At 52.2% G+C, this 57,671-nt stretch carries 48 protein-coding genes and 1 other RNA gene; 30 read left to right on the top strand and 19 right to left on the bottom strand.

What is annotated here, in order from left to right; all coding sequences use genetic code 11:
* Positions 1–3 precede the first annotated feature (3 nt).
* The gene (gene tkt / locus CFK45_RS13365; RefSeq protein WP_096086950.1) at positions 4–2,001 is read right to left on the bottom strand and encodes a transketolase; all 1,998 of its coding nucleotides are present in this window, start codon (positions 1,999–2,001) and stop codon (positions 4–6) included.
* 314 nt (positions 2,002–2,315) lie between these two features.
* Between tkt and CFK45_RS13360 the strand changes: the two genes are divergently transcribed.
* The 9 genes from CFK45_RS13360 (at position 2,316) to CFK45_RS18805 (ending at position 12,531) form a co-directional block, all read left to right on the top strand.
* Positions 2,316–3,272 carry an ArsR/SmtB family transcription factor gene (locus CFK45_RS13360; RefSeq protein WP_096086949.1) on the top strand — a complete coding sequence of 319 codons (957 nt, stop codon included), beginning with the start codon at positions 2,316–2,318 and terminating at the stop codon, positions 3,270–3,272.
* 44 nt (positions 3,273–3,316) lie between these two features.
* Entirely contained in the window at positions 3,317–4,471 is a 1,155-nt protein-coding gene (gene metK / locus CFK45_RS13355; protein WP_096086948.1) for a methionine adenosyltransferase, read from the top strand.
* 325 nt (positions 4,472–4,796) lie between these two features.
* A complete protein-coding gene (ahcY, locus tag CFK45_RS13350) occupies positions 4,797–6,206 on the top strand; it encodes an adenosylhomocysteinase (RefSeq protein ID WP_096086947.1) in 1,410 nt (469 codons plus the stop codon).
* Between the two features lie 381 nt (positions 6,207–6,587).
* The gene (gene metF, locus CFK45_RS13345; protein WP_096086946.1) at positions 6,588–7,430 is read left to right on the top strand and encodes a methylenetetrahydrofolate reductase [NAD(P)H]; all 843 of its coding nucleotides are present in this window, start codon (positions 6,588–6,590) and stop codon (positions 7,428–7,430) included.
* Between the two features lie 12 nt (positions 7,431–7,442).
* Positions 7,443–8,171, top strand: a complete 729-nt coding sequence (locus CFK45_RS13340) for a 16S rRNA (uracil(1498)-N(3))-methyltransferase (RefSeq protein ID WP_096086945.1) — start codon at positions 7,443–7,445, stop codon at positions 8,169–8,171.
* A gap of 269 nt (positions 8,172–8,440) precedes the next feature.
* Positions 8,441–9,730: a hypothetical protein gene (locus tag CFK45_RS13335; RefSeq protein WP_096086944.1), complete on the top strand. Its 1,290-nt coding sequence runs from the start codon at positions 8,441–8,443 to the stop codon at positions 9,728–9,730.
* 147 nt (positions 9,731–9,877) lie between these two features.
* Positions 9,878–10,135 (top strand): hypothetical protein, encoded by a 258-nt coding sequence (locus CFK45_RS13330; RefSeq protein ID WP_096086943.1) that lies wholly within the window; start codon positions 9,878–9,880, stop codon positions 10,133–10,135.
* A gap of 47 nt (positions 10,136–10,182) precedes the next feature.
* Positions 10,183–11,631 carry a winged helix-turn-helix domain-containing protein gene (locus CFK45_RS13325; RefSeq protein WP_158224705.1) on the top strand — a complete coding sequence of 483 codons (1,449 nt, stop codon included), beginning with the start codon at positions 10,183–10,185 and terminating at the stop codon, positions 11,629–11,631.
* Positions 11,632–11,823: 192 nt separating this feature from the next.
* Complete coding sequence (locus CFK45_RS18805; RefSeq protein WP_096086941.1) at positions 11,824–12,531, top strand: YbhB/YbcL family Raf kinase inhibitor-like protein; 708 nt, start codon at positions 11,824–11,826, stop codon at positions 12,529–12,531.
* A 39-nt stretch (positions 12,532–12,570) separates the two neighbouring features.
* Here CFK45_RS18805 and CFK45_RS13315 read toward each other — a convergent pair whose 3' ends face one another.
* Positions 12,571–13,056 carry an SRPBCC family protein gene (locus CFK45_RS13315; RefSeq protein ID WP_096086940.1) on the bottom strand — a complete coding sequence of 162 codons (486 nt, stop codon included), beginning with the start codon at positions 13,054–13,056 and terminating at the stop codon, positions 12,571–12,573.
* A gap of 126 nt (positions 13,057–13,182) precedes the next feature.
* Here CFK45_RS13315 and CFK45_RS13310 point away from each other — a divergent pair, with 126 nt between their 5' ends.
* Positions 13,183–14,079 (top strand): LysR family transcriptional regulator, encoded by an 897-nt coding sequence (locus tag CFK45_RS13310; protein WP_096086939.1) that lies wholly within the window; start codon positions 13,183–13,185, stop codon positions 14,077–14,079.
* 160 nt (positions 14,080–14,239) lie between these two features.
* On the opposite strand, the gene CFK45_RS13305 is transcribed toward CFK45_RS13310, so the two are convergent.
* Complete coding sequence (locus CFK45_RS13305; RefSeq protein ID WP_096086938.1) at positions 14,240–16,573, bottom strand: Tex family protein; 2,334 nt, start codon at positions 16,571–16,573, stop codon at positions 14,240–14,242.
* 249 nt (positions 16,574–16,822) lie between these two features.
* Here CFK45_RS13305 and CFK45_RS13300 point away from each other — a divergent pair, with 249 nt between their 5' ends.
* Together CFK45_RS13300 and CFK45_RS13295 are read left to right on the top strand one after the other, a co-directional pair.
* Complete coding sequence (locus CFK45_RS13300) at positions 16,823–17,242, top strand: group II truncated hemoglobin (RefSeq protein WP_096086937.1); 420 nt, start codon at positions 16,823–16,825, stop codon at positions 17,240–17,242.
* An 88-nt stretch (positions 17,243–17,330) separates the two neighbouring features.
* Positions 17,331–18,518: a class I SAM-dependent rRNA methyltransferase gene (locus tag CFK45_RS13295; protein WP_192870764.1), complete on the top strand. Its 1,188-nt coding sequence runs from the start codon at positions 17,331–17,333 to the stop codon at positions 18,516–18,518.
* Positions 18,519–18,559: 41 nt separating this feature from the next.
* Here the strand turns inward: CFK45_RS13295 and CFK45_RS13290 are convergent, their stop codons facing one another.
* The 4 genes from CFK45_RS13290 to CFK45_RS13275 form a co-directional block, all read right to left on the bottom strand.
* The gene (locus CFK45_RS13290) at positions 18,560–19,891 is read right to left on the bottom strand and encodes a hypothetical protein (protein WP_096086936.1); all 1,332 of its coding nucleotides are present in this window, start codon (positions 19,889–19,891) and stop codon (positions 18,560–18,562) included.
* 171 nt (positions 19,892–20,062) lie between these two features.
* Positions 20,063–21,709 (bottom strand): general secretion pathway protein GspF, encoded by a 1,647-nt coding sequence (locus CFK45_RS13285; RefSeq protein WP_096086935.1) that lies wholly within the window; start codon positions 21,707–21,709, stop codon positions 20,063–20,065.
* A gap of 11 nt (positions 21,710–21,720) precedes the next feature.
* Positions 21,721–24,189: a LamG domain-containing protein gene (locus CFK45_RS13280; protein ID WP_096086934.1), complete on the bottom strand. Its 2,469-nt coding sequence runs from the start codon at positions 24,187–24,189 to the stop codon at positions 21,721–21,723.
* Positions 24,190–24,198: 9 nt separating this feature from the next.
* Positions 24,199–25,383, bottom strand: a complete 1,185-nt coding sequence (locus tag CFK45_RS13275; RefSeq protein ID WP_096087076.1) for a hypothetical protein — start codon at positions 25,381–25,383, stop codon at positions 24,199–24,201.
* A 635-nt stretch (positions 25,384–26,018) separates the two neighbouring features.
* Between CFK45_RS13275 and CFK45_RS13270 the strand changes: the two genes are divergently transcribed.
* From CFK45_RS13270 to CFK45_RS13235, 8 genes are all read left to right on the top strand, one after another.
* On the top strand, positions 26,019–28,907 hold the full coding sequence (locus tag CFK45_RS13270) for an HzsA-related protein (RefSeq protein WP_096086933.1): 2,889 nt from the start codon (positions 26,019–26,021) through the stop codon (positions 28,905–28,907).
* 115 nt (positions 28,908–29,022) lie between these two features.
* Positions 29,023–29,805: an SH3 domain-containing protein gene (locus tag CFK45_RS13265; RefSeq protein WP_158224704.1), complete on the top strand. Its 783-nt coding sequence runs from the start codon at positions 29,023–29,025 to the stop codon at positions 29,803–29,805.
* On the top strand, positions 29,775–30,428 hold the full coding sequence (locus tag CFK45_RS13260; RefSeq protein WP_096086931.1) for an outer membrane beta-barrel domain-containing protein: 654 nt from the start codon (positions 29,775–29,777) through the stop codon (positions 30,426–30,428). The genes CFK45_RS13265 and CFK45_RS13260 overlap by 31 nt, the downstream gene beginning before the upstream one ends.
* An 11-nt stretch (positions 30,429–30,439) precedes the next feature.
* Entirely contained in the window at positions 30,440–30,925 is a 486-nt protein-coding gene (locus CFK45_RS13255; protein WP_096087075.1) for a TlpA disulfide reductase family protein, read from the top strand.
* Positions 30,913–31,137 (top strand): DUF4266 domain-containing protein, encoded by a 225-nt coding sequence (locus CFK45_RS13250; RefSeq protein ID WP_096086930.1) that lies wholly within the window; start codon positions 30,913–30,915, stop codon positions 31,135–31,137. Before CFK45_RS13255 ends, CFK45_RS13250 begins: the two co-directional genes overlap by 13 nt.
* Positions 31,124–32,281 (top strand): DUF3570 domain-containing protein, encoded by a 1,158-nt coding sequence (locus tag CFK45_RS13245; protein WP_239923682.1) that lies wholly within the window; start codon positions 31,124–31,126, stop codon positions 32,279–32,281. The genes CFK45_RS13250 and CFK45_RS13245 overlap by 14 nt, the downstream gene beginning before the upstream one ends.
* A gap of 21 nt (positions 32,282–32,302) precedes the next feature.
* Entirely contained in the window at positions 32,303–33,424 is a 1,122-nt protein-coding gene (locus tag CFK45_RS13240) for a hypothetical protein (RefSeq protein WP_096086929.1), read from the top strand.
* A gap of 125 nt (positions 33,425–33,549) precedes the next feature.
* Positions 33,550–33,864 carry a YebG family protein gene (locus CFK45_RS13235; protein ID WP_096086928.1) on the top strand — a complete coding sequence of 105 codons (315 nt, stop codon included), beginning with the start codon at positions 33,550–33,552 and terminating at the stop codon, positions 33,862–33,864.
* Between the two features lie 97 nt (positions 33,865–33,961).
* Here the strand turns inward: CFK45_RS13235 and CFK45_RS13230 are convergent, their stop codons facing one another.
* From CFK45_RS13230 to CFK45_RS13190, 9 genes are all read right to left on the bottom strand, one after another.
* Positions 33,962–34,891 carry an AEC family transporter gene (locus CFK45_RS13230; protein WP_096086927.1) on the bottom strand — a complete coding sequence of 310 codons (930 nt, stop codon included), beginning with the start codon at positions 34,889–34,891 and terminating at the stop codon, positions 33,962–33,964.
* A gap of 205 nt (positions 34,892–35,096) precedes the next feature.
* On the bottom strand, positions 35,097–35,684 hold the full coding sequence (locus tag CFK45_RS13225; RefSeq protein WP_158224703.1) for a trypsin-like peptidase domain-containing protein: 588 nt from the start codon (positions 35,682–35,684) through the stop codon (positions 35,097–35,099).
* 186 nt (positions 35,685–35,870) lie between these two features.
* Positions 35,871–36,482 (bottom strand): PqiC family protein, encoded by a 612-nt coding sequence (locus tag CFK45_RS13220; RefSeq protein WP_096086925.1) that lies wholly within the window; start codon positions 36,480–36,482, stop codon positions 35,871–35,873.
* Positions 36,475–38,073 (bottom strand): PqiB family protein, encoded by a 1,599-nt coding sequence (locus tag CFK45_RS13215; protein WP_096086924.1) that lies wholly within the window; start codon positions 38,071–38,073, stop codon positions 36,475–36,477. The genes CFK45_RS13220 and CFK45_RS13215 overlap by 8 nt, the downstream gene beginning before the upstream one ends.
* Positions 38,051–39,367 carry a paraquat-inducible protein A gene (locus CFK45_RS13210; protein ID WP_239923680.1) on the bottom strand — a complete coding sequence of 439 codons (1,317 nt, stop codon included), beginning with the start codon at positions 39,365–39,367 and terminating at the stop codon, positions 38,051–38,053. The genes CFK45_RS13215 and CFK45_RS13210 overlap by 23 nt, the downstream gene beginning before the upstream one ends.
* 8 nt (positions 39,368–39,375) lie before the next feature.
* On the bottom strand, positions 39,376–40,572 hold the full coding sequence (locus CFK45_RS13205) for an FAD-dependent monooxygenase (protein WP_096086923.1): 1,197 nt from the start codon (positions 40,570–40,572) through the stop codon (positions 39,376–39,378).
* The gene (locus CFK45_RS13200) at positions 40,559–41,878 is read right to left on the bottom strand and encodes an FAD-dependent monooxygenase (protein WP_096086922.1); all 1,320 of its coding nucleotides are present in this window, start codon (positions 41,876–41,878) and stop codon (positions 40,559–40,561) included. Before CFK45_RS13200 ends, CFK45_RS13205 begins: the two co-directional genes overlap by 14 nt.
* A gap of 42 nt (positions 41,879–41,920) precedes the next feature.
* Positions 41,921–43,270, bottom strand: a complete 1,350-nt coding sequence (gene pepP, locus CFK45_RS13195) for a Xaa-Pro aminopeptidase (protein ID WP_096086921.1) — start codon at positions 43,268–43,270, stop codon at positions 41,921–41,923.
* The gene (locus CFK45_RS13190) at positions 43,270–43,839 is read right to left on the bottom strand and encodes a UPF0149 family protein (protein ID WP_096086920.1); all 570 of its coding nucleotides are present in this window, start codon (positions 43,837–43,839) and stop codon (positions 43,270–43,272) included. The genes pepP and CFK45_RS13190 overlap by 1 nt, the downstream gene beginning before the upstream one ends.
* Before the next feature lie 155 nt (positions 43,840–43,994).
* Between CFK45_RS13190 and CFK45_RS13185 the strand changes: the two genes are divergently transcribed.
* The 4 genes from CFK45_RS13185 (at position 43,995) to CFK45_RS13170 (ending at position 45,431) form a co-directional block, all read left to right on the top strand.
* Positions 43,995–44,216, top strand: coding sequence for a TIGR02449 family protein (locus tag CFK45_RS13185; RefSeq protein ID WP_096086919.1), 222 nt, complete (start codon positions 43,995–43,997; stop codon positions 44,214–44,216).
* Positions 44,213–44,491, top strand: coding sequence for a cell division protein ZapA (locus CFK45_RS13180; RefSeq protein WP_096086918.1), 279 nt, complete (start codon positions 44,213–44,215; stop codon positions 44,489–44,491). The genes CFK45_RS13185 and CFK45_RS13180 overlap by 4 nt, the downstream gene beginning before the upstream one ends.
* Positions 44,492–44,640: 149 nt before the next feature.
* Positions 44,641–44,817: non-coding RNA, 6S RNA (gene ssrS, locus CFK45_RS13175), on the top strand.
* Positions 44,818–44,834: 17 nt separating this feature from the next.
* Entirely contained in the window at positions 44,835–45,431 is a 597-nt protein-coding gene (locus CFK45_RS13170) for a 5-formyltetrahydrofolate cyclo-ligase (protein WP_096086917.1), read from the top strand.
* A gap of 7 nt (positions 45,432–45,438) precedes the next feature.
* On the opposite strand, the gene CFK45_RS18490 is transcribed toward CFK45_RS13170, so the two are convergent.
* Both CFK45_RS18490 and traF read right to left on the bottom strand, forming a co-directional pair.
* Positions 45,439–45,588, bottom strand: coding sequence for a hypothetical protein (locus CFK45_RS18490; RefSeq protein WP_158224702.1), 150 nt, complete (start codon positions 45,586–45,588; stop codon positions 45,439–45,441).
* Positions 45,589–45,928: 340 nt separating this feature from the next.
* Positions 45,929–47,209: a conjugal transfer protein TraF gene (gene traF / locus CFK45_RS13165; RefSeq protein WP_096086916.1), complete on the bottom strand. Its 1,281-nt coding sequence runs from the start codon at positions 47,207–47,209 to the stop codon at positions 45,929–45,931.
* Positions 47,210–47,355: 146 nt separating this feature from the next.
* Between traF and hemW the strand changes: the two genes are divergently transcribed.
* The gene (gene hemW / locus CFK45_RS13160) at positions 47,356–48,498 is read left to right on the top strand and encodes a radical SAM family heme chaperone HemW (RefSeq protein ID WP_096086915.1); all 1,143 of its coding nucleotides are present in this window, start codon (positions 47,356–47,358) and stop codon (positions 48,496–48,498) included.
* A gap of 80 nt (positions 48,499–48,578) precedes the next feature.
* Positions 48,579–50,915 (top strand): response regulator, encoded by a 2,337-nt coding sequence (locus CFK45_RS13155; RefSeq protein ID WP_096086914.1) that lies wholly within the window; start codon positions 48,579–48,581, stop codon positions 50,913–50,915.
* A 20-nt stretch (positions 50,916–50,935) separates the two neighbouring features.
* On the opposite strand, the gene CFK45_RS13150 is transcribed toward CFK45_RS13155, so the two are convergent.
* Complete coding sequence (locus CFK45_RS13150) at positions 50,936–51,643, bottom strand: TVP38/TMEM64 family protein (RefSeq protein ID WP_158224701.1); 708 nt, start codon at positions 51,641–51,643, stop codon at positions 50,936–50,938.
* Between the two features lie 261 nt (positions 51,644–51,904).
* Between CFK45_RS13150 and ppk1 the strand changes: the two genes are divergently transcribed.
* From ppk1 to CFK45_RS13130, 4 genes are all read left to right on the top strand, one after another.
* Complete coding sequence (gene ppk1, locus CFK45_RS13145) at positions 51,905–53,995, top strand: polyphosphate kinase 1 (RefSeq protein WP_096086912.1); 2,091 nt, start codon at positions 51,905–51,907, stop codon at positions 53,993–53,995.
* 144 nt (positions 53,996–54,139) lie between these two features.
* The gene (trxA, locus tag CFK45_RS13140) at positions 54,140–54,466 is read left to right on the top strand and encodes a thioredoxin TrxA (RefSeq protein WP_096086911.1); all 327 of its coding nucleotides are present in this window, start codon (positions 54,140–54,142) and stop codon (positions 54,464–54,466) included.
* 425 nt (positions 54,467–54,891) lie between these two features.
* Positions 54,892–56,151: a transcription termination factor Rho gene (gene rho, locus CFK45_RS13135; RefSeq protein WP_096087072.1), complete on the top strand. Its 1,260-nt coding sequence runs from the start codon at positions 54,892–54,894 to the stop codon at positions 56,149–56,151.
* A 312-nt stretch (positions 56,152–56,463) separates the two neighbouring features.
* Positions 56,464–57,671 (top strand): UbiD family decarboxylase (locus tag CFK45_RS13130; RefSeq protein WP_096086910.1); only part of this gene is annotated, 1,208 nt, incomplete at its 3' end.

Below are 57,671 nucleotides of genomic sequence, written 5' to 3'. Positions count from 1 at the left end.
AAATTAATCCAACAACTCACTCGCTACAGCAACAACATTTTCAACGGTGAAACCAAAGTGCTCCATTAATTTTCCGCCTGGTGCACTTTCGCCAAATGTTGTCATGCCAACTACGCGGCCGTCGAAGCCAACGTACTTGGCCCAGTAGTCGGCGAGTGAGGTTTCGATGGCAACACGGGCGCTAACTTCTGCCGGCAGTACGCTTTGTTTGTAAGCTTCGTCTTGGGCATCAAAGGTGGTCGTGCTCGGCATACTTACTACACGAACATTTTTACCCTGGCCACTTAATTCAGCTGCGGCATTTACTGCAAGGCCAACTTCGGAACCGGTGGCAATTAAAATTAAATCAGGTGTACCGTCGCAATCGACAATGGCGTAAGCACCTTTTTCAATTGCGGCAACTTGAGCATCATCGCGAGCGAGAGCAGGCAGGCCCTGGCGAGAGAAAATCAACGAGGTTGGGCCGTCTTTGCGCTGGGCGGCGGCTTTCCATGCAACGGCAGTTTCAGTTGCATCGGCAGGGCGCCATACGCTCATGTTTGGTGTCATGCGCAGGTGGGCGAGGTTTTCGATGGGCTGGTGAGTTGGGCCATCTTCACCCTGACCAATTGAGTCGTGGGTGTAAACAAAGATGCTTTGAATGCCCATCAGCGCTGCCATACGCACAGCGTTGGCCGCGTACTGCTGGAACATCAGGAAGGTTGCACCGTAGTTAACAAAACCTTTGTGCAGAGCAATACCGTTCATGATGCCGCTCATGCCAAATTCACGTACACCGTAGTAGATGTAGTTACCGGCCGCATCGTCCTGAATACCTTTGGAACCAGACCACAGCGTCAGGTTTGAACCGGCGAGGTCGGCAGAACCACCGAGAATTTCAGGCAACATTGCACCAAAAGCTTCAATGGCGTTTTGTGATGCTTTGCGCGAGGCGATGTTCTCGCCCTTCTCTTGGCACTCTTTAATAAAAGCTTGAGCTTTAACTTCAAAGTCAGCGGGCAACTCGTCTTTAATTACGCGACGCTCGTATTCAGCGGCAAGCTCTGGGTGAGCAGCTTTATAGGCAGCAAATTTCTCGTCCCATGCGCTTTCAGCAGCGGCACCTTGTTCTTTGCCATCCCAGCCAGCGTAAATATCAGCAGGAATTTCAAACGGGCCCTCTTTCCAATCGAGGAATTCACGAGCGGCTGCGATTTCATCGTCGCCGAGAGGCGCACCGTGGCAGTCGTGAGTACCGGCTTTATTGGGTGAACCAAAGCCGATGGTGGTTTGAGTACAGATCAGAGTTGGCTTGTCAGTTACAGACTTAGCTTCTTCGATAGCGGCTTTAATAGCGTCGGCGTCATGGCCGTCTACTACCGGGATCACGTGCCAGCCGTAAGATTCAAAACGCTTAGGCGTGTCGTCGCTGAACCAACCTTCTACGTGGCCATCGATGGAGATGCCGTTGTCATCCCAGAATGCGATCAGTTTGCCGAGCTTCAGGGTACCGGCCAAGGAACAAGCCTCGTGACTGATACCTTCCATCAGGCAGCCATCGCCCATAAAGCAGTAGGTGAAGTGATCGACGATGTCGTGGCCTTCGCGGTTGAACTGAGCCGCCAGCGTTTTCTCGGCAATGGCCATGCCCACGGCGTTGGAGATACCGGCGCCCAGAGGGCCCGTGGTAGTTTCAACACCCGGGGTGTAACCGTATTCAGGGTGGCCAGGGGTTTTGCTGTGCAGCTGACGGAAATTTTTGAGCTCTTCGATAGGCAGCTCGTAGCCGCTTAAGTGCAGCAGCGAGTAGATCAGCATGGAGCCGTGACCGTTACTCAGGATAAAGCGGTCGCGATCGGCCCACTCGGGGTTAGTTGGGTTGTGCTTGAGGAAGTCGTTCCACAGAACTTCAGCAATATCTGCCATTCCGAGGGGGGCGCCAGGGTGGCCGCTCTTGGCTTTTTGTACCGCGTCCATGCTGAGAACACGAATGGCGTTGGCGAGTTGTCTGCGCGTAGGCATAACTGCTTAGCTCCTATTTTGCTGTCTAACTGTCTGTCTGTTGTCTGACAAACGTCGAGGTGGGTGATCCGATCACAGCTACGATCCGTAAGCTCTGACCTCAAAATTGGGGCCGCCATTTTCTACTAATGCACCGCTTAGGTAAACCAAAGTGGCGCCGAACTGTGGAACTTTCACCCTATCCACGCCTGGATTTGCCGCAAAAGCGACATATTGCACCAATACAATGCAGTTCCTTCGCAGCGATCGTGTCCAAACAAAGCTATATCAAAATATTTTGATATAGCTTTCAAGCACTGCTAGACTTGCCCACCATGAATGCAGCAAGCACTACTACGGTCGACGTTCTGAGCCAGGCGCTGAAAGCCGCTGGCGACGATTTACGCTTGCAGGTTTTAGCCTTGCTCGCCCAGGACAGCTACGCAGTGCAGGAGCTCTGCCAAATTTTTGCCAGCAAGCAAAGCGGCATGAGCCACCACTTAAAGGTGTTAAACAAAGCGCAGCTGGTAAGTACCCGGCGCGAAGGCAACACCAACTATTACCGGCGCAGTGATGAAGCCTGCAGTCAGGCGCTCGATCATTTGCGCGACAGTATTTATCAAGCGGCCGATGCCCTGCACTTGAGCGATGAAGTTCAAGCCCAGCTCGGAACCTTGTACCAGCAGCGCGCTGCCGCTTCGCTGGCGTTTTTTAAAGACAACGCCGCAGCATTTAAAGAGCAGCAAGATTTAATTGCCGCCTACGATGTTTACGGGCCAGAGGTAGCAAGTTTGTTGGGCCGCGGCCTAAAAGCGCTCGAAGTTGGCCCCGGCAACGGTGAATTTTTAAGTGAACTGGCTGCGCGTTTTGAGCAGGTTATCGCCCTGGATACTTCGGCGCAGATGCTTGAACAAAGCAAAGAGCTTTGTTCAAAACAAAATATCGACAACGTAAATTTTGTTAACGGCGATACCGCTCACTGCCGCGCGCTGGCAAATAGCTTAGACGCGATTGTTATTAATATGGTGCTGCACCACACGCCGTCACCGGCAACTATTTTTGCCGATGTTAGCAGTGCGCTTAAACCCGGTGCGATGTTATTGGTATGTGAGCTCGGCGCCCACGATCAGGACTGGGTCAAACAAGCCTGCGGTGATCAGTGGCTTGGTTTTGCCAGCAGCGAATTAAAGCAGTGGGCCAAACTTCAGGCCCTAACAGAAGGTGCAAGCCGTTATTTTGCTTTGCGCAATGGTTTTCAAATTCAGATTCATCAATTTTTTAAACAGCACTAAGGGCAAAACTTGATTTTGCCCCGCTTTTAACAGAGAGAGCAACCATGGCTGATTATTCTTTATTCACTTCCGAAAGCGTCAGTGAGGGCCACCCAGATAAAATGGCCGATCAGATTTCTGACGCCATTCTCGATGCGATACTCAAAGACGATATTCACAGCCGCGTCGCGGTAGAGACCCTGGTAAAGACAGGCATGGTTGTTGTCGCCGGCGAGGTGCGCACCGATACTTATGTCGACCTTGAAGATTTAATTCGTGATGTCATCTTAAATATTGGCTACAACTCTTCTGAGGTGGGCTTTGACGGCGCCAGCTGCGCGGTACTCAATGCCATTGGCAAGCAGAGCTCGGATATCGCCATGGGTGTTGACGAAGCCAGCAATAAAGACCTCGGCGCAGGCGACCAGGGCTTGATGTTTGGTTATGCCACCAACGAAACCGACGTGCTGATGCCCGCGCCGATTTATTATTCTCACCGCCTGGTTGAAAAGCAGGCCGAGCTGCGTAAAAACGGCAAGCACGCGTGGTCGCGCCCCGACGCCAAAAGCCAGGTAACCCTGCGCTACGAAAACGGCAAGCCCGTTGCAGTTGATGCAGTTGTGCTTTCAACCCAGCACAGCCCGGATGTTAGCCAGGATGTAATTCGCGAAGCGGTGATGGAAGAAATCATCAAGCCGGTTCTGCCTGCCGAGTGGCTGCACAAAGATACCCTGTTCCACATTAACCCAACCGGCCAGTTTATTATCGGCGGCCCTGTTGGTGACTGTGGTTTGACCGGCCGCAAAATTATCGTCGACACCTACGGTGGTATGGCACGTCACGGTGGTGGTGCGTTCTCGGGTAAAGACCCGTCTAAAGTAGACCGTTCCGCTGCCTACGCCGGTCGTTATGTTGCGAAGAATATTGTTGCCGCCGGACTTGCCGAGCGCTGTGAAATTCAGGTTAGCTACGCGATTGGTGTTGCCGAGCCAACTTCGATTGCAGTAAATACTTTTGGTACAGGCAAAATCAGTGATGATGCGATTGTTGCTTTAGTACGTGAACATTTTGATCTGCGCCCACAAGGCCTGATCGATATGCTAGACCTGAAGCGCCCTATTTATTCTGCAACCGCAGCCTATGGGCACTTCGGCCGCGAGCTTCCAGACTTTACCTGGGAAAAGACAGACAAAGCCGACTTACTTAAGTCAGCACTGTAATTATTCGACTTAACTTCGTATTCCGGTGCGAAGTGTGAAGCAGCGTTTTCAGACACGCGTAAACCCATCCATGGGGCTCTCCGCCGCTTCCTGCGGCAGAAGGTACTGAAAACTCTGCTTCACACTCCTCACCTAGCCAAGTGCCACTTCGATATTTCGCTGGCACTGAGTTTAGATGGGGCGGTGGCGCCTCGCAGGGCAATCGGGCGTAGGGAACGCCCGCTTAGCGGACAGGGAGTCTAGAGCGTGCCTCGCGAGGCGCCACCGCCCCATCTAAACGGAATTGAACAGAACTACACCGATGCCCAGTAGGGAAGAGGAAAAAATGACTGCAGTTACAGCTCCAAATAATTTTACTGATTTTAAAGTTGCCGCTAAGACTCAAGAAGAGTTTGACCGTGATGCACTTTGGGGTCGTAAAGAAATTGATATCGCCGAAGGTGAAATGCCAGCCCTGATGGCCCTTCGCACACGCTACAAAAATGAACAGCCTTTGGCCGGCGCCAAAATTATGGGCTGTATTCACATGACCATTCAAACCGCCGTGCTGATCGAAACCCTGGTAGAGCTCGGTGCCGACGTGCGCTGGTCTTCTTGTAACATCTTCTCAACCCAGGATCACGCCGCCGCCGCAATCGCCGCCGCCGGCATTCCTGTGTTTGCGTGGAAAGGTGAAACCGAAGAAGAGTTTTGGTGGTGCATCGAACAAACCATCGTTAAAGACGGTGAAGTTTGGGATGCGAATATGATTTTGGACGATGGCGGCGACCTGACCCAGCTGTGCCACGACAAATTCCCGGCTCTGCTCGACGACATTCACGGTATTTCTGAAGAAACCACCACCGGTGTTCACCGCCTGGTAGAAATGCAGGAAAAGGGCGAGCTGCTGGTACCGGCGATCAACGTTAATGATGCTGTAACCAAAAGCAAAAACGACAACAAATACGGTTGTCGCCACAGCCTGAACGATGCGATCAAGCGCGGCACCGACCACCTGCTCAGCGGTAAAAAAGCCCTGGTAATCGGCTACGGCGATGTCGGTAAAGGTTCTGCCGCCTCACTGCGTCAGGAAGGCATGATTGTTAAGGTGACCGAAATCGATCCAATCTGTGCGATGCAGGCCTGCATGGACGGTTTTGAAGTTGTGTCTCCGTACACTAACGGTGTTAACACCGGCAAGGTTGAAGACATCAACCACATCGTACTGGGCACCACCGATCTGGTTGTGACCACGACCGGCAACATCAATGTTTGTGATGCGGCGATGCTGCAAAGCCTGAAAAACGGCGCCGTGGTTAGCAACATCGGCCACTTCGACAATGAAATTGATACGGCTTACATGCGTGAGAACTGGGAGTGGGATGAGGTCAAACCTCAGGTTCACAAGATCTACCGCAACAAAGCTGAAAATGATCATCTTATTCTGCTGTCGGAAGGTCGCCTGGTGAACCTCGGTAATGCTACCGGTCACCCAAGCCGTATTATGGATGGCTCTTTTGCCAATCAGGTACTGGCACAGATCTATCTCTACGAGAAGAAGTTTGCCGACCTTTCCAAAGAAGAAAAAATTGCCAACATCTACGTTAAAGTTCTGCCGAAGAAACTCGACGAGGAAGTTGCCGCAGCGATGGTTGAAGGTTTTGGTGGCGTGATCACCAAACTGCGCCCCGACCAGGCGGAATACATTAATGTTGAGGTTGATGGCCCTTATAAGCCTGAGACTTACAAATATTAAGTACTTTGCCCGACGATTAGTCGGGTAAGTCAAACAGTAACTTCCCGCTGCGCTGGGGGAGGCCCTTTCTGGAGACGCCACAAGCAGTCCTCTCTACGTTCGAAGAGGGCCATCCTTGGGGGCTTGTCTTCGACATCCATGTTTCGGACAGCCCAGAAAGTCGCCCCCACCATCACAGCTGACACTCTGCCAGCTCAACTATCTGAATGGCACAGAGTCAGGTGAGTGAGGGGCTGGCTTTTGGGGACATCGGAGGCATGGATGCCGACGCTGAGCGTACAGGGATGTATTTACCGCGCTCCCCCAAAGCCAGCCCCTCGCTCACGCCGATGGCACCAACCTGGAAGGCAACAACTATAAGCCCAAGAGTGGCAACATATAATGAGCGAAGAAAAAATCCAGTTCAGCTTCGAATTCTTCCCCCCTAAAACCGAAGCCGGGCGCGAAAAGCTCGTCACCACCCGCAATGAGCTAAACAAACTCCAGCCAAAATATTTTAGCGTCACCTACGGTGCTGGTGGTTCTACACGCGACAATACACTCGGTATCGTCACGAGTATGAAAAACGAAGGGTTTAATGTCGCTCCCCACTTGAGTTTTGGTGGCGACGATGAACAAAGCATGCTCAAACTATTGGGCAAATATAAAAACGCAGGTGTTGACCGCATTGTCGCCTTGCGCGGTGATATACCCTCCGGCGTCGGTGGTTCTTTGCAACTTATCTATGCCAATGAACTTGTAAGTTTTATTCGCCAGCACTTTGGGGATCATTTTAAACTAGCCGTTGCAGCCTACCCGGAAATCCATCCGGAAGCCGAAAGTTACGACAAAGACATAACTTATTTAAAAGCTAAGTTTGACGCCGGGGCTGACTACGCCATTACCCAGTATTTTTATAACCCTGACGCATTTTTTTATTTTATCGAACAATGCGACAAAGCTGGCATTAATAAACCGATTTACCCCGGTATTATGCCAATCATAAATTATAAAAATTTAGCTCGCTTTAGTGCCAACTTCGGTGCCGATATACCGCGCTGGATAGCCAAACGACTTGAATCTTACGCAGACGATAGCGCCAGTATTCACGTCTTTGGTTTAGACCTAGTAAGTGAGTTGTGCGAAACACTGATAGATAATGGCGCACCGGGTTTTCATTTTTATACAATGAACCAAGTTGAACCGAGCGCAAATATTATTAAAAACCTCGGCTTGAGCAGCTAACGGAAACAAACCATGCGCGTACCTCGCATCTATACCGAACAGGAACTTAGCTCCGGCACTGAACTAGAGCTTGAGCAAGCGCCCTCACATCACCTGCTCAAAGTTTTACGTATGGATGTCGGGCGTTCGCTTATCTTGTTTAACGGCCGCGGCGGCGAGTTTGATGCAAGCATTATTGCCAGTTCAAAAAAAGCGGCCACTCTAGCCGTAGGTGAGTTTCGCCAGAACAATAATGAAAGCCCGTTAAAAAGCGTACTTGCCATTGGCTTAAGTCGCGGCGAGCGTTTTGATTTAGTTTTACAAAAAGCCACCGAACTTGGCGTCAGCATTATTCAACCTCTGTTTACTGAACGCTGCGAGGTTAAACTCCGGGGTGAACGCCTGCAGAAGAAAGCGGCGAGCTGGCAAAAAATCATTATCGCTGCCTGCGAGCAGAGCCAGCGCAATATACTTGCTGAACTAAAGCCGGCTATCTCACTTGCGGAATTTTACAAACAACAGCTGGACTGTGAATTAAAACTCGTTTTACACCACCGCAATAGCCAGCGCTTTTCCGATTTGCCGACTGCAAGTTCCGCCTGCTTTTTAATTGGCCCCGAAGGCGGCTTGAGTGAGGCTGAAATTCACGCGGCCCACAGTGCCGGTTTTCAAAATCTTGCCCTTGGGCCGCGAGTACTTCGCACCGAAACTGCTCCGCTCACTGCACTGGCTCTGGCTCAGCAGTACTGGGGCGATTTTTAATTTAAACGTTTTACTCCGGCGTGTTGCAAACACCATACTGCAGCCACAGCTCGGCAAAAGCGAGTAAATACTTACCTTCGTTTGGAACAAGACAAAAACCGGGTTTACCTATATTCACTGTGTTTTGTTAACAGGGGCCTTGCTAAGGCTTGTGTGTTTAATCTAATTTGTTCTGAGAAAAACGCGCGGTGTTCGCCCCGGCCGCTGTTGAACTAGCTAAACTTACTAGGGCCTGTTAACAGGCCCTAAAACAGCCTGCGGAACTGCTTATGTTAAAAACCTTACTAAGCACCAATTTGTTCTTATCGCTCTTATTTTTAACTGCTTGCGATTTTAAAGAAGAAAACGATACAAGCCATCAGGGCGCGAGCCGCGAAGAACTGTCCAACCTAAAACCCTGGCTCGTAACCAGCCCTTGGGCCCACCAGCTTAAAGAGTGTGCCTCGGCGCAGAACGAAAAAGAAGCCTGTACCCTAGGCACCATGCCATTAATCGGTATGGCAAGCAGCCAGCCGGGCATTGCCGAAATTAGTCAGCGCTTACTTGTCAGCCACGACTGGATGGGCGAGCGTTTTGAAGAGCTACTGCTCAACAGCCCAATAGAACTACTCACGATGTTTCGCGGCGTCACCATGGTTGTGATCGACGACGATATTCGCCCGGCCTACTACGACCCTCAAACCGGCGCTATTTATTTAGACCCTAATTATCTGTGGCAAAACGTCTCCGAGGCGCAAACTATCAACCCCAAACAAGATTTTCGCGCCGACTTCGACAACGAACTGGCTTTTCGCAACTTATTTCGCTACGTAAAAAATCAAGAGCTGGCCTATCGCTATAGCGGCCCCGAATCCACTACACCGCGCGAGTTTGAAGACGTGCGCTACTTGGCCAGTGCCCTGCTTCTGCACGAACTCGCTCACGCCAATGACTACTTTCCCGTGGCGAGCCACAGCGGCCTTAAAGCTTCCGATAAACCCTGGCAAGCCGCGCGCAGCCAACTCGACAGCTGGACAAGCAGCCGCTTACTGGCCCTAAACCCGCTGGATTCGGGCCTGATGTTTGAAGCGGCACTGACGATGTACCACGGTGAAAAAGCCAGCTCTTCACTCAAAAGCCAGCAAGCCACAGATATAGGCGCGGCTTTTGCGCCAGACGGCGCCAGCGCCAACTACAACTACAGCACCCCTTACGAAGATGTCGCCATGCTGTTTGAAGAAATTATGATGCTGCGACTGTTTGCAATTGACCGCGATATGGCCTTTACCAGCGCGCCCACACCGGGCAGCAACAGCTGTGCAGACTACGTCATCGGCTGGGGCGCGCGCAACCGAGTCGCCACCGCTCAAGTGCTCGCGCGGGCCGAGTTTGTATTAAACAGCATGCTGCCCGAAAGTGATTTCAGTGAATTTATCAACAATCTCGGCAGTACTAAAGCTATACCAGAAGGTATCAATTGGTGTGACAGCCAGCGCTTTGAAAGCAGCCAGAGCACGGCCGGGCAAAAAACACAGGCGCCGGGTGAAAAGTTTGACGCCGGCGCTCTGTATTGGCGCTGAGTTAAGGCTGAGGCGCTTTGCGCAGAGTTTATGTAAACTGCGCCTTACAGGGGCAGTATCACTTAATGCCGCTTAAGCATAGCGGCAAAGCTTGCTGTCAAACCACGTCGCTAACCTGCGGCCCTAAATTACTGAGCAACACCCGCTATGAAATGCCGAGAAGGCTGCGCTGCATGCTGCATCGCGCCGTCAATCAAACAGGGCTATGCCAACGCTCCTTCCGGCAAAAAAGCAGGTGAGTACTGCATCAATCTCGATAGACAAACACTGCGCTGTCGCATTTGGGGCCAAGCTGACTACCCGCCGTGGTGTAAGGCCTTTATTCCAGAAGAAGCTTTTTGCGGCAGTAATCGCGACGAGGCGATGAGCATAATTCGCTTGCTTGAAGACAGTTCGGCAGAGTAGATTCTGACTCAGTATTACAACAATAAACCGACTAAATGGCTTTGCCTATGAGCAGCGATGTTTTCTACACGGCCGGTTATCGCATAGAAAAACATAGCCGCTGTCTTAGCCGCAACGGCGAGCAAATAGCGGTCAGGCCGCGAAGCTTTGCACTACTGCTTTGTTTGATCCGGGCACGCGGGGAAATTTGCTCCAAACAGAGCCTGCTCGATGAGGTCTGGCAAGATGTTATTGTCGACGAGCAAGTACTGTTTCAATCCATCAAAGAACTGCGACAACTGCTCGGCGACGCCAGGCTGATTCACACGCACCCCCGGCTCGGCTATAGCTGGACGGCAAAAGTCTCAACACAAACTAAGTGGCCCTGGCTCGGCGCTGCAGCGGCGTTAGCGGCCTTTGCCGTATTTTTAAGCTGGTCTGTTGTTAAGCCAACAGAAACCATCGATATTAAAGACGGCAGTGTTTTAATACTCCCGGTAAAAAACACAGTCGCCAGCAACGAACTGGCGTGGACCCGTTACGGGGCCATGGATCAACTAACGAATATGTTGCGTGGCAGCGACAATACATTTGTGCGCCAGACAGAAGTTGTTATTGAGCTCAGCCGTTTAATTCAACTGCCGCCAGACTATCAGCGAGAGCAGCTATTACCACTTTTTCAAAAAACGGGAGCCAAAGCTTTAGTTGAACTTTCTCTCGGTGGCAGTATTCACGAATATCAACTGATCTACAGCATACACACAGAGCAGCAACAACAACGCGCGGTTATTGAAGCGGCCACAATAGTTGAGGCACTGCAAAAAACAGCAAAAGCGCTAGCACAAAAACTTGATTTGAAGGCCTCTGACTCGGCCGATGCTTTAGTGTCGGATTTTAGCAATCAATTATTTGCCGACGGCCTCGACGCAATGGACAGGCAGGACTACCACTCAGCACAACAACACTTTCAGGCACTTGTCAGCATCGAGACAAAAAATTTCAGCGCCCGGCGCAAGCTCGCCGAAAGCCTGTATTACCAGAAGCACTACGATCAAGCGCTGCAGCACCTGGGCGCGGCCATCAACGCGGCCAAAAAGGAGCAGAGCCCTGCCCTGGCGGGCCTATACTATTGGCGCGCTTTTATTGCGTTTATAAAAAATGAGCAAGAACCGGTACAGCAGTGGATTGATGCTGCACTCACGCAGGCCAAACAAAACAATAATCGCTTGTTTCAAGCGCTGAGCTCAGAACTTCAGGGCCAGTTTTATTCACGCGATAAGCACTACGCCGCCGCACAAAACGCCTACAGACACGCGCTGAGTTTCTACGGCAATGTACACTGCCCCATCGGTCGCAGCCGTACTTATTTACATCGCAGCCGCAACTACCTGGATTCAGGTGACAAACTCGCAGCGCAGCAACAGCTGCATCAGGCCAAACAGTTGATGAGCACGTATGAGCTAAGTGCCATGCAAAATTATTACAGCCACCTGCACAAACGCCTTCAGCAACTTTAAAGCTCACAATGCTTAGCTGTCATAATCTAAAGCTGTAATTTTAAGTAAAGGTACAGCTTTCAAAATTTTTTAGAGTATTTCACTAGAGCCCCTTGCCTATTTTTTATTTGCTGACGCCCAGTCGGCCAGTGTTTGCGCTGACAACTTGAGATCTAAAGCCCAGTAAAAACCATTAACGGAAAAGGGAAATCTATGCTTAATTCAAATCGCTTAATTGTTGCCACAAGCTTGAGCCTTTTGCTCAGCGCCTGCGCGGGTGATGACAATACGGCCAGCCAAACAAATGCCTCACCTGAGGCTTCGCCCTCAGTATCTGCTTCTGCCAAACCATCGCCTTCGCCCCAGCCTTCAAGTCAGCCCTCAACTCAAGCCTCCAGCGTACCTAGCCCGGAAGCCTCGAGTTCTGCTCAGCCGAGCCCGGCCGCCTTTCGCTTAAGCTCCAGCGACTACAAAGATGGCGCTGTTATCCCACGCAGCCACGCCTGCACAGCCAGAGGCGGCAGCAACAGTTCACCAGAATTCAGCTGGCAAAATCCACCTCCGCAGACGGCGAGTTTTGCGCTGATTATGGACGATGAAGTCAGCCCCTGCGGCGCGGGTGTAAATGCCTGTAAGCACTGGGCAGTATTTAATATTCCCGCCGAAATTAGCAGCCTGCCTCTGGATTTTAATCCGGCAAGCATGCACGGCGTGGTTGAAGGTCGAGCTTATAACGGAGCTATTGGCTATGCAGGCCCCTGCCCGCCCTTTGCCCATATTTATAAAAGCACCATTTATGCGCTCGATAAGGATATGCCGCTAATCAACGCTACACCGAACTTTAGCCGCCGCGAGTTTGAGCAAAGCTACGAGAGTTATATTCTTGGCCAGAGTACCATCTCTGCTAGCTTTACCCCCTAATTGCGCCCGCTTGGCGAGCACCCCAGCTCTGCCGCGCGATCACACCGGTGCGGCAAGGGGCTGCTCAACATGAGCTTTAAAGGCCTTGAGCAGGTCATTAAAGCTCTTGTTCAGCCCCAGCAACAACAATGGGTAAAGCAAATAAGCGTGCGCTTTAAACTTCGGTCTGACATCGATGTACAGAGTCAGCTTAGCCCCCTCAGTTTCACGTAAATAGAAGCGGGCGCTACTGCCACGAATTGGCAAAAGCGCAGGCGCATCTTGTAATTGCACATCAAAAGCCAGCACCTTGTGCTGTTCATCCCACTCGGTGATTTTCTCTATTGCTTTGGCACCGCCGGCATTTTTACCTAACTCACATACGCGGCCAGCACAGGCCGCCCCCTTAAGCGCTGGCTGAGTATCGAGCGCATAGGAGCGCTGCACAGGTGCAAACCATTGATCAATGGCTGCACAATCGTGAGCCAGTGCCTGCCAGGCGCTATTGATATCGCAGTTAAGTTGTATCTGTTTTTGAATACGCATAATTAAGGTGTCCTTGCTCGGCTGTCGTTGGCCTTTGCTCTAGTGTTTACGGTGGAAGTGAATTGACTTAAACAAAGTGTAAACGGACAATTAACGCACCGAAACAGCAAATAAAAGACCACAGCGGTGCAAAAATCGACCATAGATTGGCACGATATCCAATTTTTCTTATTAGTCGCGCGCTCGGGCAGCGCCCGCGCCGCCGCCTCTGAGCTTCAAACCAGTCACAGCACGGTCAGCCGGCGCATAGACCAATTGGAAAAAGCTCTCGGCGTACGTCTATTTGATCGCGGCGTTGGCGGCTACCAACTCAGCGACGATGGCAAAAGCTTGCTCAACTACGCGCAAAAGGCCGAAGCAAATTTGCTTGATGCCGAAGCCGAACTGACCGGTAAAGATCAGACTCTGGCCGGCGTTATTCACCTGACCTGCCCCGATGTTATTGCCACCTATTTGTTGCTGCCGGAACTAGCCGAGTTCTGCGACAGCTACCCCGAGATAGAACTCAACTTGCACATAGGCACCAATGTACTCGATATTGAAAAACACGAGGCAGAGCTGGCGCTGCGTTTTGTCAGTATAAAAAGTGAATTACCGGAAAATGTTATTGGCCGCAAACTCTGCGCCGCAGCCAGCTGTTTTTATGCGCGACCAGACTATATAAAAAATAAATTAAATCGCGGCCAGGGCCGCTGGCTCGGCTGGGGACAGATGCAAAAATCGCCGCGCTGGGTCGGTTTCAGCCCCCACCCTGAATTAGAAGCCTGGCACGGCCTGGCTGATGGCCGCCTACAACTCGAAGCTGCACGCGCCGGTATGGGCATGGCTCATCTGCCCTGTTTTTTAGGCGACAATACACAAGAGTTACAGCGCCTGCCCGGGGCAGATACAAAACACTTAAATCACATATGGATGATCAGCAACAGCAAACAGCGAGATGTCGCCCGGCTTAAAGTTTTTAAACAATTTTTGCTGGGCTTATTTGAGAAAAAACGAGAATTGATTGAGGGGCAGTTAACTTAAGATAAAACGCCCGCACTAGAAATGCTAATTGATAAGCACTAGGGCCTGTTAACACTAATTATAAACCGAAAATTAAGCGCTAAGCTGCGGCGTTTCAAAACCTGTTAAACAGGCAATACTGAAACACCGCTGCAGTAGCAAGCTATACAAATACTGCGTTTTATTTCTTGTTTTTCATCGCTTCGGCAAAAAGCGCAGCCATCGTTCCCTGAGCTTGACCGCCACCCTGGCCGCCGCGCTGATTGCGCTGGGCTCGCTGGCCACCGCCGCGGCGTTCGCCACCCGCTCTATTATTGGCATTTTGATTAGCGCGGCCTTCGCCGGGTTTGTCGTCGAGGCGCATGCTAAGGCCAATGCGTTTGCGCGGCACGTCAACTTCCATTACTTTGACTTTAACAATGTCACCGGCTTTGACAACTTCGCGCGCATCTTTGACGAAGTTATTGCTAAGTGCAGATATATGTACAAGACCGTCCTGGTGCACGCCGACATCAACAAAAGCACCAAAGTTTGTCACGTTGGTAACGGTGCCCTCGAGTACCATGCCCGCAACTAAGTCTTTGATTTCCTCAACGCCGTCCTGGAACTGAGCCGTTTTAAACTCCGGGCGCGGGTCGCGGCCGGGCTTATCGAGCTCACTGATAATATCCGTTACCGTTGGAATACCAAATTTTTCATCGGCAAAATCGGCCGCCTTAAGTTTGCGTAAAAAGGCGCTGTCACCAATTAATTCATTAACGGCTTTACTATTGGCATCGGCAATTTTTTGCACAACGGCGTAAGTTTCCGGGTGTACCGCAGAGGCATCAAGCGGGTCTTCGCCACCGTTAATACGTAAAAAGCCAGCTGCCTGCTCAAAAGCTTTAGGGCCAAGACGGCTGACTTTTAATAATTCTTTACGGCTTTTAAAGGCGCCGTTGTCGTCGCGGTGGGCGACAATATTATTGGCTATGGTCTGATTTAAACCCGATACACGCGCAAGCAGCGGCGCCGACGCAGTATTTACTTCAACCCCAACACCGTTTACACAATCTTCAACAACCGCATCGAGGCTTTTTGCCAGGCGCGTTTGGCTGACATCGTGCTGATACTGGCCAACACCTATACTCTTAGGCTCAATTTTTACCAGCTCAGCCAGTGGATCTTGCAGGCGCCGGGCAATAGAAATCGCACCGCGAATAGTTACATCCAAATCTGGAAATTCTTTGGCGGCAAATTCGGAAGCGGAATACACAGAAGCGCCAGCCTCGTTAACCATTACTTTTTGAGTATTTGTCAGCTTGTAACTTTTTAACATGTCGCCGACAAACTTATCGGTCTCGCGGCTCGCTGTGCCATTGCCGATAGCAATTAGCGCAACGTTGTATTTTTGAATCAAATTCACCAATACAGCTTCGGATTCACGAATTTTATTTTGCGGTGGGTTTGGAAAAATCGCACAGTGATCAAGCACGCGGCCGGTGCTGTCGACCACGGCGACTTTCACACCAGTGCGAAGGCCCGGATCGAGGCCAATAGTCGCTTTTTGCCCCGCCGGCGCTGCCAGTAATAAATCTTTTAAATTGTGAGCAAAAACATCGATGGCGTCGGCTTCCGCTTTGTCGCGCAAGTCGCCGAGCAAATCAGTTTCGAGGTGGGTTGCCAATTTTACTCGCCAAGTCCAGCGCAGAACTTCTTTTAACCACTTGTCTGCAGCGCGGCCCTGATCTTCGATATTCCAGTGCTCGCCGACTAAAGTTTCGGCCGGGTGGGCCTGGCCGGGCTCTAGATCTTCTTCGAGCGTAAACAGAATATTTAACACACCTTCATTGCGGCCGCGAAACATGGCCAGAGCTCGGTGGCTGGGCACCTTGCTGAGCGGTTCGCGGTGATCAAAATAATCGCGGTATTTGGCACCTTCCTGTTCTTTGCCTTCAACCATGCTTGAGTGCAACCAGGCTTCCTGGCGCAAAAAACCGCGCAGGCGCTCAAGCAGGGTCGCGTCTTCACTGAAGCGCTCCATTAAAATTTGTTTGGCACCGTCGAGCGCATCTTTTATTGTCGCGACACCTTTGTCTGCGTCAATAAATGCTTCGGCCTGTACTTCCGGCTCTAAGTTAGGGTCGCCAAACAGTGTATCGGCGAGCGGCTCAAGCCCGGCCTCACGTGCAATCTGTGCTTTGGTGCGGCGCTTGGGTTTGTATGGCAGGTACAGATCTTCAAGAGCCGTCTTAGTCTCTGCAGCCTTAATCGCTTTCTCGAGCTCCGGTGTCAGCTTCTCTTGCTCTGCAATGCTTTTCAGCACCGTATCGCGGCGCTCATTGAGCTCGCGCAGGTAGCCGAGGCGCTCATCGAGGCTGCGCAACTGGCTGTCATCCAAACCGCCGGTGACCTCCTTTCGATAACGGGAGATAAAAGGCACCGTCGCGCCTTCATCTAACAAGCCGATGGCGGCTGCTACTTGCTTTTCCTGAACCCCGAGTTCCTTGGCGATAATGGAGCTGATTTGCGTCATCTCTTAACCTGTATCTAACTACAAAACGAATAACTGTGAGTAGCGCGTAGTAAGCGGCGCTTGCTCTAAAACTTAAGGCGCGGATTATGCGCTTTTTCCGGCTTGCTTACACTCTTGATCTTTACCGCACTTTGCAGCATGAGCGCAAAATCACGCCAACTTGTCTGCCCAACGCTGGACTCGCTTTACCACAGCCGCCGCGCAGCTTAACCTGAACCCCCTTGCTACAGCCCGGACCAGCGACAAACTATGAGCAAAAGCTACGGAACACTCGATGCCAGTTACCGCGCCGCCGGCGAACTTGCCGGTATCAGCAAGCTCGTCGACGCTTTTTACGACTATATGCAAGAGCTGCCAGAGGCTCGCGGCATACGTGCGATGCACCCGGAAGACCTAACAGAATCGAGAACAAAACTGACGTATTTTTTAAGCGGCTGGCTCGGCGGGCCGAGGCTGTATAAAGAACACTACGGCAGCATCGCCATTCCCCGAGCACACAGCCATTTAGCCATCGGCGCTGCCGAGCGCGACGCCTGGATGCTGTGTATGGAACACGCGCTTGACGAGCAAGACTACGACAAAGACTTTAAGCGTTATATGCTTGAGCAACTCTACGTGCCCGCTGAACGCTGCCGCCAGGCCTGCGCTGTCTCCCGTCGCGACAACTGATCAAATTCGGGCTCAGTGGCAATAATGCGACAACTCAGCCTCGCTGGCGCTATACTGCGCATCCCCCAAAAACCAGCGAGTAAGCACCATGCTGCCCAGTCTCTATCTCAAAGCCCGCGCCGATAAACGCCTGCGTCAGGGTCACTTGTGGATTTATTCAAACGAAGTAGACAGCAAGCGCAGCCCCTTAAATAGCTTTGAAATCGGTTCCCTGGTTGTTGTTGTCAGCGACAAAGGCAAAAGCCTCGGCATCGCCACCTTAAACCCAAAGGTTTTGATGTGCGGCCGGCTAATCACACGCAACGTTAAAGCAAACATCAACCGCAAATTTTTTATCAAAAAAATTCAGCAGGCACTGAGCTTACGCGAGCTGTATTTCGACAAACCCTTCTACCGTTTAATGTACGGGGATAGCGATTTTCTTCCCGGAGTGGTCTGTGACCGCTTTGGCTCAGATTTAGTTGTCCAGCTAACCACCGCCGGTATGGAGAACTTTAAGCAGGAAATCCTCGAAGCTTTTGACGACGCCATCGAACCTAGCGGCATGATTTTGCAAAACGACCACAGTGCAAGAGCGCTCGAGGAACTGCCAAACTACAGTGAGCGTTTTGGCGAACTGGGCGAGCAGTTTTTGCTCGAAGAAAATGGTGTTCAATTTGCCGTGCCGGTAGAGGGCGGGCAAAAAACGGGTTGGTTTTACGATCACCGCGCCAACCGAGCCCAGCTGCAAAAGTTCAGCAACAATAAAACCGTGCTTGATGTATTTTCTTATGTTGGCGGCTGGGGTGTGCAGGCCGCCGCCGCGGGCGCTACTCAGGTAAGTTTTATCGATGCATCTGAAAAAGCGCTCGGCTGGGTTGAGCGCGCCTATGAATTAAATAAACTTGGCCACAAGCCCGAACTTTTGCACGGCAAAGCCGTTGATCAGTTAAAAGCATTAATTGAAGCGGGCAGAAAATTCGATATTGTTGTATTGGATCCGCCGGCTTTTATCAAACGCAAAAAAGATCTCAAGAACGGTTCGGCCGCTTATCGCCATATTAACGAACTGGCGATGCGCCTGGTTGAAGCCGGGGGTATTTTAATAAGCGCTTCGTGTTCGATGCATCTAGCCGACGACAGTCTTGCCGACATCGTTCGCGCCTCGGCCGCACACTTGGACAGAGACGCCCAGCAGATTTTTAAAGGCTCTCAGGCACCGGATCACCCAGTACACCCAAGCATTGTAGAAACACAGTATTTAAAAGCGCTGTTTTATCGTTTATCTCGCCGCTAAATTTTCTGCTGCGTGTTCTTCAAAGCTTTTTAGCGCGGCGATTAAAGCCGCTCTAAAAAGAATTGCACTAACATCGCTTCAAATTCCGCAGCATCAGCGCCCTCTTTCTGCGCCAGCTTGCGCGCCAAACTTCTTAAGCTGGTTTCACCGTCAATACGCTGGTACAAATCAGCTAAAAACGCAGCTTTAGCTTGTTCAGCCACCGCCTGCTGACTGGCTGGGATAGGCTTACCAGTATCGATCAACCATACGGGTATCGAACTTAAATCTTTATCGGCTTCGACATGCTGGCGTTTAACCGCTTCCCACGACCACACGGTTTCCATGCGATAACCGGCATTATAAGGAGACTTGAGATAAGGCATTTCAACTTGTTTTAACTCTTCGATTTCAAAACCCGCTGCAGCCGCCAGCTCGACCACCTCATCACTTGAATAACACAGAGATTCACGATTTTGGTTAAAAACCAAAGAACCCAAATTAATCCAGCGGCCACCGATGGGCACATACTGATTCAGCTGTGTTAAAAAGCGAGAAAACTCGTGCGGTTGAATGTCAATTAACCACGGGGTCAGCACCGTATCAAAGGCGTGTTTAACAAAGCTCGGTTTGGCTGCGTCGGCAAAACACAGATAAAAATCGTCCGGTACTTTATCAAAACCAGACATTTGATGTTTTATCGCGACGTAGTCGACGATTTTAGGGTGCAGGGGAAATTCGGTAAAAAAGAAGCTCTCCCCCCTTAACATTTTCTGCACTGCAAACATAAACAGCGGATTTATGTCAGTGGCAACGGTAAGCTCAGTATCAAAGTGTTGGTGCACATCAAGTGCCAAACGACAGGCACCGGCGCCGAGCACACACAGCTTTCCAAGCTGCGCTGGCGCAACTTTTTTGATTAACTCTAAACTCTGTTGGTTTTCTTCATCTCCCCACTGCCAATCGCGGTAAATATTGGCTTCATAACTAAGCAGGTTTTGGCTCGCAGGTGCGCGGTCGCGCAGGGCATTGTAAATTTCAACAGAGGCAACCTTTGCTTGATTGAGCGGTTGCATAAGTTTGGTGATTTCAAGCAGGAAATCTTTTTTAGCCAGCAGCAAACACTCAATTCTATCGTGTACCGCACCCTGACTCTGATTTCTATCGAGCTCAAGCTGAGTAATTTCCTGCAGTAAAACCTGCTGGAAGTGATTGAGCTTGGCGCCCCAATCGAGCAAGGAGTTGCGAGGGTGAGCCAATAACCAGGGCAAACCATCGACCAGGGGGTAGCTGTGTTTGCCGTCTTCACTGACAAGCTGATCATCTTGTTGCTGAAGGTTTTGACCACTTAGCGGGCAGCAAAGCAAGCGGCTAAAGGCGCTGGAAAGACTCATGACGGTATCCCAAGAAATATGCTCTCAGTCTAGCTGAAAAGCTCGGGCCTTGTCCCAACTGCAGGGTCTGAGAACAGCACGGATAAAACTCTTATACTGAAAAATAAACGGGGCCGGATACTGACAACTGCAACCGGCCCCGCAAATTGATTTATCGCTCACACAGTAAAACTAGCTGTTGCTAATCTGCCCGTTAACGATGGGCTCAAAAGCCGTATAGTTGTCGATTTGCGAAGAGCCAAGCCCCTGCACCAGGCCTTCATCGTTAAAGCGCTGGGCAAACTGCCCCTGCTCACCGTGTAGCGCCATATAGTTCAATAACACCATCTGCACCAACTGATCGACGTTATTGGCCGCGGGGCTAGAGCCTGTTTCAACATCGCCACTGCCGCGCATATAACCAATCTGCTGATGGCGTGCCTGCTCCGCTTCCGAAGCACCGATAAGCTGGGGCCGGCCACCAGGGTTATAAACCAGAAAAAACGATGCTGCGGTTTGCTGGTTGTCCGAGGTCCACATGCCTTTGCCGCGGCCGAGGCCATCTTCGGTCGCACCATTTGACGACAGCGAGCCGTCGGAACTGACGTAGAGCATTAGCGGCCGGCCCTTGCGCGCTGCGTATTCTAGGCACGCGCCCATACAGCGCCCAGCGCGAAAATCGCGTACCTCACCTGTCGAGCGGCCGCCGCCGTGGTAGTCATAACCGCCCATGGCAATGGTGCCGGCCCCGGCGTAGGGGTAACCATTAGCCGGGCTGTCGAGCACCAACTTCATCACCGACGCGGTTTTGGAAAACTCGCGGTCATTCATTTCGTCACTGCTGAAAATACCACTCGGGCCAACAATGTCCGGATCACTAAAGACATTGAGCACATCGATATTTGGAAACTGGTCGGCGAGGCTGGCGTTCTCAACATAGGTGCAGGCGAGCTTCTCGCGAACTTCGCTGTCGTTGGCAAGCAAGGTGTTGACGCTGTCTGTCTTGTTTTTTGACATGCGCGCAACACTTTCCATCACGTAGACCACCTCCTGGGGGCTCAATGAGCCAAAGTCACCGACACTGACCAGCCCGGTCACATCAGATGGCCTATCTATCTTGCTCGGCCGCAAATCCGGCTGAATATATTGCGCAGGCGCCATTGAGTTGCCGCCACTTTCACTGTTGCGCGAGCCGATAAGACCCAGCAGTGAACCCGTGGCGCCACCGATGCGGGCTATGCCATAGAGCGGGTTGTGCGGGTTGTTGCCAGTGTCGTTTTCCGAGCGCGCCGGTATCACTGCACCGTTAATATTGGCGCGAGTTAGCTCCGATGTGCGATCGTGAATGCCGCGCAAAAACGCCGAGTCGCTGTGAAAAGCCAGGCCGAGCGACGTATCAGTGTGGTCACCGTTGGACGAGCCGGTTTCACTGCTCGCTGCACCACCCGCTTCCAGTGCACCGGGCACCATGTCTCCCGGCAGGCCCTGCTTGCTATAACCACCGGCGCTGAGGAAATCCATCTGCCCGCCCTGACCGCCAACCAGTACGTTGGAGCCGGCCATATTGGCGCCGCCGGCAAGGTCAATATGAATAAACGGAATCTTGCGCGACGAACCACCATCGAGGCCACATTCGGTCAAACGCGCAAGCATGTCCGTACTTAAATCGGCCATCGCCGCAGGTGAAGCCAATAGCGAGCCGAGCACAGATGTTGTCGCCACAGTGCCAACACCAGTGCTAAAACCCTGGGCCAAAAACTCGCGCCGGGTTTTAGGGCGAGCGTGATCTGGCTGAGGTATGGGTTGATCGAGAGGAATAAATAAATTTTTCTTAGCCATGATAATTCCCCTTATTGAACCAGCATAATTGCGGAGGCAAGCGCAGCCGAACAGCTTGCGACCGCCGCGGTTGAAGTGTCGGTGTTTTGCATATTTGTAATTAAACTATCGAGCTCGCTGTAAACATCAGCGGGCACCGGCTGTGTCGTCAAACTCACGTTTGAACCGCCGTCATCGATATCATTGGTCAACAGTGCCGTCATCAGGCGGTTGATAAAGTGCTCGCGCCCAGCGCTGTCAAACGCTGTTGAAAACGCTGCCGCAAAATTAAATGAAGGCCACATCGCCGCGCGCAAACTGCTGTCGCCAACCAGCGCCGAACAGTAGGCAACACCAAGCTGCATAACGCCGCTCTGGTGAGACGCCAAAAACGCCTGCGGATCGGCAAGTACAGGCATGGCTTGGCGCACATTCGCCAGAACCGGCGCGACGACAGGGTGATCTACCGGCACCCCCGTCATTTGACTGTAACTTAAGTTAATTTCATCGAAGGTTCGCACGCCGACATCGCTGGTCGCATCGCCGGGCACAGGGGCAACGGCAACAGGCGCAAGTTCTGCCGGGCGCGCGTAGGCTTCACCGCCAATACTGTCAAAGCTCAAAAAGAATTGATCGTCTTGCGAGCCGCGATCGAGAGGAATAATAGCGCCGAGATCGGACAGCGGCGTACCGAGAGCAGCATCGTAATTATCGGCGTTAATGCTGATATCGAGATTGGCGTAGACCTGGCCTGTGGCCACTTCTTTACCGTTTAAGCCGATGCGCAGCCCCCGAATATTGAGATTGTCCGGTACCGCGGTTTCATCGAGACTGATAAAAAACGGATCGGCAAACAGGTAGCCATAGTTATCGTACTGCTGAACTTCAAACACAATGTACGCTTCGGGCACGCCGATCAGGTGGCTGAGACCAAATAACAAAAAGAATTTTTCGCCGACACCAACATCAAAGTTAGTAAACACATCTTCAGCACTTAAGGTGCGATTGTGAATCGACAGCATGCGTATGGTGCCCATCCACAGGTAGTCGTTGTCGACCTCATTGCCCACAGCCAGCGCGTAGGTAGGGTCCCAATCATTAAAGTTGCCAAGCGGGCTAGTATCTTCGGCAGCAAGCTCACCGTTGACATAAATGGTGCGCCCGTCAATTGGGTCAAAATTCACCACAACGTGCTGCAAAGTAGCCTGCAGTACCTCATCGGCAGACGGCGTGCTCAGCAGATCCCCGGCCACACCTTCAGCTTCGCTGTGACGCACAAGAAAATCGTAGTCGTAAGTTGTCTGGCCGAGGGTAAAGTTGCGCGCATCTGGCCCACCACTGTAAGTCACGATGCGAGCAGGGCCATCCTGAGCGACGTTATCGGGAATCACCCAAGCCTCAATAGCAAATTCACCGGTACTGCGAACTAACTGATGTAATTTCTCAGAAGCGCTGGTTGCTCCCTGGGCCTTGCCGTCGTTGATGCGAACACCCCACGAGCCCACCCACTCGTAGTCACCACTTAACTGCAAGTCCAGAGCAGGTTCTACCCCGGAGGTGTCGTAGGCTACGGCGCCGGAACCGGTTTTGAAATCGTACTGCGCAATCACCGCGCTCTCGATGCGACCACCCGAACTGGCGACAATGCCGTCCGGTAAGCCGAGCGCGTTACTGACTACCAGCTCAGGGTTAATTTCCGTCAGGGGAATACCGTCGGCAAAGGCCTGAATCGCACTTTGCATTTCGGCGGCATTTGACGGGCAGTCCGTCCAGCAGTTGTGAAACTCCTGGCCCAGGCGACTAACCAAACGGCTGTTTTGCGGCTCATCTAAGTTGATGCGACTGCGCGCAGCCAAGTAAGCGACATCGATTTCTTCACTGCCCAGGAAAGGCTGCTGACGCGTCGCGGCTTCTTCACTGTGGCAGCCCTCGCAGTACTGCTTCACAAGTGGATAAACCGTGCTTTCAAACAGCGCGGTATCGGCGGGGAAGCTCTTCGATACACCAACTTCAATCACCGGCGGCGCGGTCAGCACCACGGTGTTGGCAACGGCACCGGAAGCCGAAGCCCAGTTTTCGATATAGTTAGTAATCGTATCGGCACAGACACTGATTTCCGGGCGCCAGCAATTGTGGCCCTCGGAAACTTTGGTCACCAGCCGCGACAGCGCCGGTGCACCGAGATCAACCAGAGAATTCGCCTCGGAGTAGGCGCTGTTGATATCGTCGGCGCGAACAAAGCTCGGCGGCTGGCCACCCTGAACATGGCAGGCACCGCATTTGTCTTCGCCGGCGAGGTTGTCCCAAACATTGATTTTGAAATTTTGTACATCGTCAGTACTCGGCGCCGGGCCGTTGTAGACAATGCCGCGATCACTCTCGTCTGCCGACGGAGGTGCATTTTGCTGCACCTGATCACCACTGCCCTGAGAACAGGCGCCGAGCGCCAGAACAATCGCTGCGCAAATCAGAGCGCGCGCCACCAGTGTTAAATCTTTCATGGCCACCTCCTAATTGCCCGCACAGTACATTGCCGATTCGGCAAAGACGTTTTTAATATTGTAAGCAGCGCCGGCAAAGCTAGTTTGCAGCGCGGCGAGTTGATCCAGGTCGGCCTGGCTGTGAGCATCGCGCAGACACACATGCTTAAACACCTTGCGAACTGCGCAGCTGGCAAACGCGTCAGTGTGGGCGAGCTCTTGCATCAAAGAGCGCAGCCCCTGACCTTCACCGGGCAGCGCTTCATCCCAGCCGAGCACCGCGTTCTGGCCGACGCGCCAGTAATTGCTCCAGCTGTCGTCCGGTGTGCGAAAACCATAGGGGAAGGTCGCGTCGTTGTTAAAGTACTTAGGCTGGACACGCGAGCCGGTCTCTTCGTCGACGTCGACGTTGTATTCAATCTGCCCCTGCTCGCCAGTCGGGTCGCCGTCGGCGTCGTAGTTAAAGTCGTAATACGCCATGCTCTGCGTCAGCGGGTCCATACCCGCGTGGCAACCCATGCAAGTGTTTAAAAATACCCGGCTGTCGCCGCCAGGGCTGCGGCTGACATCCTGGCGGATGCGATCGGGTACTCGCTCAACATCGTGAACTTGCTCAAGGTCCATACACAGGTGGTTGACCAGGGTGTAGCGAAACTGGCTGCGGTTGGTGCCGGCAATAAAAAAAGCCTTGGCCGCTGCGCGCGTGGTAATAACACCGGCGGTTGCATCGGCCGGCAAGCCGGTAACACTGTGTTGCTCGCGATAAACCAGCGTATCTTTAAGGCTGTGGCCCGCCGCTTCGAGTTCGGCGTAGTGATTGTTGTTGGCGTTGTTGTAAGCGCTCAAGCCCGAAGCGTTACTGATATAAAGGTGATTGCCATAGAGCAGTTCGCGAAAATCTCTTTCGTCGCGAACTATGCCGATAACTGTCGCGATATAGTCGTTGAGCGGGGTAAATACATCAAAATCGCGGTTAGTCCACGGCGCCGCCCAATTCTTCAGTGTGGCGTTGTAAAAACCGTCGTTCTCCATCGCAATGTCCGCCGCTGCACGCATGTCGCCGGCATCAATTTCAGCTTTCATTTGCAGCAGAACCTGTTCACTCGGAGGAGTTCCAGCGAGGCGATCGTGTATGCGTTTTGCCTGCTCGAGAGAGCCTGCGTGAGCCGCGTGAGCGAGGCTTAGAGCCACAGCGAGCACGGCGGAGTGAGCCATGATATTCATTGTTCTACCTTTTTATCTATCAACAAGCCCGCGACTTAAGCCGCCCTGGTAAATAACTCGAGCGATATTGCACAGGCTAAAATTTGCTAGCTTTGGTCAAAATTTGTCATCTAAATTCGAATCACTTTGATCAATTAGCGTGAACTTCCTTGCATAAACGCTAAAACGCTAACTATTGCCTTAAACAGGCACGTTTTATTCCGCTACCATTAGCTCGATAGCGAGGCCGGCCTCTGTTTATAAAGTTTGCGGACTGCTTCATGTTTTAGTTGTTAAGTTCTAGCTTCAAAGCTCTCTCAGCTGGTACTTAAGATTGAAACGAACAGCAAAACAGACGCCAAAGCAAATACAGCAGCCAGCAAAACATATCATTGTAATTTTGACTATAAGCTTGTTCACAAGCTGGCACAGAAGTTGAAATCGTGAACTTACACAGCAGTGCCAGAAAGCTCGTATGCAAAATTAAATGGCAATATGCTCATTCATTTAAGGCCGCGTCAGACCAAGGGAAGCTTGGCGCGATAAGTGGCCCTCCAAGCCTGCCGACTTTAGTGCTGGCTTAGCGGACAATACCGGGTGCTCAACAACGATGTAGATGACACCCAATGGTGAAACGAAATAGAAACATGAAGATTAAGCTGATATTCCTGCTGGGATTAGGTGGCCTCAGCGCCGCTCTGCTCAGTGGCTGCGATGCAAGTGGCGGCGTAAATGGCTCGTCGCGCGGCTCTCAGGCCGCCGACCCGGTGGTTGTCGACTACCCTATTGCCTATGTCAAAAGGCCCATCCCCATCGATGAAGACGGCTTAGTTGTTGCCAAAAGCCCGCTCGACCCCGCCGCGTTTAAGCCCGGTGCGCAACTAATAATCAAAGACAGAGCCCAGGCCAGCGCAGCTGAAGAAATAGTAACCGACAAGCTCTTTCCTGCCGACGAAGAAAGCGGCCTGCCCGCGCTTTACGATGTTAAAGATCTGAGTGTCAGCTACGACGGCTTGAAACTGCTTTTTGCCCTGCGCGCGCCCGAAGACCCCAACCTCGATGACGATGAGCAGCCGAGCTGGAATATCTGGCAATACAATCGCGAGAGCGGCGAGCTCAGGCGCATTATTAGCAGCGACCTACAAGCAGAGCTCGGCGACGATATCGCACCACGCTATCTGCCCGATGACCGCATTGTGTTTTCCAGCACCCGCCAACCGCGCAGCAAAGCCATCTTGCTCGATGAAAACAAACCCCAATTTGACCCGGGCACTGAAGACGATAGAGACATGCCCACCTTTGTTCTGCACATCATGGACGAAGACGGCGGCAATATTGAGCAGTTAACTTACAACCAGAGCCACGACCTCGACCCGGTCGTATTAGATGATGGGCGCATCGCGTTTGTTCGCTGGGACAATTTCATCGGCGGCGAAGATAGGGTCAGCCTTTATACAACTCAAGCCGACGGCAGCAGCACCTCTCACCTCTTTGGTTACCACAGTCAAAACACCGGCACCGATGCCAGTGAAGCCATTCGTATCAAACCCATACAAACTCAAGACGGGCGCCTATTAGTCGGCTTGCAAGCGCGCGAAGTTGACAGTCAGGGAGGGGACATCGCCTATATCGACTATCTCAACTATGTTGGTGTCGGCCTGCCTTTTGCCAACGGCAGTGATGGCGGGGATGCCCAGCTAAGCGCCTCTGTCGGCGAAGTCTATACCAACGACGGCGTCTCACCGCGCGGTTATTTCAGCAGCGTATTTCCACTCTACGACGGCACCGGTCGCCTGCTTGCAAGCTGGGCTGGCTGTGTTGTCGAAGGTATCAAAATAGGCGTCTACCTCAACCACGACGGCCTACTTGTTAACGGTTACGGTGATTTTGTTAACAAAGACGGCGACAAGCTTGCCAGCACGGAGCAACCCGTTGCCGCAGACGCCAGCGATGTTCAAGCCTTTCCCTGTGGCGCCAATGTTGTTGCGCTCGATGAACTCAGCATTGCCAGCCCAAACTACGCTCTGTGGACGGTTGAGCCCGAGGAAGGCACTGTTAGGCCGGTGGTTCTCGCAGAGAGCGGCTCAATGTTTACCGACGCCGTAGTCATGCAGGAATACCAGCTGCCCGATTTCTACGTACCGGAGCCTCTCGATGATATGCAAGTTGAGCTGCGCGACGACAATCTCGGTGCGGTACATATTCACAGTGTTTACGAGCTGCACGGCAGCGACAACAGTGGCTCGTCGATCAGCGCTGTTGCCGACCCACTGCTTACGCCAGCCGAACAGCGGCCCGCTCGCTTCTTGCGCCTGTTAAAAGCCGTTAGCCTGCCAAATGAAGATGTCTACGATTTTGACAACAGCGCTTTTGGTCTGCGCGCTCGCGGCCAGATGAAAGATATTATTGGCTATGTGCCAATCGAGCCCGACGGCTCGGTTAAATTTGCAGTGCCGGCGGATATCGCTTTTAGTTTTCAGGTTGTCGATGAAAACGGCCGCGCCATCGACGGCAACATCGGCAGCACGCACGCCAACTGGCTAAGTGTAAGAGCCGGCGAAGTGCGCGAATGCGGCGGCTGCCATGAAAGCGGCAGCACTGAGCCCCACGGCCGCCTCGAAGCCGAGGCCGACTTCAGTTATGTAGGTGCGCTCGGCGCAGTGCCGTTCAACAATACTCAGCTACTCGACGAATTTGATACCGCCGAACCCGCACCGGAGTTTGGCGAAACCATGGCCGAATACTACGCCCGCCTCAGGGGCCCGCGCCGCCCGAGCGTCAACCTACATTATGACGACGAATGGACAGACCAAAGCGTAACCGCCAGAAGTAACAGCATCGATATTGCCTATGCCGACCTAAATATCGGCGCAGCTCCTGCAAGCCCCGCATGTCAGCTGGAGTGGAACGCCCTGTGTCGCAGCGTTATTAACTACCTCGAAAATATTGCGCCGCTGTGGCAAGCCGACCGCCGTGTCTTTGATGATATGGATCCAAGCCTGCTGCTAATCGATAGAACTTGCACCAGTTGCCACAGCCGCACCGACATTAACGGCGCGACACGTGTTCCCGTTGCCCAGCTTGAACTGACCAATGAACAGAGCCAGGACAACAACGACTACGTGACTTCCTACGTTGAGCTGCTGCGCGGGGATGTGCCGCAAGTGTTAAATGAAGACGGCGCCCTGGTCAATCAACAGCAAGAAGTGCCGGCCGTCGATGGCAACGGCAACCCCGTTTATGTTATCGCCACCGACCCGGTTACCGGCGAGCGCCTGACCGATCCTGTCACCGGTGAATTTATTTTATTGACCGATGCCAGCGGCAACCCTATTCAAGACACCATGCTTGTAGATGTTGCCGCCGGCCCTGCACCTATGCCCGGCCCTGCTCGTGACAGCGAGCGCTTTTTCTCCAGATTTGAAAGCGGTGCTATCCACGACGGGTGGTTAAACCAGGCCGAGCTAAAATTAATTGCTGAGTGGCTAGACATTGGCGCCCAGTATTACAACAATCCATTCGAGGCGCCCGAATAACCGTTCGTTAAGAGCCTGTGGCAACAACACTTGCTCAACCATTAACTGCGCCGGAAATAACAGCCCAAATTAGGACAGACATTTGGACTTAATTAGACAGCTCAGGGTCGCCCTAGTGGCCCTGACTTTAGTATTTAATTGTGCATATAGCCTCAACAGCTATGCGATAGAGTGGAACCCCCTTAACTGGCAGCTTTTTGCTGGCGCTGAGGGCATCGATATTATTATCAAAGCACCATTTGCCGAAATACGCACAGGGCCGGGACGCGGCTACCCCGTTACTCACGTCGTTGAACGCGGGGAAAAGCTGCATGTCGACAAAAGTAAAACCGACTGGTATCGCGTGCATACTGAAGAAGGCCTGAGCGGCTGGGTGCACAGCGAAGAACTCACTGGCGCCGAGTTTGCGCAAGACAGCGGTGTTGAAGCCGGTAAAAGCGCAGATTTTCGCCGCGCGGACAAAAGTGAACACGAACTTCGCCGCTGGGAACTGGGGCTTGCGCTCGGCGATTTCAGCGGCGCTCGCGCCACCACGCTCGGCCTGCAATACCACATGACGGCCAATCTCAGCGCCGAGCTAAAATACACTCAAGCCTTTGGCAATTTTTCGAATATTAAACTTTACAGCCTGAACGCCATTCACCAACCATTTCCAGATTGGCGTTTTAGCCCTTTTTTCACCCTCGGCTCGGGCCTGATGCAGACCTTCCCCAACTCCGGCCTTGTTGAAACTGAAGACAGGGAAGACACAGCAATGACTGTTGGCGGCGGCCTTTTTATCTACGCGTCGCGCAACTTTATGCTGAGAACCGAATACAACCACCACACAGTGCTGACCAGTCGGCCAGAAAATGATGAGGTACATGAATGGAAAGCTGGGTTCAGCGTATTTTTCTAAGTGCCGCGCTAGTAATAGCGCTGCCTGGCTTTGCCGAAGAGCGAGATGCCGGCGATGACGAAGAAATTCTAGAGGGGGTCATCAACCCCGATCTAGAGCGCCGCCAAATCGACGAGGGCAAAATAGACTCGGAGAATTTTGAGTTTGGCCTCAGTGCCGGTGTCATGAGCATCGAAGATTTTGGCACCCACAACAGCGTCGCCTTGCACATGGCCTACCACATTAGCGAGGACTGGTTTTTAGAGGGCACTTACGGCGCTTCGCAGGCCGGCTTGACCAGCTACGAGTATCTCGCCGCGCAGGATTTGTTAACTGAAGAAGAGCGCGACTTAAGCTACTTTGATATGTCGCTCGGGCTCAACTTATTGCCGGGAGAAATCTTCCTCGGAGAGAAACACGCATTTAACGCAGCGATGTATGTGCTCGCTGGAGTCGGCTCCACTCAGTTTGGCGGCGACGAGTATTTCACCGCCAACTACGGTGCCGGAGTTAGGTTTTTTACAACAGACTGGCTGGCACTGCGCATGGGCTTTAACAATCGTATTTTCACCCACAGTATTTTTGGCGTAGATAAAACCGTACAAAACTTAGAAGCCAATATTGGCCTGTCACTATTTTTCTAAAGGAGATGGCTATGAAAAACCTAATAAGCTTTGCCGCCTTACTGCTTCTGGCCTGCACAGTTCAAGCAGAGAAGATCCAGGACTTCACACTTAAGAGCAACCAGAACAAAAATATTCGTATCAGCGATTTGCGCGGCCAAGTGGTCATGCTCAACTTCTGGGCCAGTTGGTGTGGCCCCTGCCGCCAGGAAATGCCATTGCTCGATAAAATTTACGCGCGCTACAACGCCGCAGGCTTCGAGTTACTCGGTGTCAACAATGATGTCACCGAACAAGACGCAGCCGGCTTTCTCGCCGAGCGACCGGTGAATTTCCCCATCGTCTACGACCCGGACAGTAAAGTGCGCGATATGTTTAAAAAATACCAGGGCATCCCCCTGTCTATCTTTATCGACTGCGACGGCAACATCGACACCGTACATCGAGGTTATAAAGCCGGCGATGAAAAAGCCTATATCAAAACCATCAAAAAGCTGATGCGCACATGCTCTGCCTAAAACGCTTTGTTCTAATAATTGCCGCCGCGAGTTCAAGTGCCTGCTCCATACAACCGTGGGTGCAAAGCCATGAACGCGGCGAACTCGCCGACCCAATTATGGCCTTTGAACGCCACCCGGCTTCAACACGCTACATTAATCACGTATACGAGGCGCGCGAGTCTGCTCGCGGAGCCGAAGGCGGCGCGGGAGGCGGCTGTGGTTGTAACTAGATTATTATGCTTGCTCGCTGCACTGTTTCTCAGCGTTAGCGCAAGTGCGACCGTGTTGCCCGAAGATCAGAGCGAAGTGCTCTACCACCGCTACCAGGGCGGCGGCATTACCATCGACGGCCCATCGGTTTTGGTTCGCAAAGGTTTTAAAGACAAAGTCAGTGTCTGGGGCAACTACTACACCGACAACATCAGTGGCGCTTCGATCGATTTATTAGCGCAGGGCTCGAGCTACTACGAAGAGCACCGCACAGAAACCAGCGTCGGCGCAGACTACCTGCACGGGCGCACAATTATGAGCTTAAGCGGCACCAATAGCTCAGAGCGAGACTACGAAGCCAACAGTTTTGCCTTTGGCTTAAGCCAGGCGTTTTTTGGTGATATGTCGACCCTAAGCTTGAGTTACAGCCAGGGTAACGACGATGTTCGCGAAAACATATACGAAGACGGCAGCATTGTTGACACGATAGATCGGGGCAAAGCTCGCCACCAGCGTTACGGCCTCGGCCTTAGTCAAATCATAACCCGCAAACTGATCGTGTCTTTTAACGCTGAAACGGTTGTCGACGACGGCTTTTTAAACAACCCCTATCGCTGGGTGCGCTACCTCGATGGTGAAAATCTGGGCCGCGAAAAAGAAAAATACCCGGCCTCGCGCAACAGCGATGCCTTTGCGCTGCGCGCCATGTACTACCTGCCCTATAGAGCGGCATTAAAAGCTGAATATCGCATATTTAGTGACAGCTGGGGCATAGAGGCAAGCAACTGGGAACTTCGCTACATTCACCCGTGGCGAGACTGGATCTTTGAAGCGAAATACCGCGCTTACGAACAGGGCCAAGCTGATTTTTACAGTGACCTTTTCCCCTATGCCGATGCTCAAGAGTACCTGGCACGGGACAAAGAGCTCAGCGAATTTAGCGATAGCACTTTGGGCCTCGGTTTTAGTTATGACTGGGATCAGAAATATTTATCGTGGGCCGATAAAACCACCTTGAACTTCTATTGGGATTACATCAATTTCGATTACCATAACTTCCGCGAGAATACGCCGGAAAACACCAGTGAATACGGTTCCGGTAACGAACCTTTTTACAGTTTTGGTGCCCATGTAGTACGCGCATTTATCTCCGTCGCGTATTGAGCCCATATTCAAGGAATAACGATGAAAATCAGTAGCGTACTGGCAGTGACCCTGATCTGCTCCAGCTTGGCAGCGTGCAAGCTGGGTTTTGAAGCCAAGGATCCAGACGATAAAGACCAAAGCATTTACAGCGGCCCGAGCGAAGGCAAGTGGTGGGAGCTGACGTTCACCGGCAGCGGCAATAATTATGAACTGCGAAGACGCCCCTCGCCGAGCAGCTCTCAAACAGACTTCACGCTCAAAGGCACCATGACTCGCCTGGATAGCGGTTATGCTCAGTTCAGCGTAAGCTCTAAGACAGGCTCGGGCGACAACGTCGGTTCTAACTTTGTTGCCCTGGAGTTTGGCAACGAAGCTTTTGTACTCTACCCCGTTGAAAGCGGAGCCGACGAGCTCATCGCTATCGTGCCCAAAGACAAATGCCCAAGCAACGATGTACGCGGCAACGGTTTGTTTCTTGAACGCCCCGAAGACAACGCCACCAGCGACAGCATTGCCTGGCTTGGCAGCTTTACTTACGGCATTAGCGACAAGTCGGCGCGCTTGTCCGACGGCCTTGCTCTCGACGATGACTTTACTCGCCAAAACGATGTCAGCACTAGCAGTGCCGACTGTGAAGACGGCATTGCCGAGCACAATAACGGCAACCATTTTTTAGCGGATAATTCCGCCGTGATTGAGCTCGATGCCGGCGAAAATAACTATCGCCGAGTATTTAGCCTGCCGGCCAGAAGCATCAATGCTATTGCCGACAGCAATGGTAATTACGTCGGTTTTGCTCGCGACTTTGCGGCACCGGACGATGTTTTTTATATCCGTGCTGAGTGCACAGACGGCCAGTGCAGCCTGTATCAGGTCAGTGATATCGAAAATCCCGAAGCCTCAACCCAGCTGTATTACACACTAAATTTTGACGATAACCTGAACGTCAATAACAGCGCCGGCCTGGCTACCGGGGATATAACCAACCACCCGGTCAACGGCGACCCGCAGAATCAAAGCAATATCGCCTGCAGCATTAATACTAGTTTTAGCTCGGAAGTCGGTTCGAACACTAAAAACTACCAGTTCCTGCACTGCAATGCTCAGAGCCCCTACAACCGAGAGCGCCTGCTACATTTAGTGCTGTTGCTCGAAAGCTAAAATGAAGCCTGCGGGGCCGAGTCACGCGGGGCTCAGTGCCGCAGGCTTCATTTTTTTCTCGCAGGCTATTGACTCCACCCCCACAACTGATACTGTATATTTAAACAGTATTACTGGAGGCCATTATGGCAGTTGTTGCAGTTTGGAAGTGTGACCGGGACGGCGCTATGTTTGCGAACAAAAAAGACGCAGAAGAGCACGATAAAATGCTCGAGCTAGCTGAGAATATCAGTGCTTATATCGAAGCTAATATTGAGGGGCTCGACGAAAAACACAGCGAGGCGATTGGTTTGCTCTTATCTCGCCACCGCGAGGAATTAGCGAAAGCCTGTAAAGGTAAACCAGAGATATTGCTCGAAATCCCTGCAGATAGCGAAAGCAGTGACGGCGACAAGCCCGCAGACAAGCAAAATATCACTCCAATTGCTGGCACGGCTTAAAGCGGCTGCTGTCCATTAAGTGTCGATCAAGCTTTGCGCCGGTTCGAGCCCGCTTTTTCCCTTTTTTTGCTTAAGCTCGAATCGGTTTTTAGCCCTACTAGGGGCCCAATAACTGCATGACCACCGTTAAACTAAATAAACTCAACAAGGTCGATAAGATAATCGTTGAGGCTACTAAAGCCTCATTGTTTTGATAGCGCCGCGCAATGACCTGAGTACTAACGCCAACTGGCATCGCCGCAATCACCACCGCCGTTTTTAACCACAAGCCGTCTATAGCCCACAAATAAGTCGCACTAAAATATACCGCAAGCGGCAACAGGCTTAGTTTTGCCACGCTTAACAGTACAGCCTGGATTAGCTCCCCCTTTAAGCTGAAATGGCTAAGTGTTGCCCCAAGTACCAAAAATGACAGTGGCACGGCCGCCTCACCTAATAATGCCATCGCATTGTCGAGCACCGTTGGCAGAGAAAAGCCGAGCGCATTTAGGGCCAAGCCACTTAACAAACTCATGGTTATCGGGTTTTTAAACAGGCTCAAAACAATAGCTTTAAGCTGTAACCAAAAACGCCCGGCCTTTAGCCCTTCACCTTCAGCAGCAAGTGTCGCCAGAGTAAACAAAATAAAATTGTGCACACTGATGATAATTGACATCGGCAACAGCGCCTCGTCACCCAAAAAGTGCAGGCATACGGGAATGCCAATCACCGTGACATTGCCGTAAACAGAACTCATCGCCAATACCGCACGGCTCTTAGCTCTAACCTTTAGCAAGCTCAATACAGAAAAAGACAGGATAAAAAGTAACAGCAAAGGCAGGAAATAAGCGGCGAGATAAGCGAGGTAATTAAAACCCACAAGCTCTGCTTTAAGTATGCCGTTAAATAGTAGCGCCGGTATCAAAATACTAAAAACAAGGCTATTTAGATTTGCCTCGCCTTCTCGATTTAAAAACCTAAAGCGGCTTAAAACAAAACCGAGAGCGGCAATACATAAAACAGGGGCAATCGCTGAGACTAACTGCACGGATCAGCTTCCTAACAGGTCAGATAAGATATAGATAAAATAAGATCAGGCCCTAGTATAACGAGTCTTATTAAAACAAATTTGAGCTAAGCCGGTATTTATTTGTAATTCGATCCGCGCGCCAAAACCAATAAAGTGGCGCACTTCAAACCGCTTGAGACTTGCAACAAGTGCAGCTCACTATAAGTTGTTAAGGCCTGTAATATTAATAGGTCGCCAGCATCTGTTGTTGAGCCGGGTGGCCGTACTGGGCAATAAAAGCTTTTAGCTGTGTGGCTTCAACGGCAATACTTACCCCGCTATTGTGAGCGAAGCCGTTATTAAAATATGCGCGATAAGCACGCAACAAACCGAGCAAACTCACCTGCCCTGCCTCACAAGACAACAGCGCGCCACCGCTGCTTCCCGCAGCTATTGCAGCCGAGCTGTATAAACCCGACCAGCGCACCTCGAGCAATTTGCCTTTGTTTAGCTCCGGTACGTGCGCAGAAGACCAACCATAGGCATAAAGAGGCTGACCCGGTTTGGGCAGACTCGCAGAAAAAGGCAAGCTCGGGCGCGAGCCGGTATTAATATGCAATAAGGCTAAATCCAGCCCTTCGTGCACAGCGATCAGCCGGGAGACTTCTCCGCTGTCGAGATACAAACGAGCACCTTGAGCCAGCGCATGGGCAACCGTCAACACCCGGTCTTTCGCAATCACCACACCACTGGCGTGAACACCCGGCGACATATTGAGTTTGACTAAAGCGTGCCGCCACTGCCCGTTAGCGTCGAGGCAAGACTCAGCCATGCTAGGCGCGCTGTAAACACAGCTAACTGACAAAAGATAAATAAACAGATATCGAGACATAGCCTGCTGCCACTCAAACAAGTTGATACAACAAGCTTAGACTTTCAAAAGTAGCTGCTTAGAACGGCTTGCGACTAAGCACAGCTAGAAATATGCCATGCGAGATCAAGCTGCCGCTATATGAGCTTAAAGAATATCGAGGCCTTCTAACTCTTTTTTTAATTCAGCACTGAAGTCATTTAATAGCTGATTCAGGCTTTGTACGTAGGCTTCGTAAGATGCACCGCTTTCGAGACTGTGGCGATAGCGGCCGCGAGCAAGCTCAGTGGAGGCCTCAACATCAAAAAGCGTCCACTGCAAACGCGCGCGAACAGGGCCAGGGCGCTCGCCATCAAATTCCTGTACGTCTATGCGCAACTGCCAGCGCGGGCGCGAGCGGCTGTCCCACGGAAAACTTTGCACACTTAAGGCTTGCATACCGTCGTCGAGCTCAGCGGCGACAACCCGGGCAATAGCGGAATCCAGAGCTTCAGCCCATGCGTGCGCACCGCTAACAGCCAAGCCCTGCCCCTGCTTGCGCGATACGATCGCAGTATTTTTCAAATAGCCGGCAACATTCACCGGGCCTATGCCCAGGGCTGATATTTTTTTGCTCGGCACACTGATCACTTCGGCTTGCTCAAGAGGCTGCTGCTGAGCAAATAAACTGTAATAACTGGTCGCCGGTCCACTGCTTGAACAAGCGGCGGCCGCAGCACACAGCAGCATGACAGCAGCGCGCACACATAACTTATTCATCTTTATCGGCTCCGTAAATCAAGGCTTGGGGATGGCGATTGAGCTCATCGAGAAATAACTGCATGGAGCGGCTCGCATCTGACACACTCTCAAGCATTGAGCTCATCTCGTGGCGGAACTGCGCATCCGGCGCAAGAATTTGATTAAAATTCTCAAGCAACTTTTCAGATTCGGCCAGGGCTAAATGCGCTTTGGCCATGCTCTGCTCGAGGCCGGCCATTGCACCATCAATTTTGTGCGCAGTATTTTGTTGCTCAAGCGTGCCCATCACCTGTTTTAGGCTCGCCATGCCAGAGGCCAGATCTTTACCTATCTGCTCAAACGGAATTTGTTCAACTTGGGCAAGAATATTATCGATCTTGCCCTCTATGCCACCTTCCCCTGCGGGGGCACTGGGCAGCTCACTGTAATCATCAAAGACAACAAGTTCACCGGCGCCTTCATCGGTAAAACCGAGTTCGATGTATTTAGCCCCGGTTAACAAACTTGCGGTAGCCATATTTGCTCTCAAACCCTGCTCAACCATGCTTTTAAGTTGAGCATCAAACTCTTCGCGCGAAGGCTCGTGGTCCGGGCTAAAACGCTGTGGGGCAATAGCTATATAAACATGCAGGCTGTTATCGTTATTGCTCGCATTGTCGAGCTTTACATCGACCACCTCACCAACCTTGATGCCCCGAAACTCAACCGGTGCACCAACCGCCAAACCGCGCACAGTATCGCTAAAGCGCAGTAAAAAATGATGTTTAATCGTAAAGCGCTCTTCGAGCACACTTTCTTTGTCGGGATAGAGGTAAAAACGGTGGCCCTGCTCGGCGGGCGTTTCATCGCCGAGCGCCGAGCCATTGCCAAACTCAATACCGCCGGCTATGAGTGAGGTCAGCGAAGCCATTTTAGCTTTCATGCCCTCGGCGCCGAGGCTGACACCAAAACCGCTGACATCCCAAAAACGCGAACGCTGCTGAACCATTTGATCGTGGGGCGCACGAATAAAAAAGTTGATATCAACATGCTGTTGATTTTCCGCCAGGCGATAACCGGTGACTTCACCCACGCGAATCTGCCGATAATAAACGGGTGAACCTATGTCGAGTGACCCCAAGGTATCGGCCTGCAACACGTAGTGTGTGCCCTGAGCTGAGCTCTGTAAGATCGGTGTTTCGTCGAGCCCGCGAAAACTGGTTTCAGTTGCACCCTCGGGGCCGGGGTCCATAACGATGTACACACCGGAAATCAGCGTGCCGAGATTGCTGACTCCCTTGGCAGAGATGCGCGGAGTCACCACCCAAAAACGTGTCGACTTACTTAAGTGGCGGCTCACCGCTCTGTCGATCTCAGCGGTGACAATAACACTGCTCAGGTCTTTGCTAAGGCGCAGGCTCTTTACAGAGCCAACCTGCACGTCCTTCAAGCGAATCTGAGTCTGGCCGGGGATAATATCCGAAGCTTTGGCAAAGGTAATTTCTATCTGTGTGCCTTTGCTCATCTGCGCCTGCACAGCAAGCCAAACGGCAATAACAAAAGCGATAAGCGGCACTATCCATACCGGGCTGATACGCGTCATACGCTTAACGATTGATTGTTTTACCATGCTGCTGTTCTCGAGCGTCCCAGATTAAACGCGGGTCAAAAGTTTCTGCGGCCACCATCGTAATCACTACAACAGCGCCGAAGGCGATAATAGCGCCCTCAGCTTCAACAGTATAAATGAAGCCAAATTGCACCAGCGCCACAAAAATAGTGACAACAAATACATCAACCATCGACCAGCGCCCGATAAATTCCGTTAATCGATAGAGCCAGGCCCGGTGGCGAGCACCGACACGAATGCGCCATTTTACGGCAACAATCAAATAAGTCAGTATCACCAACTTAAGTATCGGCACCACGATGCTGGCGACAAACACAATAATAGCGATGCCCCACAGATCGTTGGCAATCAACGACACAACACCGGAAAAAATCGTATCCGTGCTGACCTCACCGAGGCTGGTATAAGTCATAATCGGCAAGATATTGGCAGGGATATATAAAATCGCTGCGGCCAACGTCAGGGCTGTGGTTTTCTCAAGGCTGTGCGGGATGCGCTCGTGTACTTCGGAGCCACAGCGCGGGCACAGGCCGCCTGATTCGACTATGCTGCGCCCGACCAAAGCATTGCACGAAGTGCAGTCGAGCACCTCTTCACCCACCTCAGTGGTAAAATAATTATTGGTATTTATCCACGCCCAAAACTTCATACGGCTGAGTTTGAGGTTGGCCAATATCAATATCGCAACAAGTAAAAACAGCGCGTAACTACCCACTTCAAGTTCGAGGTGAGCCATGTCGGCCATTTTAATGGAGCCGACCACCATGCTTAATAAAAATATCTCCAGCATCGACCAGCTCTGAGCCTGGTTAAACCAACGCAGTACCGTTGCCTGGCCGCGCAGGCGGCGATTGAAATAATACGGCAGCACCAGATATAGAAGCGCACAGATTTCAAATAACGGAAATAAAACTAAGGTAGCCAGAATCAGCGCCGCCAGAATAAAATTGTTGCGCTGAAACAGCGCCCAAAAACCATCAACAATGGTGACACTCTGGCTCTGAGTGCCGATCTCCAGCGTCAGGATCGGAAAAAACATGCTGATAATAAACAGCGCAAGAGCGGCAAACGCCAGGGCAATAACGGTCTCAAACCAGCGGCTCTGGCTCTGGCTCAATTCCGCGCCGCAGTTAAAACACATCAGCGCGTGATCGGCCTCAAGTGCAACGACATATTGAACTTGCCCACACTCGTTGCACACCAACCAGTCTTTGTGTTCGCTGTGCAAGGATTCGGGCCCGGAGCGCCCCATGTCTTCGAGCAGCTGCTGTAATTCCTTTTTATTACTACTCATAGCCAGATCTAACCCGCGGCGGCTAAAGCAAATATCTGCTTTAGCAAAACTTGATTATTCACCGCAGACAGAGCGCGATTGCGCAGCAGACGCACAGCGGGATCGGCACTGCCAAAAGCCCGCTTAAAGGCCTCCATCATCGCCATAACCGCAAGATTGTGGGGCTGGCGCTGACGCGCAAAGCGGCGCAGGGTTGCCGTTTCACACGCGGGAAGGTCTCGACTGGCCGCGCGCTGCAGTTCCGCCGCCAATACCTCAACATCGTAAAAACCCAGGTTGACCCCTTGCCCGGCGAGCGGATGTATTGTGTGCGCCGCATCGCCGATCAGTACACAACCTTGCTGCCAATAGTGTTTTACAGAGCGCTGACGCAGCGCTATCAGTTGGCGCTCGCCGCAAGAAATAAGCTCGCCGAGGCGTTTCTCAATTGAACTTTCCAACGCCGAGGAAAATTGCGACTCGTTCAAAGCCATAAGCTGCTGAGCTTTCGTGTGTTGCTGTGACCAAACAATGGCGCTGCGGTGCCGGCCATCGCTGCTGTCGAGCGGTAAAAAAGCCAGCGGCCCATCTTCTGAGAAGCGCTGCCAACAACAGTGCTGATGGCTCAGCTGGGTTTCGACCGTGCAGACAATAGCGCTGTGGCCATAGTCCCATTCGCGCATCTCAAAGCCGGCAAGACTGCGCAAGCGCGACAGTGCACCATCGGCGCCAACAACTAAACCCGCTTCCAATGACGATGCATCGCTGAGCTGCAAACGCGCGAAGGGCTGATTCGGCGATCGATCTAAATGCTCGAGTTTAAGCCCGCGGCGCTGCTCTATATTAGATACACAACTGAGTTTGCGATTTACCGCCGCCAACAACACTGAATTTTCGACAATGGCGCCGAGCCGGCTTTCACCGATTTGCCCGGCGCTAAACTCTAAACTGCCGGTGCCGTCTTCATCCCAAACTCGCATTGCCTGGTAATCTGCAAAACGATTAAGCTCCGACCAAATACCGAGGCGATCAAGCAGGGCGATACTGCGCTGGGAAAGCGCAACCACACGGCTATCCCAGTGCGTTAACTCGGCATCAATTTTTGCAGGCCCGGCATCTAGCAGCACGATGCGCCACTTATCCGCGAGCTCGCTGCGACTGAGGGCCAGCGCAAGTGTGGCACCCACTAAACCTCCGCCAACAATGGCAATATCACAACTGGGCATAAGTGCCCCCGGGCAATTTCAAGCCCCGCCCCATCATCTGCGCTGCAAACATCGCTTTCAGGGGCGAACAGTGATTGATCAGGCTCAGACCGAGGCCGCGGCCTGTTTTTAAAACCGGATTTTTGGCGGCAAAAGCCTTGATAAAAGTGTGGCTCAAAGCACCGGTTAACTGTTGGTCGAGGCTTCTGGCCTCGATGTAGCGGCTAAGAGCGCGGCTGTCGCCCAGGGTTTCCCCCCTATCGTCAGCGGCTACTAGCTGCTTAACAAGTTCTTCACAGTCGCGCAGCGCAAGATTAAAGCCCTGGCCTGCAACTGGGTGCAAGTAGTGCGCGGCATTGCCGAGCAGAACCACGCGCCGGCGCCACTGCTCATCGGCGACAATACGCTGCAGCGGGTAGCTGTGACGAGCGCCAACAGCGCTAAAAGCGCCGAGCTGCCAAGCAAAGAGCCGCTGCAGTTGGCCGAGAAATTGTTTCTCACTGCAATGTAGCAATTGCTCTGCAGCGCGCTCACTGCGTGTCCACACCAGCGCAGAGCGATGTCGACCCGCATAACTTTGCATAGGCAGCAAGGCAAGCGGCCCGTCTTCACTAAAGCGCTCAAAAGCACAGCCCTGGTGTGCTTTGCTGTGTTCCACATTGGCAATCAGCGCCTGCTGGGCATAGTCGTGTTTGCTAAAAGAGATACCGAGTTGTCGCGCCAGCGGAGACTCAGCGCCATCAGCTAATAACAGTAACTTTGTCTGCAATAATTTTGTCTGAAATGACTCAGGCTCAGCCGCACCGAGTTCAACCTCAACCCCGACATTATCGGCACTAAAAACTAATTTTTTCACAGCGGCCGGCGCCAGCAGAGAAATATTCTGCTGGCACTTCAGTGTCGCCATCAGCAACTGGCCGAGGCGGCGGTTGCTAATGGTTGCACCAAGCGCGCGACCAGCATTGAGTGAAGTGTCGAGATTAACCGCAGCAAACGAGCCCCGGTCACTGACCTTGACCTGGGTTATGCTCTGCAGCTCGGTATCTGCGAACGCTGTCGCGCCATTCAAGGCCAAGTCGAGACGCTTAAGCGTCTCGAGCGACGCCGCGGCCAAAGCCGTCACCCTGTCGTCAAAACTCGGGCTCGACTCTCCGCTGGCAACCGCGCGGCTCTCGAGCACAGCGATGCGCCATTGCGGCCTCGCCTCGGCTAACAGCAGCGCCTGAGTGAGACCAACCATGCCGGCACCCACTATCAGCACATCAAAAGCCGACGTCGGCAAACCCTGATGTAGCTGTTCAACACTGTCTGGCTTATCGCTTTGCACTGTATAACTCTTATTTTTGCGCTAACTGTTGAGGCTGGCTACTCATAGTAACGAAGGCTGTTCGGCCCTGGCATTTTTTGCCGCTGCCATCATCGCTTCGATTTCGTCGGCCTCTTTAGGCACAGCCGCCGTCAGTACGCGGTGCCCGTCTTTACAGATCAACACATCGTCTTCGATACGAACACCGATGCCGCGCCAACGCGCCTCAACATCTTCGTTGTCGGCGGCAATGTATATGCCTGGCTCAACCGTCATCACCATGCCCGCTTCAAGCACACGCCATTGCCCGTGAACTTTGTAGTCGCCGACATCGTGTACATCCATGCCTATCCAGTGGCCAATGCGGTGCATATAAAACGCTTTGTAGCTCTGGTTGTCGATGTTTTTCTGCACCTCGCCGTGTAATAAGCCGAGCTCAATCAGCCCTTCGGTAATCACCCGAACCGAAGCTTCGTGTGGCTCGTTCCAGTGACGCCCCGGGGCGAGCTCAGCCAGAGCGGCTTTTTGCGCTTTTAACACAAGTTCATAAATAGCGCGCTGTTCAGCGCTGAAGCGACCGCCGACGGGGAAAGTGCGTGTAATATCAGCGGCGTAACCCTGATATTCACAACCGGCATCAATCAACACTAAATCACTGGCTTTAAGCTTGGCGTTGTTTTCAATGTAGTGCAGCACGCAAGCATTGGCACCACTGCCAACGATACTGGTGTAAGCCGGCTCCCGGCCGCCGCGCATGGCGCTGTGATACTGAATAATTGCATCGAGCTGATATTCGTACATACCCGCTTCACAAGCCTTGATGGCTTCACAGTGAGCCGCCGCACTTATCTCGCCAGCTTGTTCCATCAGGCGAATTTCAGCAGCACTTTTAAACAGGCGCAGCTCGTGTAAAAAGTGATCGAGATCGAGAAACTCGCCCGGAGGGTGAGCACCGGCGCGCACTTTTTCGCGTATGGCGTTGATCCAATCCATCAGCCGCTTATCAAAATTAGCATCGCGACCCATGGCGTAATACACGCGGTCACGGCCTTCGATCAGGCCCGGAAGAATTTCATCAATATCGTCGATAGGAAAAGCATCGTCGGCGCCGTAGTCGGCAACAGCACCCGCGGGGCCAGCGCGATAGCCGTCCCAGATTTCCCGCTCTTTATCTTTATCGCGGCAAAACAGCACACACTCTCCGTGCTCGCGCCCGGGCACCAAAACTAATACAGCATCGGGCTCGGGGAAACCACTGAGATAGTTAAAGTCGCTGTCCTGACGAAACGCGTAGTGAGTATCGGCACTGCGGTGTTTTTCGTGGGCCGCCGGCACAATGGCTATGCTGTTCGCCTCCATTAGCTCCATCAATCTGCTGCGACGACGGGCGTACTCTTTTTTACTGATGCTCATTAGTGAACTACCTTGCTTGATTCCTGGTCATCTGGAGCTCGCATCTCCTGATAGATGGTCATCACTCCAGCTCGCAAGTATTCGACGAGTTCAACCAAGTCGGCCTCAGTTTCGTCTTCTTCATCTTCCACCGCTTTGACAGCCTGACTGATCTGAGCGAGATCGCGCACGACCTCGACGACGTTTTCAGGCAGGGCTTTATCTTTGTCGAGGCCACTGCAGCCAAAACCGTGCAAAAAGCCCCGGCACCAGGCGCCGAGCTCTCGAGCCCTCTCATTAATAGGGCAGCGATCGTCGGGCAACAGCGGTTCAAATTCAAATTGCTCGCTCGCCAGCGCCTCGATACACGACGAACGCAAAAACTCAATCAACAAAACTTGTTTGTCGTTTATCTCAAAGTGACTGAGGTCGCTGAACTCACGCGCGAGCTCAAGCCAGTCATCGTCGGCAGTATTTTTGCCACCTGCAACCAGGCCACAGAGCATGCCGTGTAGTTCGGCTGCCGAGCAAACTGCGCCCATAGTGAGCAGTTGATCACTCAAGCTGTGGAATTGGTACTCAAATTTCATTTCTACTTACGCCTTGTGTGAAGCATAAAAACGTTATATCTCAAGACAAAGGCTATACTTTTCTAGAATTGACATTAAGATAATCAAGATACCGTGATAGAGCATACCCTATGCCCTAGCGGATTATTTAACGCGGACATCTGCAGACTGACATTATGACTTCTTCTGTACTCGCTGAACTCGAACGGAATATCGATGCGCTAATCGTACGCTGCGCCGAGCTGGAAAGCGAAGCTCAAGCCCTGCGCGAACAAAAAGCGCAATGGCAGCAAGAGCGCGAGCAGCTGATCGAAAAAAATCAGGAAGCGCGCAGTCGCGTTGAAGCTATGATTACTCATCTTAAGAGCTTGAGCAACACGGAGCAGGCCGCCTCATGAGCGACGAAAACCGCGTTACCGTTAATATACTCGATAAAGATTACCAAGTTGCCTGCTCTCCCGACGAGCGCCACGACCTGATGCGCGCAGCCAGCGAACTCGATGCGCGCATGCGCGCGGTGCGCAAAAGCGGCACAATTATCGGTGTCGAGCGCATCGCAATTATGGTTGCACTGAATCTCTGTCACGAGCTGATGCAGGGCAAAGCGGCAGACAACAGCGCCGATTTAAGCCGCCTCAATCAAAAATTAGCGTCGGCACTAGCGGGCCACTGATCTTGCAGCCTTGTTTTTAACTAGCAAGCCAATCATCGATCACAACAGTAAAAGTTCCACTTCTCAACAGTCATCGAAGCTTTTTTTGATCCAGGGCCAAAGCCACAATTGTCAAGACTGTTTCGCCGTCTAGCCAGTGTTATACTGTATGCAACCTGGGGTGTTTGCCAGTTGGCTGAATCCCTGAGCTGATAATACCGACCCCGGAGTTTGCTCGTGCGTGGGAGTGCAGGTCCGCTTTGCGGAAAGCCCGATACGTTACAGCGACCTCCCCCTTGAACTTTACAGTTCAAGGTAAGGCTGACAGCGGCACTTCCGGGCCTCCACTTCTTGTTAACGTTGCATGTCCGCTACCGAACTCTCCGCCCGCAAACACCAGCTTCGCAAACAAGTGCGCCAGCGCCGCCGCCGCTTGAGCCAAGCTCAGCAATTGCGAGCAGCACAGACAATCTGCCGGCGCTTGAGTAGCCTGCGTTTTTTTCAAAAAGCCAAACATATTGCTCTGTACCTGCCCAACGATGGCGAAATAAGTGCGCTACCGCTTGTTCATTTAAGCTGGCGCTACGGCAAGCATTGTTATTTGCCCCGCGTAGTTGGCCAAAACATGTCTTTTATGCGCTACCGCAAAGGCGACACACTGCAAAACAATGACTTTGGTATTGCCGAGCCATCGGCGACAAGTGATCAGATAGATGCCCGCAAACTAGACTTAGTCTGCATGCCGTTGGTTGCCTATGATTTAAGTGGCAATAGACTGGGAATGGGAGGAGGATTTTACGATCGCAGCTTTGCTTTTCGCAGCCAGCGACATATAAGGCGCCCAATCTTGGTTGGGCTGGCGCACGCCTGCCAATGTGTCGACGAGCTTCCGACCGAAACCTGGGACCAGAAGCTCGACTACATAGTCAGTGACAAGCACTGGCTAAAATTCAACGCGTAAGTTTTCCTTAACGCTTAAGACTACTTCCCTGAAAACCGCGCTGCAGATCGCTCGGTACTTCCGCCTTCGGCGAAAACATATCCGTAACACCGAGACCACTGAGCAACAGGCCGATGACAAACACCGCCGCTGCCGCTGTCAACGTATCCGATTTCATAAGTGTTCACCTTATAATTTTTAATATTTCTGTAACCGCAGGCAAACAATTGCAGGAAGCATACCTGATAGCGTCATCTTCGCCGAACTAGCTGAATTATGTGAACCAGTTCTCTCCAAAGCTCCGAAAACACCCTACTAAAGTTTGGCACAGCCATATAATTAGCTGCTATTAAAACCTGATTATGTGAAAGTTCTAGGGCACTTGTCACATTTTTTTCGAAAACATGCAGAAAAAGCGAGCAAGGCGCTCAAATATAGAGCAGCGTCAACTTTGAACGCGCCCCGTCAAGCACAAAAAGAAGGCTCGGCGCACGCGATGCATGCACCAAAGTCAGGATTTAGAAGATCCAGCCGAATTGCAGGCCGCCGCCTTTGATATCTCCACCGGAGCTGTAACCCAGATCGGCGACAATACGTCCCACTTGCAAACCAAGGCCCATACTAAGCTGGTCTTCGCGATTGCCGGCCTGATCGCTGCGCCAACCTCCGCGCAGCGACAGATATTTGATTGGGCGTAATTCCATACCCAGGCTCAGGTCTTGTGAGGCCGCCTCGCTGCCGACACTTTCGTTTTCGTGCAGGTCGTAGTCGAGCGCAAGGCTCAACCACTTGCGCTCAAAGGCCAGGCCCAGGCGGGTGCGCGCCTCAGTAGTGACAACTAAACCAGAACCCGCTTCATAATCTTGAGGAGCCAGATCTTTGGAGGCCAGGGCGAGGCGAACATAAGAGCCGAGATCGATTGCCGCGCCGAGGTCAATGTTGGCCGCATAGTGTGTGCGCGAATCTTCGCTGTAATTCAGGCTGGTATTGCTGTAAGTGAGATTTTCACTGAAAACATCAACTCGCATCAGCTTGGGCGTCGCCCCCAGCGCAAAGTGCTGTCCCCAAAGTTTAAACTCTTTACTAAAGGACAGCCCCCACTCGGCAAAGCCGAGCGACGCAACCCGCGCGGTCGACGCTATACGCTCACTTGGGTTGATCAAACTACCGTCTTCATTAAACAGCTCGGGGTGCACGGCCCCCTCGGCTCCGGCACTGGCAACAAAGCGCATCGCTTCGACATAGTCATCGAGCAAGTCAAAGTCGGCATCTTCCAATGTCGCCTTGCCACCACCGACAGCGCGCACACCAAAATAAAAAGCCCCGCCAGCGCGGTGGCCGGGCTCACTGATACTAAAGCCAACAAAGGCGTCGCCATCGATACTGCTGTCGTCAATATCTTCGAGCGATGTGCGCAAATCACTGGCTAGCGACGCCACAAGCTCCGCTCGCTGTGTGGACGGCGCAGCATTAAAGGAGTCCGCCGCTCGCTGTAAATCAATGTCGAGAGCATCGTTGATTTTGTCATAGTTATCGCTGGCATTGTCTTTGAGTTGAGCGACGGCAATTGGCAAATACACTCGCCCGTTGCGCGTGTCCTCTTCGCGGCCATCGTAAAATGCAAGCAGGGCCGGATTGTAAAACTGAGCTTGCTGCGCTTTCGCAACAGCGACAGAAGCCCCACCCATTGCCAGTGCGCGGGCATCGTAAATGCCGTAGTCGAGAGCGGAGCCGATGGTGGGCAGGCCCATAGTTAGGCCGCTGGCCAGCGCACATAGGACTTTGGCGCGAAACTTCATACAATGTACTCTTAATCTTGGGGCTTAAAGCATGGGGTTTAAAGCAATGCTTAGTGTAACAAGGCTTGCTAAACCGCCCGAAACACAATTCACACTTTAGTACCCTATTGCACCTTTGCTCACTTACCCTGATTGATAGCGCATTTATGACCGAGCTCCCTTTAGCCCTGTACATACATATTCCGTGGTGTTTAAAAAAGTGCCCGTACTGTGACTTTAACTCCCATCAAAAAAATGCTGAGTTACCCCACGAGGCCTATGTCGATGCGCTCTGCGAAGATCTTGAACAAGACTTAAGCTACGTCCAACAGCGCAAAATCGAGAGCATCTTTTTTGGTGGGGGCACCCCGAGCTTACTCAGCAGCAAAGCCCTAAGCAGATTGATGCAACAGCTGCGCAGCAGTTTAGACTTTGCCAGCGATATTGAAGTCAGCCTCGAATGCAACCCGGGTACGGCCGAATACAGCGACTTTGACGCACTGCTAAATGCAGGCGTTAACCGTCTGAGTTTTGGCGCGCAGAGTTTCGACGATCTGCAATTGCAACAGCTCGGGCGCGTGCACTCGGCGGCTGAAACCCATATTGCCGTCAACAAAGCCAAAGCCGCAGGTTTTGATAACTTTAATATCGACTTGATGCACAGCCTGCCGGGCCAGCGCCCAGACGATGCGCTGCGCGATATCGAAAACGCCTTGGCGCTCGAGCCCACTCACCTGAGCTGGTATCAACTTACCATCGAGCCCAATACTGCCTTTCACAAACAAGCCCCGGTGCTGCCCAGCGATGATGTCAGCACCGAAATCTATGAGCGCGGACTGAGCTTGCTCGAACACAGCGGCTTTTCTCAATACGAAATCAGCGCCTACGCAAGCCCGGGCCACCAAGCCAGGCACAATTTGAACTACTGGCAATTTGGCGACTACCTCGCTCTCGGCGCCGGTGCCCACGGTAAGATCACCGATTTCAAGACCGGTAAAATCCTGCGCTATCAAAAAACGCGAACGCCCGAAGACTACCTAAATAAAAGGCCCAGCCGCAGCAGCAAAATAACTAGCGTCGACGAGGCCGAGCTCGCGCTTGAATTTATGATGAACGCACTGCGTTTAAATGCCGGTGTACCGAGCGCTTTCTTTGAACAGCGATGCATGCTCGACTTCAGCAAAATCGCCGTTAAGATAGAAAGCCTGAGGCAGCGCGGCCTGCTTGTTGAAGATAAGCAGCGCCTGCAGTGCAGTGAACTCGGCCGGCGCTGGCTGAACACTGTGCTCAGCGAATTTATGACACACTGAAGTGCTACACTAAAAAAGCCGATTTATCGGTAAAACCAAGGACAGGGCTGGTCTGTTCCAGCCGGAGCATCGTCACATTTATGAGCCGCTTGGCAGAAAAATTTGCAAACCAAACCCTGGCTCAGAAGCTACTTCTAATCGCCCTGCTGTTAGGTACCCTTGTCGCCATCGCCGGCGTTTTTTTGCAAACAGCATTATTTCGCTACGAATTTAACACCGAGCTGCGCAGCCAGCTCGAGCAAGCAGTGCGCCTGACCAGCCCGGCTTTGATTCACCACCTCGACGACAACGACCCCGAGCAAGCCCGCGCGGTTCTGCGCGATCTGGCCCAAACACCGGTAATTTCAGAGGTGCGCTTTCTCAGCTCCGGCAGTTGGCGCTACTATCAATTTGAAGCGGAAAACCCAAACCGCAGCTATTTTATTTCCGACGGCTCTGAATTTCGCTATCAAGTCAAAAGCCCGCACAGCAGTGGCCAGGCCCAGCTTCTTATCCAGGCGCACCCAGACCCTTTTCTCGAGCGCTCGAGCCAGATTGTTTTAATCAGCGTCGCCATCAACGTCGCCATTATTTTCTTGATTGCCATCGGCATGTTGCTGAGCGTGCGCAAGTTGGTGCTTGTGCACCTAGATAACATCGCCAACTACGCGCGCCACCTCGGTGTCGACAACTTAAGTGAGGCACTGCGCTTAAATCGCCCACAAAAAGAACAGGCTATCGACGAGCTCGATCACGTTGTCGACGCCTTTGAACAGATGCGCACTCAGTTGATTCAGGATTTAGACCAGCGCCGGGCCATGGAGCTGGCACTTATGGCAGAGAAAGAAGAGAAGCTTGAAACCCGCAAGCTGATTGAGAGTGCCAAAGCCAGTGACCGCGCCAAAAGCCAGTTTATTGCGACCATGAGCCACGAAATTCGCACGCCGATGAACGGTGTTATGGGCATGGTGGAAATGCTGCGCGGCACCGAGCTCGACCAGGAGCAGCAGCACTACGTTGAGGTCATCAATCGCAGTGGCGAATCGCTGATGACCATCATCAACGATATTCTCGACTACAGCAAAATTGAAGCGGGCAAGCTCGGCCTCGAATACATCGAATACGACCTCTACGAACTGGTCGGCGACTGCATCCAACTGTTTTCCGGCAACGCCCAGGGGCGCAATATTGCACTGATGGCCAATATCGCGCCCGATACCCCGCGCTTTTGTATAGGCGACCCCACCCGGTTGCGCCAGGTCTTGGTCAACTTGATAGGCAACGCGTTTAAATTTACCGAAGAGGGCAGCGTGTTTATTGAGGTCGGCCTGCTATCAAGCCCCGACGAAGAGCAGCACCTGCTGCATTTTTCTGTTGGCGACAGCGGCATCGGCATCGAACCCGAAGTTCAAGAGAGTATTTTTGAGGCCTTTAAACAGGCCGACAGCAGCACAACCCGCCGCTTTGGCGGCACCGGCCTCGGCTTGGCTATCTGCCGCCAATTAGTGGAACTGATGGACGGGCGCCTCGGTTTGCACAGCGAGCCCGATCACGGCTCAACATTTTGGTTCACCATACGTTCCGGCAAGGTCGACGCCTTAAATGAGCACGCACCGAGCTGCAGCCTGGCGCTGTCAAACAAACGCCTGCTCTACGTGCATCCAACCGATTTTATGGACGAGGCCCTGCGCCAACACGCCGCGCAGAACAATCTGCGGGTGCTGATCTACCGCGATGCCGACATCGCCCTAGCCGAATTGCGCAGTGGCAACAGCCATATTGATTTTATTCTGCTGTCGCAAAGCCTAAATGGCAGCAGCGGTTTGCATATTGCGCATAAAATTCGCGAACTCGACGCTTATTTCGAGACACCGATCATCATGCTGACCAACGAGCAGAGCTCGTCGTTTAGCCTCGAGGAGCTGATGCCAATCAGCTCACTGCTGCGCCGCCCGTGCATGGTTTCTCGCATTATTGAAGTCTGCCTTTCGGAAGCTTCGGGTATCAGCCTCAATCAGCTAATGCCAACCTGCAACCCGAGCGAACCCAAAAAAGTTGATTTAAACGTATTGGTAGCCGAAGACAATATTGTCAATCGCATGGTGATCGAAGGGCTACTCGAAAAACTCAATATCAAGCCGGATTTCAGCGAAGATGGGCTCAAAGTTGTCGAACGCTACTGCAAGCTCGATAAAAAATACGACCTTATTTTTATGGATTGTGAAATGCCCAATATGGACGGCTTTGAAGCGACCTTAAAAATCCGCCGCTGGGAAAGCGACCGGGGCAGCCCGCACGTGCCGATTATCGCACTGACTGCGCACGTCGAAGCCGAGCACCGCCAGCGCGTTCACGATGTCGGCATGAATTATTATGTCAGTAAACCTGTCACCCTCGAAAAAATCTCTGAAGCTCTAAGTGTTGTCGGTGTCGCCTGAGCTTCGCTCGAGTTGAAAGCTTAGTCATCGAGTTCTGCGCGCAAATGTCTTGCACGAATCTTATCCAGCAATGGCAGCAGCAGCTTTTTAGTCAAAACCGGTACCGCAACTAATAACAACAGCGTACAAACGATGCTCGGCGACAATACGCTGCGCACACTGAATTCGTCGAGACCGGCAATGCTGGTACCGAGATTGACATAAATCGCCAGCACCGGCAGTAAACCCAGCTGGGTGATGACATAAAACTTCCACGCGGGCATACGACTCAAGCCAAAGACGGGGCTGATAACAAAAAAGGGAATGACCGGTATCATGCGCAGGGAAAACAAATACAGGCCGCCGTCCTGGTCAATGCGTTCATCCATCTCGTGCATAAAGTGTTGAAAACGCCGCTCTGCCCAGTCGCGAAATAAAAAGCGCGAAATCAGCATGCCCAGTGTCGCCCCAATGGCAGTGGCAAAACTGACCGCAACTGTGCCGACAACTAAACCAAAGAGCAGGCCAGCGCTGACCGTAAGCGGCCCTATGCCCGGTACACTCGCAGTCGCCACAACCACCACCACAGCAAAATACAGTAACAGCGCAAGCCAATAATTTTGCTGAACCAAGCTTTGCAGGCGTTCAATATCGGCAAAACGCTGCAATTCCAGGTGTACAAACAGCGTCGACAGCCCCAACAAAACCGCAACAACAAAAACAGATTTTAGTGAAACAAGCTTTTTCATAGCTGCCAGCATGCCGAGCAATGCCATAAGAAGCAATGCGTGCACGCCCGTTGTTAGCGCTGCCATTAATAATGCGAAGCAGAATAAAGCTTAGAATCGGCCACAGTTAACAATTCCAGATAACTTCATCTTATCGAAGGAAATATGTGTTTTGATAGCAACTCAGAGCCAAGCTTGCCGCTAACAGCGGCTTAGCAAAGTCAAAAGGCATATAATCAGTTTTTCTTGTGCCCAGTCTTTAACGGAAAAAAACGACCGCGAATGAGCCCTCAGACGACAACCGACGCAAATCACTTAGACAACCCCGATTATTATTTAAACAGGGAGCTCAGCCACCTGAGTTTTAACCAGCGTGTGCTCGCCCAAGCCCTGGATCACAAACACCCCCTGCTTGAACGGCTCAAGTTTTTATTGATTTTCAGCTCTAATCTCGACGAATTTTTTGAGATTCGGGTGGCCGGTTTAATGCAGAGTATTCGTTTTGAGCGCGAAACAAAGGGCCTCGACGGCGCCCACCCAAAGCAGGTGCTCAGTGAAATTAGCCGCATCTGCCACGATGTTGTCGATGAGCAATATAAAATTCTCAACGACACACTGATTCCCGAGCTCGCGAAAGAGGGCATTAGTTTTTTGCGCCGCAACCAGTGGACCGAAGAGCAGAGCCAGTGGGTGGCCAATTACGTTGAAAAAGAAGTGCTGCCAATTACCAGCCCAATCGGCCTGGACCCTGCACACCCCTTCCCGCGACTGGTGAACAAAAGCCTCAACTTTATTGTTGAGCTAGACGGCAACGACGCTTTTGGCCGCGACCTGAACTATGCCATTATTCCCGCTCCGCGCTCTTTGCCACGGGTCATCCCTCTGCCGCCGGAGCTGCGTGAAAAAGGCCGCTACGACTTTGTATTTCTGTCGTCGATGATTCACGAGCACGCCGACAAGCTCTTCAGCGGCATGGAAGTAAAAGGCTGCTATCAGTTCCGGGTCACCCGCAACGCCGATCTCGATGTCGATGTCGAGGGCATCGCCGATCTCGCCCGCGCGCTGCGCGGCGAACTGCACTCGCGCCGCTTTGGCCGCGCTGTGCGCCTCGAAGTCGCCGATAACTGCCCCGAGCACCTCGAAGACTACTTGCTTAAACAGACAGGCCTGAGCCAGGATGAGCTCTACCGCGTCAACGGGCCGGTCAACCTCAAGCGCTTGTTTTCCGTGCCGAGCCTGGTAAACCGCCCCGACCTGCTCTATCCCCCGTTTACCCCAAAGCTGCCAAAGGGCCTGAGCCGCAAAGACAATATCTTTGATGCACTGGCTAAAAAGGACTATCTACTGCTGCACCCCTACGAGAGTTTCACTCCCGTTGTAGAGTTTTTGCGCCAGGCCTCTAAAGACCCCAGCGTCATTGCCATCAAACAAACGCTGTACCGCAGCGACGACAAAAGTGCCATTGTCAGCGCCCTGGTCGATGCCGCCCGTGCAGGCAAAGAGGTCACCGCCGTCGTCGAGTTGCGCGCCCGCTTTGACGAAGAGGAAAACCTCGAGCTCGCCTCCCGTCTACAAGAGGCCGGTGCGGTTGTGGTCTACGGCGTAGTCGGCTACAAGACCCACGCCAAAATGATGATGATCGTGCGCCGCGAGGGCGAACAGATCAAGCGCTACGTGCACTTAGGCACCGGCAACTATCACAGCGGCAACGCCCGTCTCTATACAGATTACAGCTTGCTCAGCGCCGACGAAGATCTCGGCGACGACGTGCACAAAGTTTTCCAGCTGCTGACGTCGATGGGCAAAAACGACAAGCTCAACAAGATCTTGCACGCGCCGTTTACCTTGCGCCGCCAGCTTATTCGCATGATAGATAACGAAATCAAGGTACAAAAAGAAGGCGGCAAAGGCCGCATCATACTCAAGTGCAACGGCCTGACCGAAACCAAAGTCATCCAGGCCCTGATTCGCGCCTCTCAAGCCGGTGTACAGATCGATTTGGTCATTCGCGGCATGTGCTGCCTGCGCCCCGGTATTGAAGGCGTTACCGACAATATTCGCATTCACAGCATAGTCGGGCGTCTACTCGAGCACACGCGGGTCTATTATTTTGCCAATCACAGCCCCAACGTCTACTGCGCCAGTGCCGACTTAATGGAACGCAATTTGGTGCGCCGCGTTGAAACCTGCTTCCCAATTACTCAGCCTTCACTGACCGAGCGTGTTATCAAAGAGCTTGAGTATCACTGCGAGGACGGTGAAAACCGCTGGCAGCTAAACGACCAGGGTATTTACACACACGTGGAAGACGAAGAGCACCAGGGCGCACAGCAGCGTTTGCTGGCGGAACTGACGGGCTACCAGCATAGCTGAGTTACGCATAAAGAGGTAATAAATGCCACGGCTAGTGTGACGCTATCGAAGCTATAAATACTGGCTATGCATCAACTATTGTCAGCAACTGCGCCTGTCCTTATTATTAGCGCCTTTCTGACCCCCTTAACCCGGAGAATACTTATGAGCGATGCCATCGTGCACGTTAGCGACTCAAGCTTCGAAGAAGAAGTTCTGAAGGCAGAGCCACCGGTTCTGGTTGATTTTTGGGCAGCCTGGTGTGGCCCCTGTAAAATGATTGCCCCTGTTCTTGACGAGCTGGCCGGCGAGTACGGCGACAAGATCAAGATCTGCAAAATGGACGTTGATGCCAACAAAGAAACACCGGCTAAGTTCAACATCCGCGGCATTCCAACCCTGATGATCTTCAAAGGCGGCAACGCTGAAGGCACCAAGGTTGGCGCCCTGTCTAAAGCTCAATTAAAAGAGTTTATCGACAGCGCTTTGTAAGCCTTATTTGAGGTGGGCCAAACAGCCCACCTCAACTACTTGCACTGATCTACAAGTTCGCTATACTCCTCAAGACTGTCGTTCGCACAGCATTAGTATCTTTCCCCGAATCTTCACTTGTCTCTAATTTTCGAAGTTCTGCTGTAGCTTCAGCAAAGGGAAAGCCTAAATCGCCCTCTTCCGTGTCTGACAGCATGCTCCACTGACTGCGCCGTGCCAAAACTTAACACAACGCAAACATCACATGGCTTCGAGCCTTTAACATTTCCAAACGACAGATACCTACCTTGAGCACAGATAACAACAACCCGGAACAACTCAGCTTCGACAAAAACGATAAAAGCTTTCAGCGCAACAAGAAGCCTGGCCCACGCCCCAGGCCGAAAGCCAAACCGGCGCCGAAACGTGACGGTGATGCCGAGCTTATGAACCTGACAGACTTAAAGAAAAAGCCAATTGAGTCGCTGATTGAAACTGCCAAAGAAATGGGCATGGACAATCTGGCCCGCTCGCGCAAGCAGGATGTAATTTTTAACATTCTGAAAAAGCACGCGCGCAGCGGTGAAGACATCTACGGCGACGGTGTGTTGGAAATCCTGCAAGACGGTTTTGGTTTCCTGCGTTCAGCGGACTCAAGCTACCTGGCCGGCCCCGATGATATCTACGTAAGCCCGAGCCAGATCCGCCGCTTTAACCTGCGTACCGGTGACTACATTCAAGGTAAAATTCGCCCACCTAAAGAAGGCGAGCGTTATTTTGCGCTGCTTAAAGTTGATCAGATCAACTTCGACAAGCCAGAAAATTCGCGCAACAAAATTCTATTTGAAAACCTTACCCCATTGTTCCCCGATCAGCGCCTGCCGCTGGAAGCCGGTAATGGTTCTTCTGAAGATTTAACCGGTCGTATCATCGACCTGATCAGCCCCATCGGTAAAGGTCAGCGCGCGCTGATTGTTGCGCCGCCTAAGGCTGGTAAAACCATTATGATGCAGAACGTTGCCCAGGCAATTACCCGCAACAACCCTGAGTGTCATCTAATTGTTCTGCTGATCGACGAGCGTCCGGAAGAAGTGACCGAGATGCAGCGCAGCGTGCGCGGCGAAGTTGTCGCCTCGACTTTTGACGAGCCACCTTCGCGTCACGTTCAGGTTGCCGAGATGGTCATCGAGCGCGCCAAACGTTTGGTTGAGCACAAAAAAGATGTTGTCATCCTGCTCGACTCAATCACTCGCCTGGCCCGCGCTTACAACACCGTAATTCCAAGCTCCGGTAAAGTTCTGACCGGTGGTGTCGACGCCCACGCGCTTGAGCGCCCTAAGCGTTTCTTCGGTGCTGCGCGTAATATTGAAGAAGGCGGTAGCCTCTCTATTATCGCGACCTCACTGATCGATACCGGTTCAAAAATGGATGAGGTTATTTACGAGGAGTTTAAAGGTACCGGTAACCTTGAACTGCACCTCGACCGCCGCATTGCTGAGAAGCGTGTCTACCCTGCAATCAATGTTCGCCGCTCCGGTACTCGTCGCGAAGATCTGTTGATGCGCGAAGATGAGCTGCAACGCGTTTGGATTCTGCGCAAGCTTCTGCACGATATGGAAGATTTGCCAGCAACTGAATTCTTGATTGAGCGACTGAAGAATTTTAAAACCAATGACGAGTTCTTTATGTCAATGAAGTCAAAATAATCCACTGCGATTATTGACTCGTATTACCTATAAGCCTCTGTCTCGACAGGGGCTTATTTGTTTATAGAATACGCGAATACACTGGTTTATTAATCGAGACCGCCACAACTCAAGGAAAGGCCCTCAGGGCACGCTCTAAATGTCCCTATGCGCTTGGCTTGCCGCTCCCGGCGGCAAACATCCCTTCGCACCTTTCCTTGAATTATGGCTCAGTGCCGACCACCGCTTAGTCGTATCGACAAAATTGGATCGGAGTAAAAACCGGGGGCAGAGTCAGTGGCCCTACCCCAAATTTAGATACAAGGAAACACCGTGGCTTTTAAAGACTTGCGTGAATTTCTGGCTCAACTTGAAAACAAAGGCCAGCTTGTTCGAATTAAACAGGAAATCAGCGCTGAGCTGGAGATGACTGAAATCTGTGACCGCACTCTGCGCGCAGGTGGTCCGGCACTGTTGTTTGAAAATGTTACCGGTCACAGCATGCCGGTGCTCGGCAACTTATTCGGCACGCCCGAGCGTGTGGCTATGGCGATGGGGCAAGACAGTGTTGATGCGCTGCGTGAAGTTGGTGAGTTACTCGCGTTTTTAAAAGAACCCGAGCCGCCAGAAGGTGTGAAAGACGCCTGGTCTAAGTTGCCAATATTTAAACAGGTTTTAAATATGGCGCCGAAGGAAGTTAAAAAAGGCCTCTGCCAACAAGTTGTGCTTAAAGGCGACGAAGTTAATCTCGATAATATTCCTATCCAAACTTGCTGGCCCGGCGATGCGGCGCCGCTGGTTACCTGGCCATTGGTAATTACCAAAGGCCCAAATAAAAAACGCCAGAACCTCGGCATCTACCGTATGCAAAAAATCGGGCGCAATAAATTGATTATGCGCTGGCTCAGCCACCGCGGTGGCGCTCTGGACTTTCAGGAATTTCAAAAACTCTATCCCGGTGAGCGCTATCCGGTAAGCATCGCCCTGGGCGCCGATCCGGCGACAACACTTGGAGCCGTCACTCCGGTTCCCGATACTTTAAGTGAATACGCATTTGCCGGTTTACTGCGCGGAGCTAAAACGGAAGTTTGCAAAAGCTTAACCAACGAACTGCAAGTTCCTGCCACCGCAGAAATTATTCTGGAGGGCTGGTTAGAGCCTGGCGAGCTTGCCGACGAAGGCCCCTTTGGAGACCACACAGGCTATTACAACGAAGTTGAAAAGTTTCCGGTTTTTACCGTCGGCACTATAAGCATGCGCAAAGATGCGATTTATCACAGCACCTATACCGGCCGCCCGCCCGATGAGCCGGCGGTACTCGGTCTCGCATTAAATGAAGTGTTTGTGCCGCTGATCAAAAAACAGTTTCCAGAGATCGTAGACTTTTACCTGCCACCGGAAGGCTGTTCCTATCGCATGGCCGTAGTCACCATTAAAAAAGCCTATCCCGGCCACGCCAAGCGCATTATGCTCGGTGTTTGGTCTTACTTGCGCCAGTTTATGTACACCAAGTTTGTTATTGTCACCGATGACGACGTCAA

Origin of the sequence: Agaribacterium haliotis, assembly GCF_002312815.1 — a bacterium.
Classification (GTDB): Bacteria; Pseudomonadota; Gammaproteobacteria; order Pseudomonadales; family Cellvibrionaceae; genus Agaribacterium; species Agaribacterium haliotis.
This window is presented reverse-complemented; position numbering and strand designations above follow the sequence as displayed.

Excerpts from the sequence above, each read along its gene's own strand:
- tkt (WP_096086950.1), bottom strand. The coding sequence starts at position 2,001 with ATGCCTACGCGCAGACAACTCGCCAACGCCATTCGTGTTCTCAGCATG.
- CFK45_RS13360 (WP_096086949.1), top strand. The coding sequence starts at position 2,316 with ATGAATGCAGCAAGCACTACTACGGTCGACGTTCTGAGCCAGGCGCTG.
- metK (WP_096086948.1), top strand. The coding sequence starts at position 3,317 with ATGGCTGATTATTCTTTATTCACTTCCGAAAGCGTCAGTGAGGGCCAC.
- ahcY (WP_096086947.1), top strand. The coding sequence starts at position 4,797 with ATGACTGCAGTTACAGCTCCAAATAATTTTACTGATTTTAAAGTTGCC.
- metF (WP_096086946.1), top strand. The coding sequence starts at position 6,588 with ATGAGCGAAGAAAAAATCCAGTTCAGCTTCGAATTCTTCCCCCCTAAA.
- CFK45_RS13340 (WP_096086945.1), top strand. The coding sequence starts at position 7,443 with ATGCGCGTACCTCGCATCTATACCGAACAGGAACTTAGCTCCGGCACT.
- CFK45_RS13335 (WP_096086944.1), top strand. The coding sequence starts at position 8,441 with ATGTTAAAAACCTTACTAAGCACCAATTTGTTCTTATCGCTCTTATTT.
- CFK45_RS13330 (WP_096086943.1), top strand. The coding sequence starts at position 9,878 with ATGAAATGCCGAGAAGGCTGCGCTGCATGCTGCATCGCGCCGTCAATC.
- CFK45_RS13325 (WP_158224705.1), top strand. The coding sequence starts at position 10,183 with ATGAGCAGCGATGTTTTCTACACGGCCGGTTATCGCATAGAAAAACAT.
- CFK45_RS18805 (WP_096086941.1), top strand. The coding sequence starts at position 11,824 with ATGCTTAATTCAAATCGCTTAATTGTTGCCACAAGCTTGAGCCTTTTG.
- CFK45_RS13315 (WP_096086940.1), bottom strand. The coding sequence starts at position 13,056 with ATGCGTATTCAAAAACAGATACAACTTAACTGCGATATCAATAGCGCC.
- CFK45_RS13305 (WP_096086938.1), bottom strand. The coding sequence starts at position 16,573 with ATGACGCAAATCAGCTCCATTATCGCCAAGGAACTCGGGGTTCAGGAA.
- CFK45_RS13300 (WP_096086937.1), top strand. The coding sequence starts at position 16,823 with ATGAGCAAAAGCTACGGAACACTCGATGCCAGTTACCGCGCCGCCGGC.
- CFK45_RS13295 (WP_192870764.1), top strand. The coding sequence starts at position 17,331 with ATGCTGCCCAGTCTCTATCTCAAAGCCCGCGCCGATAAACGCCTGCGT.
- CFK45_RS13290 (WP_096086936.1), bottom strand. The coding sequence starts at position 19,891 with ATGAGTCTTTCCAGCGCCTTTAGCCGCTTGCTTTGCTGCCCGCTAAGT.
- CFK45_RS13285 (WP_096086935.1), bottom strand. The coding sequence starts at position 21,709 with ATGGCTAAGAAAAATTTATTTATTCCTCTCGATCAACCCATACCTCAG.
- CFK45_RS13280 (WP_096086934.1), bottom strand. The coding sequence starts at position 24,189 with ATGAAAGATTTAACACTGGTGGCGCGCGCTCTGATTTGCGCAGCGATT.
- CFK45_RS13275 (WP_096087076.1), bottom strand. The coding sequence starts at position 25,383 with ATGGCTCACTCCGCCGTGCTCGCTGTGGCTCTAAGCCTCGCTCACGCG.
- CFK45_RS13270 (WP_096086933.1), top strand. The coding sequence starts at position 26,019 with ATGAAGATTAAGCTGATATTCCTGCTGGGATTAGGTGGCCTCAGCGCC.
- CFK45_RS13260 (WP_096086931.1), top strand. The coding sequence starts at position 29,775 with ATGGAAAGCTGGGTTCAGCGTATTTTTCTAAGTGCCGCGCTAGTAATA.
- CFK45_RS13255 (WP_096087075.1), top strand. The coding sequence starts at position 30,440 with ATGAAAAACCTAATAAGCTTTGCCGCCTTACTGCTTCTGGCCTGCACA.
- CFK45_RS13250 (WP_096086930.1), top strand. The coding sequence starts at position 30,913 with ATGCTCTGCCTAAAACGCTTTGTTCTAATAATTGCCGCCGCGAGTTCA.
- CFK45_RS13240 (WP_096086929.1), top strand. The coding sequence starts at position 32,303 with ATGAAAATCAGTAGCGTACTGGCAGTGACCCTGATCTGCTCCAGCTTG.
- CFK45_RS13235 (WP_096086928.1), top strand. The coding sequence starts at position 33,550 with ATGGCAGTTGTTGCAGTTTGGAAGTGTGACCGGGACGGCGCTATGTTT.
- CFK45_RS13225 (WP_158224703.1), bottom strand. The coding sequence starts at position 35,684 with ATGGCTGAGTCTTGCCTCGACGCTAACGGGCAGTGGCGGCACGCTTTA.
- CFK45_RS13220 (WP_096086925.1), bottom strand. The coding sequence starts at position 36,482 with ATGAATAAGTTATGTGTGCGCGCTGCTGTCATGCTGCTGTGTGCTGCG.
- CFK45_RS13215 (WP_096086924.1), bottom strand. The coding sequence starts at position 38,073 with ATGGTAAAACAATCAATCGTTAAGCGTATGACGCGTATCAGCCCGGTA.
- CFK45_RS13210 (WP_239923680.1), bottom strand. The coding sequence starts at position 39,367 with ATGAGTAGTAATAAAAAGGAATTACAGCAGCTGCTCGAAGACATGGGG.
- CFK45_RS13205 (WP_096086923.1), bottom strand. The coding sequence starts at position 40,572 with ATGCCCAGTTGTGATATTGCCATTGTTGGCGGAGGTTTAGTGGGTGCC.
- pepP (WP_096086921.1), bottom strand. The coding sequence starts at position 43,270 with ATGAGCATCAGTAAAAAAGAGTACGCCCGTCGTCGCAGCAGATTGATG.
- CFK45_RS13190 (WP_096086920.1), bottom strand. The coding sequence starts at position 43,839 with ATGAAATTTGAGTACCAATTCCACAGCTTGAGTGATCAACTGCTCACT.
- CFK45_RS13185 (WP_096086919.1), top strand. The coding sequence starts at position 43,995 with ATGACTTCTTCTGTACTCGCTGAACTCGAACGGAATATCGATGCGCTA.
- CFK45_RS13180 (WP_096086918.1), top strand. The coding sequence starts at position 44,213 with ATGAGCGACGAAAACCGCGTTACCGTTAATATACTCGATAAAGATTAC.
- CFK45_RS13170 (WP_096086917.1), top strand. The coding sequence starts at position 44,835 with ATGTCCGCTACCGAACTCTCCGCCCGCAAACACCAGCTTCGCAAACAA.
- CFK45_RS18490 (WP_158224702.1), bottom strand. The coding sequence starts at position 45,588 with ATGAAATCGGATACGTTGACAGCGGCAGCGGCGGTGTTTGTCATCGGC.
- traF (WP_096086916.1), bottom strand. The coding sequence starts at position 47,209 with ATGAAGTTTCGCGCCAAAGTCCTATGTGCGCTGGCCAGCGGCCTAACT.
- hemW (WP_096086915.1), top strand. The coding sequence starts at position 47,356 with ATGACCGAGCTCCCTTTAGCCCTGTACATACATATTCCGTGGTGTTTA.
- CFK45_RS13155 (WP_096086914.1), top strand. The coding sequence starts at position 48,579 with ATGAGCCGCTTGGCAGAAAAATTTGCAAACCAAACCCTGGCTCAGAAG.
- CFK45_RS13150 (WP_158224701.1), bottom strand. The coding sequence starts at position 51,643 with ATGAAAAAGCTTGTTTCACTAAAATCTGTTTTTGTTGTTGCGGTTTTG.
- ppk1 (WP_096086912.1), top strand. The coding sequence starts at position 51,905 with ATGAGCCCTCAGACGACAACCGACGCAAATCACTTAGACAACCCCGAT.
- trxA (WP_096086911.1), top strand. The coding sequence starts at position 54,140 with ATGAGCGATGCCATCGTGCACGTTAGCGACTCAAGCTTCGAAGAAGAA.
- rho (WP_096087072.1), top strand. The coding sequence starts at position 54,892 with ATGAACCTGACAGACTTAAAGAAAAAGCCAATTGAGTCGCTGATTGAA.